This is a genomic window from Sinobaca sp. TMA16-18, assembly GCF_059510535.1.
The window spans coordinates 512,782-570,452 of sequence record NZ_JCAKFM010000001.1 but is presented as its reverse complement, the minus strand read 5'-3'; the positions used below and the strand labels follow the sequence as shown (position 1 = coordinate 570,452).

The window sequence follows — 57,671 nt, the reverse complement described above, 5'->3', positions numbered from 1 at the left end:
GCCTTCATACAGAAATAACGAGTACTATTGCAGAAGCGATTGCAAGTGGAGGAAGCTCTGTTCGTTCCTACGTGAACGGCCAGGGAGAAATGGGAATGTTTCAAAACCAGCTTTACGTGTATGCACGAAGGGATGAGCCTTGTAAAAAATGCGGCACGCCTATCGAAAAGATGATAGAAGCAGGAAGAGGTACTCATTACTGTCCATCCTGCCAGGGATAAAGTAAAGGAGCGATACGGTGATTATCGGGCTTACAGGGGGCATTGCTACTGGAAAGAGCAAGGTAGCCGATTTTTTAATGAAGCATGGGCTGCCCGTAGTAGATGCAGATAAAGTAGCAAGGGAAGTAGTGGAACCGGGAGAGAAAGCGTACAGTCAAATCATTGATCATTTTGGAACGGAAATGCTCGAAAAAGATGGCTCCATCAATCGTAAAGAACTGGGTCGTGTGATTTTTTCGGACAGAGAAAAGCGCGAAATACTCAATCAGATTGTTCATCCGGCGGTACGTCAGAGAATGATAGAAAAGAAAGAACTGCTGCAAGAGCAGGGAAATGAACTGGTTGTGTTTGATATTCCCCTGTTGATTGAAAGCAAACTGCAGCACATGGTGGATCTGGTTGTCCTCGTATATGCGGAGCCGGCTGTACAAATGGAGCGGTTAATGGAACGTGATAATCAGGGAACAGAAGATGCCAGAAACCGGATAGCGTCCCAGATGCCTATTGATGAAAAAAAACAGCATGCGGATGAAGTGATTGATAACAGCGGATCGGAAGAAGAAACCGAGCAGCAGATACTCGAGCTCAGCCGCAAATACAGCTGGAATTTATAAGAAAAAGCGGGAATGACATGAAAATATGTTATTCCTGCTTTTTTTCGAATATGAGGTTCAATTTATTCGTTATTATGTTATACTAATCACATAAAACACCGATTAGTATATCACAATTAATGAGGAGGCCTTTCTGCATGAAAGCAAAAGTAGCGATTAACGGTTTTGGCCGCATAGGCCGCATGGTATTCCGCAAGGCGATGTTGGATGAAGAACTAGAGGTAGTAGCGGTGAATGCAAGCTACCCTGCGGAAACGCTGGCTCACCTTATTAAGTATGACACAATACACGGTAAATTCGAAAAAGACGTGAAAGCAGAAGAAGGCAAATTAATTATCGATGGACAGACCGTAACGCTTCTTCAAGACAGAGATCCGGCTAATCTGCCGTGGAAGCAAATGGAAATAGATGTAGTGATTGAAGCAACGGGTAAATTCAAAACCAGAGACACGGCAGGCCTTCATTTAAAAGCAGGGGCCAAGAAAGTCGTTATTACTGCTCCGGCTAAAGAGGAAGACGCGACTATTGTTATGGGAGTAAATGAAGCAGATTACAATCCGGCGGAGCACCACATTATTTCGAACGCTTCCTGCACGACGAACTGTCTTGCTCCGGTAGTAAAAGTGCTCGATCGCACGGTCGGAATTGAAAGCGGATTAATAACGACGATCCACTCTTATACGAACGACCAGAAAAATATAGACAACCCCCACAAAGATTTAAGACGTGCCAGAGCCTGCGGGCAGTCTATCATTCCTACTACGACAGGAGCCGCCAGGGCTATTTCAAAGGTGCTTCCTGAGCTGGAAGGCAAAATGAACGGAATGGCTCTGCGGGTGCCGACGCCAAACGTCTCGCTGATCGATATTGTAATCGATACAAAAAAAGAGGTGACCGTAGAAGAAGTAAATGAAGTGCTTCGTTCTGCTTCTGAAAACGACATGAAAGGCATTATCAGCTTCAACTATGACCCGCTTGTTTCCATTGACTACAATGGAGATGAAAATTCTGCGATCATTGACGGCCTTTCTACAATGGTTATTAATAACAGGCAGATTAAAGTTCTTGCCTGGTACGATAACGAATGGGGCTACTCATGCCGCGTTGTTGATCTTGTGCGCTATGTGGGAAAGTCGGTTCAGAAAAGCTCGATGATAAGCGCTTAATGTAAGAAGAGAAAACAGGAGCAGCAAGAGCTGTCCTGTTTTTTTACTGTGGAAAAAGGGTAATGGAATATAGGCCTCACCATTGCAAATCTATTCTAAAAAACGTATACTAACTTTTGTGAATATGTCTCAGGCATGCTTCATTTATATGTAGCAGTAAGGGTTAGGACCTCATTTGGACTAACTTTCCCCCAAGGCTGGACGTTAGTATAATGAAAAGAATCCGTGGCATATGATATTTATAGTAAAGGGGGAGTCCACCCATGGATACAATGGGAAGACACGTTATAGCTGAACTATGGGGCTGTAACATTGATAAATTAAACGATAGAGAAGCAATGGAAAATGTGTTTGTGAATGCAGCATTAGAAGCCGGAGCGGAAGTAAGAGAAGTAGCGTTTCATAAGTTTGCCCCTCAGGGAGTAAGCGGCGTAGTGATTATTTCAGAATCCCATTTGACCATTCACAGTTTTCCGGAGCATGGATACGCGAGCATTGACGTTTACACCTGCGGGGACACGATAGACCCTAACGTAGCGTCTGATTATATAGCAAAAGCTTTAGAAGCCACGGAAAAAGAAACATTGGAGCTTCCGAGAGGAATGGGTCCGGTGCAGGCAGAGAAATCAGAAGCAAAAGTACTATAAAAAGTATAGATGAACCCCGTCTGAAGGCAGTGTCTCAGGTGGGGTTTTTCGTTACTGTCCAGGATTTTAGAAAAGTGATATGATAAGAACAACGAATAAAAGCATGCGAGGCTAAGCAGATGCGGAGATGATAGAATGAAATGTCCTGCCTGTCATTCTAATAATACAAGAGTGCTGGATTCAAGGCCAAGCAATGAAGGAAAATCAATTAGAAGGCGCCGTGAGTGCGACGCCTGCCAATATAGGTTTACGACTTTTGAGACGGTGGAGGAAATGCCTCTCGTTGTCGTAAAAAAGGGTGGAGCACGGGAAGAGTTCAGCCGGGAAAAAATCCTGCGCGGGCTTATTCGGGCATGCGAAAAGCGCCCGGTTGCCCTTGAAACGCTGGAAGCTATTGTAAATGATGTAGAACAGCAGCTTCGAAGTGATGGAAAGTCAGAAATCAAGAGCGAAGATGTCGGCGAACTTGTAATGGAGAGACTGGCCGGAGTCGACGATGTAGCCTATGTGAGGTTTGCCTCCGTTTACCGCCAGTTTAAGGATATTACCGTATTTATTAACGAGTTAAAGGAATTGATTAGTAAAGACGAAAAAAAATAAATGGTTTCAGCAGCCGGGTGCTTTATGCCTGGTCCGTTGGATTTGTAAAGAATTAGGGGGCGTTCTGTAATGGCTTTGTATTGGAAAGAGCTGTTACCGGCAGATAGTTTTACTATTCGGATTAAGCAGGAAAACAAAGAACATTCCAGTAAAGTAATAACTTCGCTGTATCAGCCTTTAATAGGCATTTACGCCGCATCGCTGTACCAGGTTTTAACAAATAGACTGGAAAAAGATAAATACAGCTGTGAAGAAACGTCACATCGGGATTTAATGGCGCAGATGCAGCTTCCGCTTCATCATATTGTGGAAGCAAGAAAAAAATTGGAAGGCATCGGCCTGCTGAAAGTATTGAAAAAAGAAAAAGCGGATACCCCGTGCTTTATCTATGAAATTCAGCCGCCGTTAAGCCCGGAGGAGTTTTTTAGAGATGACGTACTCAGTGTGTTTTTATTCAATCGGCTGGGAAGGGAAAAATACAGGCAGATCAGGGAACGGTTTATACTTCCTGCATTAGAGCCTGCTGCGTATACCGACGTCACCTCTTCGTTTGACCAGGTGTTTACGTCGCTTCATCAATCCGAAATGAAAATGACAGAAGAGATATTCAGCGAAAACAGTGCGATGGATCTGTTGTCGGCTGAAGGCGGTCCGGGAATTGAAATAAAAGCTCAGTCGTTTGATATTGACCTTTTGTATGCGGACCTGCCCGCTTTTATTAATAAAGAAAAAATCAAATCCAGTGATAACATACATGCGATAAAGCGTCTTGCCTTTTTATACCGGATGGAGCCCCTGGATATGAGCAAAGAAATTCAGCGCTCTCTAGACCAGAATGAAGAGCTGGATCTGTCTGTTCTTCGGAAAAAAGTGCAGGAATGGTACCGCTACGAATATGGATCGGAGCCGCCTGCTTTAGGATATCGGACGCAGCCGGAAGAACACCGGGAGATGAAAGACCAGGTGCCGGTGACAGGGAAAGAAAAAATGATTAAGTATTTTGAAGAAATTTCGCCTATGGCTCTTCTCGAAAGTGTTTCTGAGGGAGCGAAAGTGCCGGCAGGAGATGTAAAGATCGCGGAATCGCTTCTATTTGAATACAAGCTGCAGCCTGGGGTAGCAAACGTACTTATTGATTATGTACTGCGCATTAATAACATGAAGCTGAATTCAGCGTTTGTGCAGAAAATAGCAGGGCAGTGGACACGTGCAAAGGTGACTACAGTAAAAGAAGCAATGGAACTTGCCAGCAAAGAAAACAAAGCACAGAAGGAACGCAAAGACCAGGCTCCTAAAGAATATGGATCCAGATTCGGGCGGTCCTCTGCGCCGAAGCCTGGTACCGTTCCGAAATGGCTGGAAGAACAAAAAGCAGGTCAGGTGAGCAAAGTGGAACAGACACCGGAAGAAGTATCGAAGTGGGAAGAAGAGAAACAGCTGTTTAAAGAGCGGTTAAAAAAATGGAAAGAGAAATCGGAAAGCTGAGGTGACACTCAATGGATCCCATTAAATCATCCCTCGATAAGTGGATGAATCAAAAAGAATGGCGGAACAGGTACAATACGCTCCGGGATGAGGTGTTAAAAGACCCGCGTATCCTGGAGTTTAAAGCAAAGCACCCGGACCTGACAAACGGTGATTTAGAACGTAACATGATGAAGCTTTTTGAGTATAAACGGGAGCGGGATCACTGTGATGCCTGTCCGGGACTCGATTTGTGCCCTAATATGATGCAGGGCTATCAGCCCGAACTGACCGGGAGCGGCAGGGAATGGAGCGTTGCCTATCATAAATGCTCTTTAAAGCTGCAGCATGATGAAAGAGTAAAGCACCGCCGGCTGATAAAAAGCCTGTATATCCCATCGGAAGTAGTGGAAGCTACGTTTGATGATATTGAACTCGATAACTCCAGCCGATCGGAAGCAGCCAGAAAAGCAATCGAATTTGTAGAAGGTGCAGATCCGGGCGGGAATGCCAAAGGCCTTTATTTTCACGGGAAATTCGGTGTAGGTAAGTCCTTTATTATGGGGGCTGTGGCTAATGCGCTGGCAAAACGGAACATATCGACTATTATTGTCTACGCCCCGGATTTTTTCCGGGAAATGAAAGAAGCTCTTTCCACTGGTACCACTCAGGAAAAAATAGACAGCATCAAAAAAGTGGATGTGCTTATTCTCGATGATATAGGCGCAGAAACAACGTCTGCCTGGATACGGGATGATGTGCTGGGAGTTATTCTGCAGTACCGTATGATGGAAAAGCTGCCGACTCTGTATACGTCCAACTATAATTATAAAGAATTGGAAAATCACCTGGCATATTCCCAGCGCGGCGGTACCGAAGACATGAAGGCAAGCCGCATTATGGAGCGGATTAAACATTTAACGGAAGCTGTCCATGTAGACGGGGATAACAAGCGCAGCAGCTGAACGAATCCTATTGGAAAAACGTTTTCATTTCCGCCTTATTTAAGGAAAATGGACCGTTTTTTGAGTGCGGGTATTGGGAAAATGACTGGAAATTATGATACCATAAAATAGTAATCGAAAATAACAGTGTACAGGATAAATAATGCTGCTGGATACACGCGGTATATCTTGATTAATGATGGAGGTTTTACGATGAGTATAGATTCTATTCTGGACCGCGCCCTGAAAGGGGAGCGCTTAACGATGGAAGATGCTGTCCGCTTATATGAAAGCGATGAAATTGAAAAAATGGGAGCGGCAGCCAACAAGAAGATGCAGGAATGGCATCCGGAGCCTGTAACGACATTTGTAGTAGGACGGAATGTTAACTATACGAACCTCTGCGACACATACTGCAGATTCTGTGCCTTTTACCGCAGGCCGGGATCTTCAGAAGGCTATGTTCTTTCTGATGAAGAAATCTTCCAGAAAGTTAAGGAAACATCAGATGTCAACGGAACAGAAATTTTAATGCAGGGCGGTACAAACCCGGACCTTCCATTCAGCTACTATACAGATTTATTAAGAAACATAAAAAAACGATTTCCGGACATTACGATGCATTCTTTTTCTCCGGCAGAAATTTACAAAATGGTGGAAGTCTCCGGTCTTACGCTTGAAGAGGTTCTCACGGAGCTTCATGAAGCCGGTCTGGATTCCCTTCCCGGCGGCGGTGCAGAAATTTTAACCGAAGAAACAAGGAAGAAAGTCAGCCGTTTGAAGTCCACATGGAAAGAATGGATTGACTGCATGAAGACAGCTAAAAAAGTCGGTATGCACGGAACGGCTACGATGGTAATAGGACTTGGAGAATCCAATGAAGAAAGAGCGCTTCACCTGCAAAGAGTCCGTGACGCACAGGATGAAGCCGACTGCTTTCTTGCCTTTATCTCCTGGACGTTCCAGCCGGATAATACCAACCTGAAGGGCGAAATCATTACGGCGGACGGCTATCTCCGCAATGTTGCCATTTCCAGGCTCTTCCTGGACAACATTCCGAACTTCCAGTCGTCCTGGGTAACGATGGGGCCGGTCACAGGGAAAAAATCCCTTGAATATGGCTGCAACGATTTCGGAAGCACAATGATGGAAGAAAACGTCGTTTCTGCTGCGGGCACGACGCATAAAGTCAATACGAATGAAACGCTCCGTTTAATCCGCGAAGCAGGGAAAATCCCGGCTCAGCGTGATACAAAATACAATGTGCTGCATCGTTTTGACGGAGAGTCCAAAGCTGAAAAAGATTTTGTGATGCAGAATTAAAACACGAAACAGCTGTTGCATTCCGTTGGAAGTGTGACTATAATTATGAACAGTTAAACATGGAGATGCTGAGAAAAGGACATGAAAAGGAGCAGGCCTCTTATACAGAGAAAAAAGCAGATGCTGAGAGCTTTTTAAGGGACATTCTTTTTACCGCCTTGGAGCAGCAGCGGGGAACAATAAGTATCCGCTGACGACCCCCGGACGTTACCCGGACTTGAGCTGGTTCTGCCGATGAGGCAGGACGGGAACAAGGGTGGAACCGCGAGACAAAATCGCCCCTTATCATAAGGGGCGGTTTTTTTGTGTTTCCAGTGACGACAGACAATATAAAAGGAGATGGCATAATGGCAGAGCAGCTTACGTTTATTTTTCCGGATGGAGCAGCAAAAGAATTTCCGTCCGGTACTTCATTTGAGGAGATTGCTTCATCGATCAGCCCGGGCCTGAAAAAACAGGCCCTTGCAGGTAAATTGGAGGGGACACTGATCGACTTAAAAGAGCCGCTTCAGCAGGGCGGAACGATTGAAATTATTACGTACCAGCAGCCGGAGGGGCTGGAAATTCTCCGCCACAGCTCAGCCCACCTTCTGGCCCAGGCTGTCAAGCGCCTGCATCCGGATGCAAAATTCGGTGTTGGTCCTGTTATAGAAAACGGTTTTTATTATGATATGGATTTATCTCACGCTTTAACCCCTGAAGACCTTCCTATTATTGAAAAAGAAATGAAAAAAATCATTGATGAGAACCTTCCGGTTGTTCGTAAAGAAGTAAGCCGGGAAGAAGCAAAAGCCTTGTTTACAGAGCTTGGGGATGATCTGAAGCTCGAGCTCCTGGAAGCGATTCCGGAAGGCGAGACGGTTTCATTGTATGAACAGGGAGAATTCGTTGATTTGTGCAGAGGAATTCATGTGCCGAGCACAAGCAAGCTTAAGAAATTCAAGCTGATGAGTATTTCCGGTGCCTACTGGCGCGGGAACAGCGACAATCAAATGCTGCAGCGGGTCTATGGTACAGCCTTTGTGAAACAGACAGAGCTCGATGAGCATTTGAAAATGCTGGAAGAAGCCAAGGAGCGCGATCACCGTAAGATTGGGAAAGAGCTTGAAATTTTTGCGCTTAATCAAAAAGTAGGCCAGGGGCTGCCGATGTGGCTGCCTAAAGGTTCAACCATCCGTCGTACAATTGAGCGTTATATCGTGGATCTGGAAGAAAAGCTTGGGTACGATCACGTGTATACACCTGTTCTTGGAAGCTCAGAGCTTTATAAAACGTCCGGTCACTGGGATCACTATCAGGATGATATGTTTCCTCCGATGGAAATGGATAACAACGAAACCCTCGTTATCCGCCCAATGAACTGCCCGCACCATATGATGGTGTACAAACAGCAGAAGCACAGCTATCGGAACCTTCCGGTGCGTATTGCAGAACTGGGAACGATGCACCGCTATGAAAAGTCAGGAGCTCTCTCCGGCCTGCAGCGTGTTCGTGCAATGACGCTCAATGACGCTCACATTTTTGCAAGACCGGACCAGCTGCTCGGTGAATTCAAACGGGTAGTAGAACTGATTCAAAGAGTTTACGATGATTTCGGCATTAATGATTATCATTTCCGTCTGTCCTACCGCGATCCGGAAGATAAAGAAAAGTACGTGGACAATGATGCAATGTGGGAAAAAGCGCAGAGCATGTTAAAAGAAGCTATGGATGATATGCAGGTGGAGTACGTGGAAGCAGAAGGAGAAGCCGCCTTTTACGGACCGAAGCTGGATGTACAGGTAAGAACAGCTCTTGGCAAAGAAGAGACGCTGGCGACCGTACAGCTTGATTTCCATCTGCCGGAACGCTTTGATTTAACGTATGTCGGCGAAGACGGCGAAGATCACCGCCCGGTTGTCATTCACCGTGGTATTGTATCTACGATGGAACGCTTTGTTGCTTTTCTTCTGGAAGAGTATAAAGGAGCACTGCCGGTATGGTTGTCACCGGTTCAGGTGAAAATCATTCCAGTTTCCCTGGATGCCCACATGGAATACGCAGAGCGCGTACAGGAAGAACTCCGCCGTACGGGTGTCCGGGTGGAGCTCGACGTACGGGAGGAAAAGCTGGGGTATAAGATCCGCGAATCCCAAATGAAAAAAATCCCGTACACGCTGGTACTAGGAGATAAAGAACAGGATGCCGACGAAGTGAATATCCGGAGCTACGGCAGTCAGGAAACCCATACTGCCAAAATCGGTGCCTTTATTGCTTCGATCTCTGAGGAGATCACAAAATAATTATTTCAGGACACGTTGACACTGTTTAACCTATATGGTATTCTTTCCTAGTGTCAAAAAACGAAACCAAAGCAAGAAGAAGCACCCGCTTCTCACCTGAACGGCGCCTATCGCAGCTGACAGGTATTATGGTAAAGCAATATAACCATTTATGAGACAGATTTCAGGGTGCATGGTACGTTCATGCACCCTTTTTATATGCTCTTGTCTCATTTGAGTGATCTGTCCCCGAGGTTACAACCGGCAGACAGACATAAAGTTGCGCATAAGTGCTAAGGTTCAAAAAAATTCGGAGGTGGCTCATTATTCGTAAAGACGTTAAGCTTAATGATGGAATTCGTGCACGTGAAGTTCGGTTAATTGATGCAAATGGCGATCAGCTTGGTGTGAAATCTAAGTCTGAAGCACTTGAATTAGCCCAAAAGGCGAATCTTGATTTGGTTTTGGTTGCTCCTAATGCAAAACCTCCTGTATGCCGTATTATGGATCACGGAAAATTCCGTTACGAACAGCAGAAGAAAGACAAAGAAGCACGTAAAAAACAAAAAATTATCAACATTAAAGAAGTCAGGCTGAGCCCGAACATTGAAGAGCATGATTACAATACAAAGCTCCGTAATGCCAGGAAGTTTCTGGAAAAAGGCGATAAAGTCAAAGCAGCTATTCGTTTCCGTGGAAGAATGATCACTCATTCCGACATCGGAAAAAAAGTGCTCGATCGTCTTGCTAAAGACTGCGAAGACGTAAGCACCATTGAAACAAAGCCCAAGATGGAAGGCCGCAGTATGTTCCTCATTTTGGCACCTATATCTGATAAGGATAAACCTGTATCTGATAAGGATAAAAAAGACACAAGCGAAAAAGCGTAAGGCCTATCGTTTTATCACATGCTAAGGAGGAAATAACATGCCTAAAATGAAAACTCACAGAGGAGCTGCAAAGCGCTTCAAGAAAACTGGTTCTGGTAAACTCAAGCGTGGACACGCTTATACAAGCCATATGTTCCGCAACAAATCTGAAAAGCAAAAACGCAGATTGAGCAAACAGGGCTTGGTGCATCCATCAGACCAAAAGCGTATCCAACAGATGCTTCCATAAATACCAAAATGATTAAAAGGAACGATAATAAATAGAAATTAAAGGAGGGATGGACGATGCCAAGAGTAAAAGGCGGATATGTGGCACGTCGTCGTCGTAAAAAGGTTTTAAAACTTGCAAAGGGGTATCATGGTTCCAAACACCGTTTATTTAAAACGGCTCAGGAACAGGTAATGAAATCACTTCAGTATGCATACCGGGATCGCAGACAGCGGAAGCGCGAATTCCGTAAGCTTTGGATTACGCGTATCAACGCAGCTGCCCGTTTAAACGGACTGTCTTACAGCCGTTTAATGTACGGTCTCAAGCAGGCTGACATTCACATGAACCGCAAGATGCTTGCTGATCTTGCAGTAAATGACGAGAAAGCTTTCACGGCACTTGCCGATCAGGCAAAAGCTAAATTAAAATAATTAACAAAAAAGGACGGGCCCATGGGGCGCGTCCTTTTTCTATGAGATTCTTCTCTAAGCTGAATGCAGGATCGGTTCAAACAATTATGGTTCGGATTTATTAATAAATTCCTTAATGGGGCTTTTCCAAACTAGCTCGGCATCCGGGTAGTTGGAATGGATTTCTTTCTCCATAAATTCAAAATCCTTGCGCTGAAGTCCCTGCAGGGCTTCGCGGTCCAGGACCCATATAGAAATGGAGACGACATCAAAGGAAGTAGATGTGGAACCTAAATACTTTTCGCCTTCGAACATAACCCCTTTATACGTAATAAGAAAATTTTTCCGGACATTTTTAATATCATCCAAAAAATAAAAATATTTTTTGCTGTGCGCCATCTCCAGTTTGCGTTTAGGATTCTTAAAATACTGCACAGCTGTATATACAATAATCACTAAAGCGATGAGAAGCAGCAGGCGCAGTAATAGTGCCATCATATAGTGTTTCCTCCCTTGCATTACAGTTTGGGATAATTAATCAGTGATGAAGACATGGCATCTGTTCTTGTCATATTATACGTTTCTTCATTCATTCTTACCAGAATATACGATAGAATAGAAAGAACGTTTCACCTGAAGCCATAATAATGAGAAAGAAGGCGTAAAACATGCAGTCCTTATATTCTATTCAAAGAGAGCTTGATGAAAAAATATTAGCCACACACGGCCTGGAAAGAAGCAGGGAAACCTTTTTACAAAAACTTCTCGCTTTTCAAGTAGAGCTTGGAGAACTTGCCAACGAAACCCGCTGTTTTAAGTTTTGGAGCCTGAAGCCTGCTTCCAGCCGAGATGTGATCCTCGAAGAGTACGTGGACGGCATTCACTTTTTATTATCAATGGGTATTGACCAGCAGTGGGAATGCATCCCTGAAATGGAACAGCTTAAAGATTCTGCGTTGTCCCGGCATTTTCAGGATGTATACGAAGCTTCCGCAGAGTTAAGCCGTCATCTATCTGAAGACGCATTTATGCAGTTGTTTAAAGAGTACCTGCTGCTTGGGGAAAAGCTGGACTTTTCTAAAGACGAAATCGTCCAGGCCTATAAAAAGAAAAACGAAACGAATCATCAAAGACAGCAGAATGGGTATTAATCGGAGAAGACCAGGCACAATAATAGAAATTGTTTGAGTATCGAAACATTTCCTTTTATACTAAGAATGTTGCAGGCACTACATACTGAAGGGGGAACGAATATGGCTGAATTAGAACCAACGCTTCAAATGCTGAAGGATTTAACAGATGCAAAAGGGATTCCCGGAGACGAAAAAGAACCAAGGGATGTAATGAGGCAATACATTGAGCCTTTCGCCGATGAGGTTACTACGGATCATCTCGGCAGCCTGATTGCGAAAAAAACAGGTAAAAAGGGCGGCCCCCGTATAATGATTACAGGGCATCTTGATGAAATCGGCTTTATGATTACAACGATTGATGATAATGGGTTTTTGAAATTTCAAACGGTCGGTGGATGGTGGAGCCAGGTGATGCTCGCCCAGCGTGTGACAGTAATGACCCGCAAAGGCACCATTACAGGTATCATCGGCTCCAAGCCGCCGCATATTCTTCCGCCGGAGCAGCGCAAGAAATCAGTCGAAATCAAAGACATGTTTATTGATATCGGCGCCTCGAGCAGAGAAGAAGCAGAATCATTTGGCGTACGTCCAGGAGATTCCGTCGTTCCGATCTGTGACTTTACAGTGATGAATAATGAGAAGTTATTAATGGCAAAAGCATGGGATAACCGCATCGGATGTGCCATTGCTGTTGAAGTATTAAAACGCCTCGAAAAAACCGAACACCCTAACGAAGTATACGGCGTAGGGGCTGTACAGGAAGAAGTCGGCCTGCGCGGTGCCAAAACGGCCGCAAATAAAGTGAAGCCTGATATCGGCTTCGCAGTTGATGTCGGCATTGCCGGAGATACACCGGGAGTAACAAGCAACGATGCCGTAGCGAAGATTGGAAAAGGCCCGCAGGTGCTGATTTATGACCACTCTATGGTGGCTCATAAAGGTCTTCGTGATTTTGTAACGGATATTGCCGATCAGCATTCGATTCCTTTTCAATTTGACGCGATGAGCGGCGGCGGTACAGATGCCGGATCGATTCATTTATCAGGAGAGGGCGTACCCTCGCTTGCGATAACGGTGCCGACCAGATACATTCACACCCATGCAGCGATTCTTCACCGTGATGATTTTGAACATGCGGTGCAGCTGCTTGTGGAAATCAGCAAAGTGCTGGATGAAGATAAAGTAAAATCAATTGTTTTTGATAATTAATCAGCCAGCTTCAGCCCACAAGGATACCTTGTGGGCTTTTTTGAGCAAATACAAATAAAATATGTAAAAAAGGCTGGATTCAAGGTAAGATAGAGGATGAACAAAAAACGCCGGTACAAAAGGAGATCAGCCTGTTGAAACAAATAGATTCTACAAAAAACACAACCGTAAAATTAATTAAACAGCTGACGAAACGAAAAAAACGCGAAAAAGAACAGCTTTTTGTTATAGAAGGCAGACACCTTGTAGAGGAAGCGCTCGTTTATGGAAATCTGATTACAGATATTTTTGTCATAGCAGAAGAGCTCCTTCCACCGGAGGAAAAGCGAAAAGCGATTCCCGTTACGCTCGTAACAGAAACCGTTATGAAAGATATGAGCCAGACCGTAACGCCTCCAGGTATTATTGCACTCTGCCAAATGATCCCCGAGGAAGCCATCGAGCCGGAAGACAATCAAATCTATGTGTTAGTCGATAACGTGCAGGATCCCGGCAACCTCGGAACGATGATCCGGACCGCAGATGCGGTGGGGGCAAAGGCTGTTGTTCTCGGTGAAGGCACGGTAGACGTGTACAATGATAAAGTAATCCGTTCCACCCAGGGATCGTTTTTTCATGTGCCTGTTCTGCAGGGAGACCTCGAAGACTGGATAAAACGCTGCCGGGATAAAAGCATCCCTGTATTTGGTACTTCTCTGCAGGGGGGAACGACGCACACCGCGATTGAACCGCAGCCGGGATTTGCGCTGCTTATCGGCAACGAGGGAGCCGGTGTGAATGAAAAGCTGTTGGAAAAAACAGATCAGAATATCTATGTGCCGATCTACGGAAAAGCGGAATCATTAAACGTTTCGGTAGCGACCGGCATTCTTTTATACTACCTGCACAAAGTAAATTAGCAGGACGGTTGCAAACAAAAGCATTATTATCTATACTTTACTGTATTCATATAAAAAGCATTGAAGGAAATAAGTAGTCCGTTGGCTGCCATACAGGGAAAGAATGCCTAGACTGAGAGCATTCTCATGTGCAAATAACGGATGAATTCAGTCCAGAGCCGGAGCCGGAGTAGAGAAATCGAAAAGGTGTCCCGTTTGGCAGCACGTTACGCTGTATAAGTGATTTCTGCCGGCAGCGGCAGGATTAACAAGGGTGGTACCGCGAGCTTTCGTCCCTTTCCGGGAGGAAGGTTTTTTTATTTGTCCAAAACACGCGAAGAGCGATTATATGGCAGGAGGAAATAAAATGATTGAACGATTACAGGCACTTTTGAGCGAGGCACTGGAGGAATTAAACCAGGCCGGAGATAAAAAAGATGTAGAAAAGGTGCGGGTAAAATACTTAGGAAAAAAAGGCCCGATTACAGAAGTGTTAAGAGGAATGGGCAAGCTTTCAGCAGAAGAACGGCCTAAAGTCGGCCAGGCTGCAAACGAAGTGCGGGGTGAAATCCAGGAAAAGCTGGACGAACGAAATAAATCCCTCGAGGCGGAGGAATTAAACAAGCAGCTTGCCGGGGAAACCATTGACGTAACGCTTCCGGGAGATGCAGTGAAACAGGGATCAAGACACCCGCTTACCGCAGTTGTCGAGGAGATCGAGGATATTTTTACAGGTCTTGGTTTCTCTGTTACAGAAGGACCGGAAATTGAAACGGATTACTATAACTTTGAAGCGTTGAATCTCCCGAAAGAGCATCCGGCCCGCGATATGCAGGATTCATTTTTCATCACGGAGGATCTATTGCTGCGTACGCAGACATCCCCGGTACAGGCACGTACAATGGAAAAGCATCAGGGCCAAGGCCCGGTTAAAATCATCTGCCCGGGTAAAGTATACCGCCGGGATGACGATGACGCGACACATTCTCATCAGTTCATGCAGATCGAAGGACTATATGTGGATAAAGATATCCGAATGAGTGACCTGAAAGGAATATTGGAAGCATTTGTGAAGAAATATTTTGGTGAAGAGCGGACGATCCGTCTGCGCCCGAGCTTTTTTCCTTTTACAGAACCTTCTGTAGAAGTCGATGTAACCTGCGGCATCTGCGGAGGAAACGGCTGCCGCATGTGCAAACAGAGCGGCTGGATTGAAGTACTGGGTGCTGGTATGGTGCATCCAAGGGTGCTGGAGATGAGTGGGTTTGATCCCGACGAATACAGCGGTTTTGCTTTTGGAATGGGTGTAGAACGATTTGCCCTCTTAAAGTACGGTATTGATGATATTCGTCATTTCTACACGAATGACATGCGTTTCTTAAACCAATGGAAGCAGATATAAGGAGGGATTAGATGTTAGTTTCATATGAATGGCTGAATGAATATGTCAATGTACGGGATGTGACCCCGGAAGAAACAGCGGAACGTCTTACCCGTGGTGGTATTGAAGTAGATGCTGTATATAAAAGAACCGAACAAATTGAATCGGTCGTCGTAGGAGAAATCCTCTCTATCGAAAAACACCCGGAAGCCGATAAGCTGAATGTCTGCCAGGTAGACACCGGTTCAGGAAAAAGCCAGATTGTCTGCGGCGCTCACAATGTAGCAGCCGGCACGAAAGTGGCAGTCGCACTTCCCGGCGCCGTCCTGCCTGGAAATGTGTCTATTTCTTCTACAGAACTTCGGGGAGTGGCCTCTGAAGGAATGATCTGCTCCCTGCAGGAGCTTGGCATCGAACAGAAGCTGGTCGCAAAAGACTTCGCAGAGGGAATCTATATTTTCCCTGACGGCGTAGAAACCGGAAGCAGTGCGGTGGAGGCTCTTCAGCTTCACGACACTATCCTGGAACTTGATCTTACACCAAACAGAGCCGACTGCCTGAGCATGCTTGGTGCGGCGTATGAAGTCGCTTCTTTATTGGGCAGAAAAGTCACTCATCCCAATACCCGGGTAGAAGAGCATGGAGATACTACGGATGCACCGGTAACGGTTAAAGTGGAAAATGCCGAAGACGCACCTTACTACAATGCGAGGGTCATTAGTAACATTAAAATTAAGCCTTCCCCTGTCTGGATGCAGAACCGTTTGATTGCTGCAGGTATTCGTCCAATCAATAATGCGGTTGATATTACAAACTACATTTTAATAGAATACGGCCAGCCGCTTCACGCGTTTGATCTGGACCGGTTCGGCTCCAGGGAAATTGTCGTGCGCCGCGCAGAGATGAACGAAAAAATGACAACGCTCGATGAAACAGAGCGTGAACTTTCGCCTGACTATCTGGTTATTACAAACGGTACAGAGCCGACAGCACTTGCCGGGGTGATGGGCGGAAGCTTTTCGGAAGTCCAGGATGATACAACGACGATTCTTCTGGAAACAGCAGTATTCGACCCGGCATTAGTTAGAAAAGCATCGAAAGATATGGGACTGCGCAGTGAATCCAGCGTACGGTTTGAAAAAGGCATTGATCATTTACGCGCAGATGAAGCAGCCGACAGAGCTGCAGCTTTATTGGTGGAACTGGCCGGTGGAGAAGTTCAAAAAAGCGGTTCTGTACATGATTCCAGAGACCGCTCTCCAAGAGTTGTACAGACGAGGACCGAAAAGCTTCATAACATGCTTGGTCTGGCGCTGAACAGCGAAGAAGTGGCTGCTATTTTTGACAGGCTTGGCTTTCCTTATAAAGAAACAAATGGAACATTTGATGTGGAAATACCGTCGAGAAGATGGGATATCTTCATAGAAGCAGATCTGGCTGAAGAAGTTGCGCGGCTTTATGGATACGATGAAATTCCATCCACGCTGCCCGCAGGTGCGTTAACGCCGGGCTCTCTTACAAGAGCCCAAAAGCAGAAAAGAAAGGTAAGGCGTTTCCTGGAAAGTGCGGGGCTGAATGAAGCAGTCACATATTCGTTAACGTCACCGCGGATGATTGAGCGGTTTTTATCCGGCGGACCGGGCTATCCGATCAAAGTGACGATGCCGATGAGTGAAGAACGCAGTACGATGCGGGCAAGCCTGATACCGCATCTGCTTGATGTGATTCAGTACAATCAAAACCGTCAGAATGCCGATACCGCTGTTTTTGAAGTGGGTTCTGTATTCCAGAGCAAAGAAGAAACACTGACAGGACAGCCGGAAGAGTATGAATATGCTGCCGGAGCCATTACAGGAAAATGGAGCGACGCGGGCTGGAGAACTGCCAAGGAGGAAACAAGCTTTTTTACGGTCAAAGGGATCGTGGAAAATCTGCTGTTGAAACTTGGCTGGGGCCGGGATATTCGTTTTGATCGATCGTCGATGAAAGATATGCATCCCGGGCGCAGCGCAGATATTTATGCACAGGGTATGTACATCGGATACCTTGGCCAAATCCATCCATTAGTGCAGAAAGAATGGGATATTAAAGAAACGTTCGTATTTGAACTTCATTTAGGCAAGCTGATTGAATCAATAGAAGAACCGGTTACTTACACACCTATTCCCCGGTTTCCTTCTATTACCAGAGACATCGCGCTTGTAGTAGATACAGAAGTAGAAGCTGGAGCGGTACAGAAAGCTATTGAAGAGACAGGAAGCCCGCTGTTAAAGCACGTTTCTTTATTCGATGTGTATGACGGGGAACATATGGAAGCAGGGAAAAAGTCTCTGGCATTTTCCCTCATCTATTTTGATCCCGATCGTACTTTAGCAGAAGAAGAGATGCAGCAGGCACATCAAAATGTACTGGACCATGTAGAAAACACATTTCATGCCAATTTAAGAAAACAATAAGAAACGACAGGCCGGCTCTTCCGTATATAGGAAGAGCCGTTTTTCTGCAGCAAGTACAAACATAATGCGCTTGTGCCGGAAATAAAAGGGCCCCGGGCGGAAGGTGGGAAACATTTTTCATTGGTTGGCGATTCTGTTATGATTAAGTATAGGATTCGCTGAGATCAGGGGGCATAACGATGGCTGAGGAAAAAGATAAATACAAAACAACGGTGACGATATATGGACAGCAGTACACAATTGTTGGAGATGACCCGCCCGAACATGTCAGAAGAGTAGCGAAAGCCCTGACAGACAAAATGAAAGAACATAAATCACTGAACCCTTATTTAAACACGACGAGACTGGCAGTATTAACAGCAGTCAATCTGGTGGATGAAAATTTAAAAATGAAAGAACTGTACAAGAACGAGCAGACTATTCAAGAGGAAAATGAGGACAGATAACAGATGCTTATAAATATACTGATTCTTCTTTTTCTAGTCGTAAGTTTTTTTTCCGGCTTAAGAAAAGGATTTATCCTGCAGTTTGTTTCGTTAGTGAGTTTTCTACTCGCTTTAGTCATTGCGTTTTATTTTTACGAAGACACGGCCGCCTGGCTGAGGCAGTGGGTGCCGTACCCTGGATTTCTGCAGGATTCCGGCAGCCAGAATGTGCAGTTTTTGTCGGCAACGTTTGATATGCAGACCTTCTTTTACTCTGCGATCGCATTTATCGCACTGTTTATTATTGCAAAGATAGTGATGCAGATGCTTGGCTCTATTTTTAATGTGATATCGAGTATTCCTCTTGTGAGCATGCTTAATAAATGGCTCGGAGGACTGCTGGCGATGGTAGAGACTTATGTGGTTCTGTTTATACTGCTTATAGCTTTCTCGCTGGTACCGGTAGATCCTATTCAGCAGGCGATAGCGCAGTCAGGCCTGGCCCAGTATATGATTTACGAAACGCCTTATTTATCCGGGTGGCTTCAGAGTCTGGGAGTGCAGGGTTATTAAAAAAGTATGTGCCAACAGCACGTCGTTAATAAAAGAAAAAGCTTCTCTTGAAGAGAAGTTTTTTCTACTTTTAATGGAGGAAACCGATGAATAAAAAAGAGATTATTAATCATTTGGAACGTATCGCTGTTTATATGGAAATCAAAGGAGAAAATACATTTAAAATTTCTGCTTATCGAAAAGCTGCCCAGGCGCTTGAAAACGATGAGCGCTCCATTAACGATATAGAGGATGTATCCAAGCTTTCCGGCATCGGAAAAGGAACGGCCGCCTTAATTAATGAACTAATAGAACACGGCGACTCGGAGCTTCTGCAGACGCTGAAAGAAGAAATTCCGGAAGGTCTGCTTCCTTTACTGAAGCTTCCCGGACTTGGAGGCAAAAAGATAGGAAAGCTCTATCAGGAATTAGGCATTACCAATGCAGCTGACCTGGCGAAAGCCTGTGAAGGCAAACAGATCCGTGAACTGGCCGGTTTTGCAGCCAAATCGGAAGAAAAAATAATGAAAGCACTGGAAGAAATGGGAAGCCGGCCGGAAAGGCTTCCTATTCCACTGATGCTGAAAATGGCGGCTGTGTTTGAAGAACAGCTGACTGCAATAGAGGGAATGCACCGCTACGCCCGTGCCGGCAGTTTAAGAAGGCTCGAAGAAACCGTTAAAGATATGGACTACATTATTTCCACCGATGATCCGGGACGCGTGAAAGAACAAATAAAGGCGTTTCCGGGCATTTCCAGCATTATCGCAGACGGGGATACGAAGCTTTCCCTGGAGCTCGAAGGCGATGAGTACCCGGTACAGGTGGATGTCCGTATGATTGAAGATGATGCTTTTGCCACAACGCTTCACCATTTTACCGGTTCAAAGGATCACAATGTAAAAATGAGGCAGCTGGCTAAATCAAACGGAGAACGGATCAGTGAATATGGAATAGAGAACGTGGAAAGCGGAAACGTGCAGACGTTTGCAGATGAAACGGCATTTTTCGGTCACTTTGGCCTTCATTATATTCCACCCGAAGCAAGAGCGGGGAAAGATGAGCTGGACGTGTACAGCAGACCCCGGGAAGATGTAACACTTTCTCATATCCGGGGAGACATGCACATGCATACGACCTGGAGTGACGGTGCCCAGTCCGTCGAAGAGATGGCCGAAGAGGCGAGAAAAAGAGGATATGAATGGATCGCTATTACCGATCATTCCAAGTTTTTAAGAGTTGCTCATGGTCTTGATGAAGATCGTATACTCAGGCAGATAGAAGAAATAAAAACTGTAAATGAAAAATATACAGACCTGCATATATTTGCAGGCATTGAAATGGATATTCGTCCAGACGGCCTCCTCGACATTGATGAAAGCGTTCTGGAGCAGCTGGATGTAGTAATTGCATCGATTCATTCTTCGTTTTCCCAGGAAAGGTCTGTCATTATGGAACGGTTTGAATCAGCTCTCACCTCCCCGCATGTTGATCTGATTGCCCACCCTACCGGCCGTTTACTAGGAAGAAGGACCGGGTATGATGTAGACCTTCCTACGCTGATTAAGCGTGCGGCTGAAACGGGCACAGCACTTGAGATGAATGCCAATCCAAACCGGCTGGACCTTTCCGCGGAATGGCTGAAAAAAGCTGCGGACGCGGGAGTGGCGCTTGCGGTCAATACCGATGCACATAATCCGAAAATGATGGATGACATGGAAACAGGAACAGGCATCGCGAGAAAAGCAATGCTCCGGCCGGATCAGGTCCTAAATACCTTGACGGCAGCGGAATTAACGAACTATCTGCAGCAGAAAAAAGAGAAACGCCTGCTCCAATAAGAAAGGAAGATGACAATGAACGATAGAGTCCTTCGGGTGCTCGAGTACAACAAGATGAAGGACCAGCTGAAAAAGCATGCTGGTTCTTCATTGGGAAGAGCTGAAATTGAACAAATGAAGCCGATGTCTTCGGTGGATGATATAAAGCATGCGATGAAAATTACGGAGGAAACACACCGGGTCGTACGCTTAAAAGGGCAGGCTCCTCTCGGGGGGATTAAAGACGTTTTTGCCCATATTAAACGAGCCCAGATCGGCGGCGTCCTGAACGCATGGGAACTGCTTGAAATAGCAGATACGATTTATGCTGCGAGAAGAGTGAAAACGTTTATCGACAAAATGGTGGAGGACGGCATTGAGCTTCCCGGACTGGATGAAATCGTGGGCTCTATTACGGTACTGACCGATGTAGAGCGGTCGATCAAGCAGTCGGTAGATGATAACGGGGAGGTAATGGACAGCGCGACCCCGACTCTTCGCAGTATCCGCCAGCAGATAAGAGGGCAGCAGGCTTCTATCCGCTCCAAGCTTGATCAGCTTACTAAATCCCAGGACCAGCAGAAGAAATTGTCTGATTCGATTGTTACTATTCGAAACGACCGCTACGTTATCCCCGTCAAACAGGAATACCGGGGATCATTCGGCGGCATCATCCATGACCAGTCGGCTTCCGGAGCCACTTTATTTATTGAACCGCAGTCCGTGGTGTCAATGAACAACGTGCTGCGGGAAGCCCGTGGGAAAGAAAAAATTGAAATCGAAAAAATACTCCGTGAACTATCAGCAGAAATTGAGGAAAACGGAGAAGAGCTGCTGGAGAACACCCGGACGCTCGGCTATGTGGATTTTATATTTGCAAAAGGGTATTATGCCCACGACTTAAAAGCGACACAGCCAAAGGTGAACAGCACGGGTCATTTCCGATTTAAAAAAGCGAGACATCCGCTCATTGAAGAAGACGAAGTTGTACCAATTACGGTGGAGCTTGGAGGAGATTTTTCCTCTCTCGTTATAACAGGGCCGAATACAGGTGGTAAGACGGTCACGCTGAAAACAGCCGGCCTGCTGACGCTGATGGCCCAGTCCGGGCTGTTTCTTCCGGTAGAGGAACAATCAGAAGCCGCTGTATTTGAGTCCATTTATGCCGATATTGGGGACGAACAGTCGATTGAACAGAACTTAAGTACCTTTTCATCCCACATGACCAATATTGTGGATATTCTTGGGAAGATTGACCATCACAGTCTCGTACTGTTTGATGAGATAGGTGCTGGAACAGACCCGACAGAAGGCGCTGCATTGGCTGTTTCGATTCTGGACTACGTATATAATAAAGGAGCCTCTCTTATTGCCACGACGCACTACAGTGAGCTGAAAGGATACGCCTATAACCGGGAAGGCGTTATGAATGCGAGCGTGGAGTTTGATGTCAATACGCTGCGGCCGACCTACCGACTGTTAATTGGCGTGCCGGGACGGAGCAATGCTTTTGCGATTTCCAAACGCCTGGGCTTAAGCGATGAGATTATTACGGCGGCTGAAGCCGAGGTAAGCACCGACAGCCAGCAGATGGAGCAGATGATTGCTTCTCTGCAGGACAGACAGCTGTCTGTAGAAGAACAGGAAAAGCAGGCGGTCTCTCTTCGAAAAGAAGCAGAATCGCTGCAGAAGGAACTGGCAGAAAAAGTACAGCAGGTGGAAGAAGAAAAAGAAGCCATCTTCCAAAAAGCACGGGAAGATGCGGAAAGCGAACTCTCGGCTTCCAAAAAGCAGGCAGATGACATTATCCGTGAGCTGAGGGAGCTGGAGAAACAGGGATACAATGTAAAAGAGCACCAGCTTATTGATGCCAAATCCCGAATGGATAAAGCGCAGCCTGCTCCAACGAAGCGAATCAAACAAATAAAAAGACAGGCTGAAAAAATAGATTCCATCAAGCCTGGTGATGAAGTAAAAGTATTAAGTTTTGGACAAAAAGGCCAGGTGCTCGAACAGCTGAATGAAAATGAATTTCAGGTTCAGCTCGGTATTATGAAAATGACGGTAACAAAAAGCAATATGGAAAAACTGGGCAGTTCTAAGGAAAAAACCCCTCTCCGCAATGTCCGGTCGGTAACGACCAGCGCTCCGGTGAAGCCTGAGCTTGACCTGCGGGGCCAACGCTATGAAGACGCCCTGCGCCAGGTGGAGAAATACCTGGACGAAGCGGTGCTGGCAGGATACGGCCAGGTTCATATCATTCATGGAAAAGGAACCGGTGCGCTGCGCAAAGGGGTAAAGGAGTACCTTAAAAAACACCCAAGTGTGAAAAGCACGCGTGACGGCGGAATGAATGAAGGCGGCATTGGAAATACGGTTGCTGAACTAAAATAATACCTCAGACCACCTGAGATAGTGAAAGGAAGGTGGCCGGCCTGGAAACCATACTACAGACGTCATTCGGACAGACCGCTGCCAACTACAGTGTAGCTCTGCTTTCCCTTATCGTATTTTTAGCTGTATTTGAAACGATAACCCCCTATAACAACTGGGAAGAGATAAAAAAAGGCAATATTGCGGTGGCGCTTGCCACCGGAGGGAAAATATTCGGCGTGGCTAATATTCTTCATTTTTCCATCCTTCAAAACGACCAGATACTCACAACGATCGTGTGGGGCTGTCTCGGCTTTGTTCTGTTAATTATCAGCTATCTCGTATTCGAGTTTTTAACGCCTATGTTCAAAGTGGATGAGGAGCTTGCGAAAGATAATCGGGCGGTCGGATTGATTGCATTTATTATTTCCGTCGGCCTTTCCTTTGTTATAGGAGCAGGGATATTAAGCTGACAGGAGGAGGAAGATAATGGAGCGGTTAGCTAAAATATTACTCGTCTGCTGTGCGGTGTTTTTTGCAGCAGGCTGTATCTATTTAATTTCTTCGCTTTAATGAGAGAATGGGCAGGCCTCAGGGCAGAGCCCATTTTTTTACAATTTGCTCTTTATAATTGTAAGCGGTTCCATTATAATGAGCGTATAGAGTGCTTCTACACGTATTTTTAGTGTCCACATTTTAAAGGGGGATTTAATATGGAAGAAACGCATGCATGGCTCTCGCACTATCCGAAGGAAATACCTACAAGTATCTCCTATGATGAAAAAACGCTGCACTCTTATTTGGAAGAAACGGCTGCGAGTCAGCCAAACCGCGAAGCCCTTCACTTTATGGGGAAAGATATGACATACAGTGAAGTGTATGAAGAGGCCCTGAAGCTGAGCAGCCAGCTTCAAAAGCTCGGGGTAGTAAAAGGAGACAGGGTAGCGATTATGCTCGCGAACTCCCCTCAAGCCGTAATCTGTTATTACGGTGCACTGATGGCGGGTGCCATAGTAGTGCAGACAAATCCACTTTATGTGGAGCGTGAGCTGGAGCATCAAATGAACGATTCCCAGGCAAAAGTTATGATATGCCTGGATTTAGTATATCCGCGTGTGCAGGCAGTCCGAAGCAAAACATCACTTGAACATGTTCTTGTAACAAGCATTAAAGATTACCTTCCTTTCCCTAAAAAAAATCTGTATCCGCTCGTGCAGCGTAAAAATGCGGCACTGGCCAAGCAGGTGGTATATGACAGCACAACTCACCAGCTGAAGAAAATCATGGCGCAGGGAAAGCCGGAAAAGCTGGATATTTCCTTTGATCCAAAAGAAGATATTGCTCTTCTTCAATATACAGGCGGCACAACCGGTCCGGCCAAAGGTGTTATGCTCACGCATTATAATTTAGTCGTAAATACAATGCAGAGCAGCGCCTGGATGTATGGTATTGACCGGAAAAAAGAGACGATCATGGCAGCGCTGCCGTTTTTCCACGTATACGGCATGACGACAGTAATGAATATCAGTATTATGCATGGAGCTAAAATGATTATTGTTCCCCGTTTTGAACCGGTTCCTATTTTAAAAGCGATTCAAAAGCATAAAGTAACAGTTTTTCCGGGAGCCCCAACAATGTATGTAGGACTGATTAATGAACCTACTATTAATAAATATGACCTGTCCTCTATTGAAGCCTGCCTGAGCGGTTCTGCTCCGCTGCCACTCGAAGTCCAGCAGACGTTCGAAAAGCTGACCGGCGGGAAGCTGGTAGAAGGCTACGGGCTTACAGAGACGTCGCCGGTGGCCATTTCCACACCTATCTGGGGAAAGCGGAAAGAAGGAAGTATAGGCATTCCATGGCCGGATACAGAAGCGGCTATTTACGATCCGGAAACGGAAGGACCGGCTCCAGCAGGGAAAATTGGAGAAATTATGCTGAAGGGTCCGCAGGTGATGAAAGGCTATTGGAACCGGCCGGAGGATACAGCGGCCGTATTTCACGGAAGCTGGTTTCTGACCGGAGATATGGGCTATATGGACGATGAAGGCTACTTTTATATTGTTGACCGCAAAAAAGACATGATTATTGCCGGGGGCTTTAACATTTATCCTAGAGAAATTGAAGAAGTGCTGTATGAACATGAAGCAATAAAAGAAGCGGCGGTTATCGGGGTACCGGATCCGTACCGTGGAGAAACCGTGAAAGCTTTCCTTGTTTTCAAAGATGGAAAAAGTGCAACAGATGAAGAAATCGAAGCATTCTGCAGAGAGCATCTGGCTTCTTTTAAAGTACCGAGATTGTTTGAACGAAGAGAAGAGCTTCCAAAAACGATTATTGGTAAAGTACTCAGACGGGTTCTTGTTGAAGAAGAAGAAAAAAATACTAAAGCAAAAGAAATGCAGAAAGGCAGCTGATCTGCGTCAACAGCTTTTAGAACCACTGCAGGGAAGCCCGGTCATGGCACCGGGCTTTTTTAAACGCTGAAAATCTGTGGAATAACGCTTGACACTCCTTTAAATATTATCTATGATAAAGCTAGACATATAATGAATGAACAGTCATTCACTATTAATACATTGTAAAAGGGGCGTTCTGCCATGGGGAAACGAAAAGGTCCCAAATACGAACAAATTATAGAAGCGGCAGTAGACGTAATAGCGGAGAACGGCTATTACAATTCCCAGGTATCAAAGATAGCAAAGCGTGCCGGTGTAGCGGATGGCACCATTTATTTATATTTTACAAATAAAGAAGATGTCCTGATTTCTGTATTCGAAGAAAAAATGGGCCAGTTTATATCGAATATTAAAGAAGATCTTACGTCCAAGCTGTCGGTCGAAGAAAAACTGCATTCGCTCGTAGCCAATCATTTCCGCCAGCTTTCATTAAGCAAAAACCTGGCGATCGTAACGCAGCTTGAATTAAGGCAGTCCAGCAGCCACCTGCGAAAGCAGATCAATGATATTTTAAAAGAATACCTCCTGATTATGGACGGGCTGATTGAAGAAGGAAAAGCAACAGGCGTTTTTTCAGAGGATTTAAACGAAAAACTGGCACGGCAGATGATTTTCGGTACGATTGATGAAGTCGTTACCACCTGGATAATGAATGAATACAGATATGATTTGAATGAATTAGCCGCTCCCACCGCTTCCATGCTTCTGCAGGGATTTGGAGCAACAATCCGGGCAAAACAATAGAAAGAAGGGATACTGATGGAGCATTTACAATGGCGGGTGGAAAATAATATCGCCCACATCGTTTTTGAGAGGCCGCCGGCTAATGCCCTGGCAGCCTCGGTCCTTTCAGAACTGAGCATTATTCTGGATGAAATTGAGTCCGAAAAAGAAGTTCATGCAGCCGTGCTGTACGGTGAAGGCAGATTTTTTGCAGCCGGTGCCGATATTAAAGAGTTTACAGATGTAGAAAGCAGCAGCGGTTTTTCAGATTTAGGAACAAACGGCCAGCAGGTGTTCAACAAAATGGAAGCCCTTACAAAACCGGTAATTGCGGCTATTCATGGCGCGGCTTTAGGCGGAGGACTGGAAATGGCGATGGCATGCCATATGAGGATCGCCACAAAAGAAGCGAAGCTTGGCCTCCCGGAGACAACGCTCGGCTTGATACCAGGTTACGCGGGAAGCCAAAGGCTGCCTGAGCTGGTGGGGCGTCCTAAAGCAGGCGAAATGATATTGACCGGTCTTCCTATCAATGGAGAAGAAGCAGAACGATGGGGGCTGGTAAACAAGGCGGTACCTGAAGGCGAACATGTCAAAGCAGCTGTTGAAATCGCCGGTCATATCGCTTCGAAAAGCCGCGTCACGACAGAAATGGGGCTGGAGCTTCTCCGCTATGCCATTCCGCCTGCCAGAGAAGAGGGAAGCCGGAAAGAGGCCGAGCTGTTTGGCAGGGCGTTTGCCAGTGAAGATGCAAAAGAAGGGATTCAGGCATTTATTGAAAAACGAAAGCCGTCTTTCAAAAACAAATAAAAAAATCAGGGAGGAACAAAACATGAACATATTTGTATTAATGAAAAGAACATTCGATACGGAAGAAAAAATAGTAATTGAAAATGGCCGCATTGATGAAGAGGGGGCGGAGTTCATCGTTAACCCTTACGATGAATACGCACTCGAAGAGGCTATCGTGTTAAAAGAAGCCCACGGTGGAGAAATTACGGTCGTCACTGTAGGCGAAGAAGAAGCGGAAAAAGAACTCCGCACAGCTCTGGCGATGGGAGCAGACAAAGCCGTGCTTTTGAACATGGAAGACATGGACGAAGCTATTGATCATTACACGATCGGTGAAGTATTAACGGCATATTTCAAAGACAAGGAAGCCGATATTATACTCGGTGGTAACGTGGCTGTCGATGATGGAGCCGGTCAGGTGGCTTCCAGGCTTGCAGAAGGACTGCAGATGAATCAGGTGACTACCATTACGAAGCTCGATATTGACGGCACCAAAGTCACGATTGAACGGGATGTGGAAGGCGACGTAGAAATTGTGGAAACATCGCTGCCTTTACTGGTTACCTGCCAGCAGGGCTTAAATGATCCAAGGTATCCTTCGCTTCCGGGAATTATGAAAGCAAAGAAAAAGCCGCTCGAAACGATCGATTTTGACGACCTCGACCTTGATGAAGAAGATATTGCAGCGAAAACAACGACCGTTGACCGCTTCCTGCCGCCAGAAAAAGGAGCCGGGAAAGTTCTTGAAGGATCAACGGAGTCACAGGCACAGCAGCTGGTGGAATTATTAAAATCAGAAGCAAAAGTTATATAAAGGAGAGATCATAATGGGCAGAAAAATTCTTGTTTTGGGAGAAGCAAAAGAAAATGAATTAAGAAATGTAACGTTTGAAGCGATCGCAGCAGGACGAAAGGCAGCAGACGGCGGCGAAGTAGTTGGTGTATTATTTGGTGAAGGAGCTGCCTCTCATGCAGAAAAAATGATTCAGCATGGAGCTGACCGCGTGATCGTGTCGGAAATGGATGAATTAAAGCAGTACACGACAGACGCCTACATGCAGGCAATGGAGCAGGTATGTGAAGAAGAGCAGGCGGAAGGACTCGTTATCGGCCATACGTCCAGCGGTAAAGACTTGGCGCCGAGACTTTCCAGAAAGCTGAGCTCGGGGCTTATTACGGACTGCGTGGATATAGAAGGCGAAGGAGCAGAAGCTCACTTTATTCGTCCAGTCTATTCCGGTAAAGCATTTGAAAAGCTGACGGTAGACGAGGGATTTTTATTTATCACGATTCGTCCCAATAATATTCCGGCATTGGAGGCTGACAGCAGCAGAAACGGAAGTATAGATACGAAAACATTTACGATTACTAATCTGCGTACCATTATCAAAGAAGTAGTGAAAAAGAGCACGGGCGGTATTGATTTAGCGGAAGCTAATATCATTGTAGCCGGTGGAAGAGGCGTGAAAAGTGCAGAAGGCTTTAAGCCGCTGGAAGAGCTGGCAGACGTTCTCGGCGCAGCTATTGGTGCCTCCCGCGGGGCGTGTGACGCAGATTACTGCGACTATGCGCTGCAAATCGGACAAACAGGTAAGGTGGTTACGCCGGACCTTTATATTGCAGCAGGTATCAGTGGAGCCATTCAGCATTTAGCGGGCATGTCCAATTCCAAAGTAATTGTAGCTATCAATAAAGACCCTGAAGCGCCGATATTTGAAGTAGCAGACTATGGTATTGTCGGCGATTTGTTTGATATCATTCCTGCCCTCACAGAAGAATTTAAAAAAGTTACTGCCTCTTAAAAAAAGCCTGCCGGCCCCGGCAGGCTTTTTCGTGAGCCGGCTGTGCGTTTAGACAAATAAGAAGCGGATAAATAATATACAGGCAATCTATTAGCCACAATTTATACACAATGCTATAATATGCATTAGCTTAATAAAGCTACTTTAAAGGAGGACCACACAAATGGCAATTGTAACAGCTACTGATCAAAACTTCTCAACAGAAACGTCTGAAGGCGTTGTATTGGCGGACTTCTGGGCTACTTGGTGCGGACCATGTAAAATGATCGCTCCAGTACTCGAGGAAATCGATACAGAAATGGGCGACAAGATAAAGATCGCAAAATTAGATGTTGATGAAAATCAGGAAACAGCCGGTAAGTACGGCGTAATGAGCATTCCTACTCTTCTTGTTTTTAAAGACGGCGAAGTAGTAGACCAGGTTGTAGGCTTTCAGCCGAAAGAACAACTTGTTGAATTATTAAATAAACACATCTAATATATAGGAAAAAGCCGCTGAAGGAATATCAGCGGCTTTTTCCTATATATAAGGAAGGATTCTTTGCACACAAACATACTTTCGCTTTATACTACGAGAGAAGAATGAAGTGAAGAGGTGTTACGGATTGAATACAATAAAAGAAAAGTTAACCGTGCTTCCGGACCAGCCGGGCTGCTACTTAATGAAAAATAAGCACGACACTGTTATATATGTAGGAAAAGCAAAAGTATTAAAAAACAGGGTACGGTCGTATTTCACAGGCTCCCATGATGGGAAAACCCAGCGCCTCGTCGGGGAAATCGTGGATTTTGAATACATTATTACTTCATCCAACCTCGAGGCGTTAATTCTGGAAATGAATCTAATCAAAAAATACGAGCCAAAATACAATGTGCTGCTAAAAGACGATAAGTCATATCCTTATATCAAAATCACAAAAGAAGAACACCCTCGTTTAATTACAACGAGAAAAATAAAAAAAGACGGGGCTAAGTATTTTGGGCCATATCCGAATGCCGGGGCAGCCAACGAAACAAAAAAACTTCTCGACAGACTTTATCCTATGAGGAAATGCCGAACGATGCCGGACAGAGTCTGTCTTTACTATCATATAGGGCAGTGTCTGGCTCCGTGCGAGTTTGAAGTCTCTAAAGAAACCAACCAGAAAATGGTGCAGGATATTGCGAAGTTTTTGAACAACGGCCATCAGCTGGTAAAAGAAGACCTGCGTGCAAAAATGCATACGGCTTCTGATGAGTTGAATTTTGAAAGAGCCAAAGAGCTCCGTGATCAGATTCATCATATTGACTCGGTAATGGAAAAACAAAAAATGAACATTAACGATACAGTAAATCGCGATATTTTTGCTTATTCTGTGGAAAAAGGCTGGATGTGCGTACAGGTTTTCTTTATCAGAAGCGGTAAGATGATTGAACGCGATGTATCGGTCTTTCCTTATTACCAGGAACCGGAGGAGGATTTTCTGACGTTTCTGGGACAGTTTTATCTTCGGGAAGATCATCTGAAGCCTAAAGAAGTATTCATTCCAATGGGTATCAACCAGGAAATGGCCGCCCAGCTGCTGGAGATAAAAATAATACAGCCTGCCAGAGGAAAGAAGAAAGAGCTGGTAGAGCTGGCCGAACGCAATGCAGCCCACGCTTTAAAGGAGCGCTTCTCCCTTATTGAGCGGGATGAAGCAAGGACGGTAAAAGCGGTGGAAGAGCTGGCGGAAGCTATGCAGATTGATATGCCGCACCGGATAGAATCCTTTGATAACTCCAACATACAAGGAACTGACCCAGTTGCTGCGATGGTAACGTTTATGGACGGGAAGCCTTTTAAGAAAGATTACCGTAAATATAAAGTGAGAAGCGTTACTGGACCGGATGATTACGCCTCCATGAAAGAAGTTATACGCCGGAGGTATACAAGACTGCTGAAAGAAGGCCAGGCACTCCCGGACTTGATTCTGGTGGATGGCGGCAAAGGCCAGCTGAGTGCTGCATTAAGCGTCATAGAAGATGAACTTGGCATGAATGTACCGGTAGCGGGTATGGCGAAGAACGATAAACACAATACGTCCGAACTCATTATGGGAGATCCTCCTGTAGTCGTGCCGTTAAAACGAAACAGCTCTTCTTTTTACCTTCTCCAGCGCATTCAGGACGAAGTGCACCGCTTTGCGATAACGTTTCACCGGCAGACGAGAGGGAAAACGATGTTTTCTTCTGTACTGGATGATATTCCAGGGGTGGGAGAAAAACGCAAGCGGGCCCTTTTAAAGCATTTTGGTTCCATGAAAAACATGAAAGCGGCAACGGTGGATGACTTTAGAGCCATAGCTATTCCGGACAGTGTCTCAAGAGAACTGCTGAAACGGCTTCATGAGGCACCGGCTCCCAAATAAATAAAAGGAACTGCTGCATGTTTGTCTGCGGCAGTTCCTTTTTATTGTGTTACTCTTTATCCCAGCGGACAGAAAAGGTGTAGTCTTCTTTTTTCTCATTCAGGTACGTTTCCGCCGCTGTTTGTTTAAGCGTGGATAACTGCTCAGCGAGAAATCCTGCTTCCAGGAGAAAGGAATATGTATCATGGGTTGGCTTGAGCTTTAACTGCAGTTCGCGTTTTTTTTCGTTAATAATCTGCAGGTCTCCCCAATAAGCTTTGTTAAAAAATTCCAAAATTTCTTCTACTGAAGCGCAGGGGTATTTCCGTGCAAGGGACTTACCGGCCCAGTATAATATTTCAGGCTCATCATGCCCAAGTAGTTCCGGCAGAAGCGTTTCTCTGAGAAGGGCGTAGCCAAATGAAGGGGACGTGCTGTTAGTGTCTGACATAAAAGCCTCCTTTTCTGTCTTTATTATACAGGCTTCCTGCTGAAATCTCTATAGATTATAAAAAGCATAAATGATATACTGATGTCCGAAATCCAGCGGAGGTTGAGGCATGAAAAAATTTACGAACGCATTTATGACGCCTTTTAGAATGATTATTTTTTCATATATTGTATCCATGCTTCTATTCAGCGTTCTGCTGTGGCTTCCTGTTTCCCATAAGCCCGGCATCGAGGTTGGTTATCTGGATTCACTATTTACTTCCGTTTCGGCAGTAAGCGTAACCGGGCTGACCGTTATTAATGTTTCTGAAACGCTGAGCTATACGGGGGTTTTTTTCCTGGCGCTGGCCATGCAGGTAGGAGGCATTGGTATTATGTCCCTGGGCACATTTGTGTGGTTGCTTCTGGGCAGAAAAATTAATTTATCTCAACGGCTTCTTATTATGGTCGATCAGAATCAATACCAGTTTTCCGGTATGGTAAAGTTAATGAGAAACATACTCCTCCTGGCGCTGGCTATTGAAGCGGTGGGGGCTCTTATTCTTGGTACTTATTATATACAATATTTCGACTCGGTCGGCCAGGCTTATTACCAGGGAGCGTTTGGTGCTTTAACTGCATTTACAAACGCGGGATTTGATGTGACCGGCCAATCGCTGATTCCGTTTGCGGATGATTATTACGTCCAGCTGATTGTTGTGCTGCTTATCTTTGCAGGAGCGATTGGATTTCCTGTATTAATGGAGATCAGGGAATATTTTTCTTCCAACAGCAAGGACTTTCGTTTCAGCCTGTTCACAAAGGTAACAGTAACGACTTATTTTCTTGTTTTTGCCATAGGTGTGATCGGTATTCTGCTGCTGGAAGCGAACGTTTACTATCAGGGAATGGCCTGGCATCAGCAGGTGTCATCGGCGATCTTTCATTCAGCCAGTGCCCGGAGTGCGGGGCTGTCCACGATGGATGTGTCGGCCTACTCGCTGCCTACGCTGTTGTTTGTATCTTCCTTAATGATTATTGGAGCAAGCCCGTCAAGCGTGGGCGGCGGTTTGAGAACCACAACGCTGGCTGTCATGTTTTTAACGATCCGCAGCTTTGCGCTGGGGAAGGAAGAAGTAAAAGTGTTCGGCCGGCAGATTCACCCGGAAGATAAACAAAAAGCGTTCATCGTTCTGTCATTTTTTCTTGTTGGTGTATTTGCGGCAGTCCTATGTATTAGTGCGCTGGAACAGAACAATACGAACGTGGAGCTCATTGATATTATCTTCGAAGTGAGTTCCGCATTCGGAACATGCGGCTTAACAACAGGCATTACAGATGATTTATCAAGGCCGAGCCAGCTCGTGCTGATGGTATTAATGTTTGTCGGCCGGGTGGGGATTTTAGCCTTCCTGCTGTCGGTAAAAAGAAAAGAAACGAAGTCTTATTATAAATATCCAACAGAACGTATTATTATTGGTTAATAAAAACAAAAACAGCCTCTTTTCCCTAAAAAATCCGTTTAGGGAAGGAGGTTTTTGTATATTTTGTTTATAAAGGCATGTATCCGTTTTCTTGACTCACTGGAAAAGTGGGAGTACAATAAATGTGTTGAAGTACAATGCGCGCTGTGATTACGAAAAACGTAAATAATGGATAAATTATTATCTATCCTGCACCGCTTTCGTTTTTCTAAATGGCAACGAACTTGAAAATGACCGTTTTGTTTTTGTTCCATTACATAAGGTGACAACCAAACAGCTTTGTACATGGGCTGTTTTATTTTGTGGGGCATTTTCTATTCGGTTTGAAAGGGATGGTGAAAAAGCAGAAGGTGCATCAAGAATCACCAACAAAAATGGAATAATTTTAGGAGGATATTTGCATGGCTGAAAACCGTGAATTTTTTAACCGCAGACTTCATTCTTTACTTGGAGTCATTCCCATTGGGATATTTCTAATCCAGCACTTTATCGTAAACCATTTTGCTACCCGGGGGGCCGAGGCGTTTAACCAGGCCGCTCATTTTATGGAACAGCTTCCATTCCGCTATTTTTTAGAAATATTTATTATCTTTCTTCCCATTCTGTTTCATGCTATCTACGGTCTGTTTATCGTATTCCAGGGGAAGGCAAACACAAGACGCTTTGGATACTACCGTAACTGGATGTTTCTGCTTCAGCGCATTACCGGTGTGTTTCTGCTTATCTTTATCACCTGGCACGTATGGGAAACCAGAATTGCTGCAATGTTTGGTCAGACAGTAGATTATGATATGATGGCATCAATACTAAGTAACCCGTTCATGCTTGTTTTCTATATTCTTGGGGTCGTAGCAGCTACGTTCCACTTTTCTAATGGTTTATGGTCGTTTATGGTTACCTGGGGCATTACCGTGACACCACGCTCCCAGCAGATCTCCACTTATGCAACAATTGGACTGTTCGTTGTATTAACCATCATTGGACTAAGATCCATTTTTGCATTTGTATAAGTCCTTAGACTGTCAATTAATTAAGGAGAGGGTCAATTATGAGTAATGGCAAAATCATCGTAGTCGGTGGAGGCCTGGCCGGCCTGATGGCAACAATTAAATCAGCAGAAGCAGGCATTCAAGTAGATTTATTTTCCATTGTTCCCGTAAAAAGATCGCACTCTGTTTGTGCACAGGGCGGAATCAACGGCGCTGTTAACACAAAAGGAGAAGGCGATTCCACATGGGAGCACTTTGACGATACAGTATACGGCGGCGACTTCCTTGCCAACCAGCCTCCCGTTAAAGCAATGACGGAAGCAGCTCCGGGAATCATCCACTTGATGGACCGTATGGGCGTTATGTTTAACCGGACAGCAGAAGGGCTGCTTGACTTTAGAAGATTCGGCGGCACGCAGTACCACCGCACAGCATTTGCAGGAGCAACGACGGGACAGCAGCTTTTGTACGCGCTTGACGAGCAGGTAAGACGCTATGAAGCAGCTGGACTTGTTAATAAATACGAGGGCTGGGAATTTCTTTCTGCGGTTCTTGATGATGAAGGCGCCTGTAGAGGGGTAACCGTACAGAATCTGAGCTCCCACGATGTGGAGACGTTCCGTGGAGATGCGGTTATCATGGCTACCGGCGGACCGGGAATTATGTTCGGAAAGTCTACGAACTCTATGATTAACACAGGCTATGCAGCAGCAGCTCTTTATGAGCAGGGCGTCTATTACGCCAATGGGGAGTTTATTCAAATTCACCCTACAGCTATTCCCGGTGATGACAAGCTCCGTTTAATGAGTGAGTCTGCCCGCGGAGAAGGCGGACGTGTATGGACTTATAAAGATGGCAAACCATGGTATTTCCTTGAAGAAAAATACCCGGCGTACGGAAATCTCGTACCACGTGACATTGCTACCCGTGAAATTTTTGACGTCTGCGTGGAGCAGAAGCTCGGCATTAACGGCGAAAACATGGTATACCTTGACTTATCCCATAAAGATCCAAAAGAACTCGATGTTAAGCTTGGCGGCATTATGGAAATCTACGAAAAGTTTATGGGTGATGACCCCCGTAAAGTACCAATGAAGATTTTCCCTGCTGTTCATTATTCCATGGGCGGCATGTGGGTCGACTATGACCAGATGACCAATATCCCAGGCCTGTTCGCTGCCGGCGAATGTGATTATTCCCAGCACGGCGGAAACCGCTTAGGAGCTAATTCGCTGCTGTCCGCTATTTACGGCGGGATGGTTGCAGGTCCTAAAGCAGTGGAATATATGAACGGACTGGAGAAATCTGCTGAAGACATGAGCAGTGAAATCTTTGACCGTTCCAAGCAGAAAGAAGTAGATGAGTTTGAGAAAATTATGAACATGGATGGCAAAGAAAATGCCTATGTGATTCATAAAGAGCTTGGCGAATGGATGACGGACAATGTAACCGTTGTACGTGATAACGAAAAGCTTCTCAAAACAGACGAAAAAATTCAGGAACTTCTGGACCGCTGGGAAAACATTAATATTAATGATACGTCCAGATGGAGCAACCAGGCAGCATCTTTCACACGTCAGTTAAAAGGAATGCTGAACCTGTCCAGAGTTGTTACGATGGGGGCCTATCATAGAAATGAAAGCCGCGGCGCTCATTATAAGCCGGAATTCCCGGATCGTAATGACGAAGAGTTTTTGAAAACAACGAAAGCGAAATACAACCCTGCGAAAAAGGGACCTGAATTTGAATATGAGGAAGTCGATGTATCTCTTATTAAGCCTCGTAAACGCGACTATTCCCAGAAAAAAGCAGGTAAAAAGGAAGGGGCCGGAAGTTAATGAGTGAAAAGACCGAAAACAAAGTAATCCGGTTTGTTGTGACTAGACAAGAAGGACCGGATGAACCTTCATATAAGCAGGAATTTGAAATTCCCTACCGCCAGAACATGAATGTTATTTCGGCACTTATGGAAATCCGTCGAAACCCGGTAGATGCCCAGGGCAATCCAACGTCTGCTGTTATCTGGGACATGAACTGCCTGGAGGAAGTCTGCGGAGCCTGTTCAATGGTAATCAACGGCAAGCCGCGTCAGTCCTGTACAGCGCTTGTTGATCAGCTGGAACAGCCGATTCGTCTGGAGCCAATGAAAACATTTCCTGTAGTACGTGATCTTCATATTGACCGTTCAAGAATGTTTGACTCGCTTAAAAAGGTAAAAGCATGGATTCCGATTGACGGAACATACGACCTTGGACCAGGACCTAGAATGGCAGAGAATAAGCGTCAGTGGGCCTATGAGCTCTCCAAGTGTATGACTTGCGGTGTCTGTCTTGAAGCCTGCCCGAACGTGAATGACAATTCCGACTTTATCGGACCGGCTGCTCTTTCCCAGGTGAGATTGTTTAACGCCCACCCAACGGGAGAAATGAATAAAGAAGAACGTTTAAAGGAACTAATGGGAGATGGAGGCATTTCAAGCTGCAGTAACTCGCAGAACTGTGTGCAATCATGCCCGAAAGGTATTCCTCTTACGACTTCCATTGCCGCGCTGAACAGAGACACAAACATTCAGTCGTTTAAAAGCTTTTTCGGCAGTGATAAATAATGTTTGAAATTCGGCCGGTGCAGGTATAACCTGCACCGGCTTTTCTTATACTAAACAGAACAGCTGTGTACAGAAAAGGAGCATATATATGGGTACCCCTTCTTATATTGAAGATTGGACAAAATGGGAGAAAGACTTCTCCTTCTATAATGAAACAACAGTGAGGTTTTCCGAAACAGATGCGTTTGGGCATCTAAACAATACCAATGCATTTGTCTACTTTGAAAACGTTCGGCTGGCATTTTTTAAAAAGGTCGGATTAATGCAGCAGTGGCTCGCACCGGATTCAGAAAAAATGATTGTCGTAGCGGATATGCACTGTGATTATATAAAACAGGTTTACTTTGATGAAGCACTGGAAGTATATATGAAGATAGCGCGGATCGGTAACAGCTCCGCAGATGTGCATTACCTGGTAAAGAACACGGACGGGGAGAAATGCTTAACCGGACGCGGAGCCGTCGTTCAAATATCCAAAGAAACGGGCTCATCTCTTCCATGGAGTGAGGAAGATAAAGAACGAATGAACAGCCTTCAGTGAACGAAACTGCTATTTCATTTGTTTTGCAACAAGTTGCTTGTCTATAGAAATGACAAGTGTTAAAATAGTCGTTGGATAAATATTCGCTCACTATGCCGGCAGATAAACGTGTGACTAATTAGATCAGGCATGAGTAGGGAAAAGCTGATAGATACTTTTGTATTATCTGCAGAATACAGAGGGGTTTTCAGCTGTATATACTCATGCTTTTTTTAATCACTGGATGTTTGGCTGCCGGCATTTCATGGACAAACTATTTATCTTTTACTTGACCATTACGGTCAATACTTAGTATGTTTATGAAAGCGATATAAATGAAAGTAAAGAAAAGGGGAATTTGACATGAAAGAAAAAACATTCAATATTACGAACGATACTGGGATCCACGCACGCCCTGCTACACAACTGGTAAATAAAGCGGGCCAATTTTCCTCTGATATTACACTAGAGTATAACGGCAAGTCCGTAAACCTAAAGTCTATTATGGGAGTTATGTCTCTTGGAGTAGGCAAAGGTGCAGAAGTAACAATCAAAGCTGACGGATCTGACGAAGACGAAGCAATGAATGCTATTGAAGAAGTAGTAAAGGAAGGGCTTGGGGAGTAATGCCACAGAGCCTGACAGGAATTGCCGCTTCTAAAGGCATCGCAATGGCACCGGCTTTCATTTTGGAACAGCCTGATATGGATATTCAAAAAAAGACCGTGTCCGACGTTGAAGAGGAAACAGCCCGCTATAAGAAAGCAGTAGCGACTGCGAAAGAAGAACTTACGGTAATTAAAGATAAAACGCTTAAAGAAATGGGCGAAGATAAAGCAGAGATTTTTTCTGCCCATCTGCTTGTTTTAGAAGATCCTGAATTGCTTGATGCCGTCGAAGCAAAAATCAAAGAAGGCATTAACGCGGAATTTGCAATGAAAGAAGTATCTGATATGTACGTTTCCATGTTCGAAAGCATGGATAATGAGTACATGAAAGAGCGTGCTGCAGATATTAAAGACGTATCAAAGCGTGTGCTTCTTCATCTGCTGGGACTGGAAAATACAAACCTTGCTGAAATCAATGAAGAAACAGTAGTCATTGCGGAAGACTTAACTCCTTCTGATACAGCACAGCTTAACTTAGCCTATATTAAAGGATTTGCCACAGATATCGGAGGCAGGACTTCCCATTCTGCTATTATGGCAAGATCAATGGAAGTGGCTGCTGTTGTTGGGACAAAAGAAGCTACCGCCTCTATTAAAACCGGCGACTTTGTCATTATTGATGGGTTGGAAGGCGCTGTCCTTGTTAATCCTGATGAAAAAACAATCTCTGAGTATAAAGAGAAAAAAGAAGCTTTTGCCCGCCAAAAAGAAGAATGGGCAAAGCTTGTTAATGAAACCTCTGTTACAAAAGATGATCATCATGTAGAACTTGCTGCCAATATCGGTACGCCTCAGGATATGGAAGGGGTGCTGGCCAACGGAGCAGAAGGCATCGGCCTCTACCGTACAGAATTTCTTTATATGGGACGTAATGAACTGCCTACGGAAGAAGAGCAGTTTGATGCGTATAAGACTGTTCTGGAAAAAATGGACGGCAAACGCGTAGTTATCCGCACGCTTGATATCGGAGGAGACAAAGAGCTTCCATATCTGGATCTGCCTAAAGAAATGAATCCATTTCTAGGTTTCCGTGCCATCCGTCTTTGTCTTGAAAAAACAGACATGTTCAAAACGCAGCTGAGAGCTCTACTCCGTGCAAGTGCCTACGGGCAGCTTAGTATTATGTTTCCTATGGTAGCTGCTATTGAAGAGGTCAGACAGGCTAAAGCTCTTCTTCAGGAAGTGAAAGAAGAACTGACGGCTTCCGGTACAGAAGTAAGTGATGCGATTGAAGTCGGCATTATGGTGGAAATTCCATCTACTGCCGCAGCGGCGGAAATCTTTGCCAAAGAAGTAGATTTCTTCAGCATCGGTACTAACGATTTGATTCAGTATACGATGGCTGCAGACCGAATGAGCGAAAAAGTGGCTCACTTATACCAGCCATATCATCCGGCTATACTAAGACTTGTCAAAAATGTTATTGATGCTGCTCATAAAGAAGGCAAATGGGCCGGCATGTGTGGAGAAATGGCTGGAGAAGCGACAGCTGTTCCGCTATTGCTCGGTCTTGGACTGGACGAATTCAGTATGAGTGCGACATCTGTCCTGCCTGCAAGAAGCCAGATCCGTCAGCTTTCCAAGAAAGATACAGAATCATTAGTAGAAGAAGCGATGACGTTGTCTACTTCTGAAGAAATTGCTGAGCTGGTTCAAAAGCGTGGATTTATTACAGAAAAGATGTAATGAAAAGCTGCCTCTTCCCGGGGGCAGCTTTTTTTGTATGTGAAAAGCAGAGGAGGGGAATCATCCACTCGATTTTGTTTCATACGACTTGCAATAAAGAGCGAAACAAGCGAAAATATACAGAGACCCGAAAGGAAGGGAGGAAAACAGTGGTGAATCGACAGCAAGTGTCTCAAATAGAAAAGTCGCTTCGGCATGTTTCCTATATCGTAAAGCAGAAGGGAAGAGAAATTCTAAACGAGTTTCCTATTACCCCACCGCAGTTTGTTGCTTTACAATGGCTGCAGGAAGAGGGAGATATGACGATCGGCGAACTTTCCCAGCGTATGTATCTGGCCTGCAGCACTACAACGGATTTGATCGACCGGATGGAAAAAAATGAGCTCGTAGAACGTGTGAAAGATGAAAAAGACCGCCGCGTCGTACGAATTCATCTTTTAGAAAAAGGAACAGTCATCATTAAAGATGTTATTAATGAACGGCAGATATATTTAGAAGGCGTTTTATCAGAAATGTCAGCGGAAGAAGTGAGCTCTATTGAACAAGGTATGGCAGCTCTGCAGGAAAAAATGAACCAGTTGAAAGATACAACAGAAAATGAAACAGCCGATACAAAATAGATAAGCATACCTTTAATAGAAAACGAGGGAAAAGCGTGGAAAGACCGATAGGAGTCATTGATTCGGGGCTGGGAGGCCTCACAGTAGCAAAAGAAATTTCAAGACAGCTTCCAAAGGAGAGGATGGTATACATAGGGGATACCGCCAGATGCCCATATGGACCACGTCCTGTTGAAGAAGTCAGGGCATTTACGTGGGAAATGATCGACCGCCTGCTTGAAGAAGACATAAAAATGCTTATTATTGCCTGTAATACAGCCACTGCAGTCGTACTGGAGGAAGTGAAAGAATCGCTTTCCATTCCAGTGATTGGAGTTGTCCAGCCAGGGGCTATTACAGCATTAAAAGTAACCGAAAATAATCATGTAGCAGTTATCGGTACAGCAGGTACAATCGCAAGCGGGGCTTATATCGAAGCGCTGCATACGATTAATGCCAACGTAAAGGTGGACAGTCTTTCCTGTCCCCCGTTCGTCCCATTAGTGGAAAATGGCTTTACGGAAAAAAAAGAAGCTGTTGCAGTCATAACGAATACGCTTCAGCCGCTCTTATCTTCTTCTTTTGACACGATGATTCTTGGATGCACCCACTACCCTCTGCTGCAGGAACTGATTCAGGAAGTAGTAGGAGAACATATTTCGCTGATCAGCTCAGGGGATGAAACGGCCCGAGAAGTCAGCACCATCCTTCATTACAATAACGATTTAGCGATGGAAGAAGCACTTGAAGAAAATATATACTACACTACAGGTCCGGCGGAATCGTTTAAAGATATGGCAGAAGAATGGCTGCAAAATAATGAACTGGCCGTGTATTCAATACAATTAAGCAAAACAAGCGCACAAAAATAGAGAGCAGCAAAAGGGGAAAGAGTATGTACCGTATTGACCAGAGACAAGAAAATGAATTAAGACCCGTAACGATAGAAACAGATTATTTGATGCATCCGGAAGGTTCAGTGCTGATTACAGTCGGTGACACAAAAGTGATTTGTACGGCAAGTATCGAAGACAGGGTTCCTCCTTTTCTAAGAAATTCAGGCAAAGGCTGGATTGCTGCAGAGTATTCGATGCTTCCAAGAGCGACAGCAAAAAGAAACATCAGAGAAGCAGCAAAAGGGAAGTTGACCGGCAGAACGATGGAAATCCAGCGTTTGATCGGAAGGTCGCTCCGCTCTGTTGTCGATTTAAGTGTACTGGGCGAACGGACTATCTGGATAGACTGTGATGTCATTCAGGCAGACGGGGGCACAAGAACCGCTTCCATAACGGGTGCCTATGTAGCGATGGTGATGGCGCTGCAGGGTCATGTAAAGAAAAAGAAAATCAAGTCTCTGCCAATAACAAACTACCTCTGTGCCGTATCGATTGGCATTGATAAAGAAGAGCAGGCTCTGCTGGATCTTTGCTACGAAGAAGATGCAGCGGCTTTAGTAGATATGAATGTTGTCATGACTGGAGATCAGAAGCTTGTCGAACTGCAGGGGACCGGAGAAGAAGCAACGTATTCCAGAACACAGCTGAATACGATGCTTGATCTTGCTGAAAAGGGTGCGGAAGAACTTTTTGTTGTCCAGGCAGAAGCACTAAAGGGCATCCTGCCTTTCCAAAAAGAAGAAACAAAGGAAGTATAAAATGAATACACTTATTATTGCTACGAAAAATAAAGGGAAAATTGCTGAATTTAATAATATGCTGCAGGACCGATGGAAAGTAAAATCTCTTCTGGATTATGACACAGCGGATATCCCTGAAAATGGAATAACGTTTGAAGAAAATGCCTCGGCAAAAGCAGAGGCAGTTGCTTCCATGTTCGGCTGTATGGCAGCAGCGGACGATTCGGGTTTGGAAGTGGATATTCTTAATCAGGAGCCGGGCGTATATTCCGCCCGGTATGCAGGTCCGCAGAAAAGCGATGAGGATAATATAAATAAACTGCTTCAGGAGCTGAGCGGCGTGCCGGAGGAAAAACGAACAGCTCGTTTTGTCTGTGTCATCGCAGTGGCGGTTCCAGGAAAAGAAACAGTAACGTTTAGAGGGACGTGTGAAGGCGTTATTCATTCCGTAAAAGAGGGCGGCAATGGATTTGGTTACGACCCTGTATTTTTCCTCCCGTCCTATAACAAAACGATGGCCGAGTTATCCGGCATCGAAAAAAACAAAATCAGTCACCGCGGCAAGGCAGTAAGGCTTGCAGTAGATTATATTTCCAACACAATGAATGAATAAAGGCGGGTACGAAATGAAAGCATTAATCGTAAGTGACACACACGGCAGCAAAAAAGAGCTGCAGCGGGTATTGAAACGGCACAAACAGGAAGTCCACGCCATTATTCACTGTGGAGACTCCGAACTGACCAGGGATGACAATATTCTCTCAGACATTCATATTGTTGAAGGGAACGTGGATATGCCCGGTCAATTTCCTACGGAAGTGGCAGTAGAAGTAGATGGCATTACCATATATGCTGCACATGGGCATCTGCTGAACGTAAAAAGCGACATCGGGCCTATAGCGAGAGAAGCAGAAAAAAAGGGGGCCAGCCTGGTCTGCAGCGGCCACAGTCATATCGCAGCTGTTGAAGTGTATCAGAACCGTCTGTTTGTTAATCCAGGCAGTTTGTTAATGCCGAGAACGAGGATGGAAAAAACATATGCAGTAGTAGAATTTTCCACACCAGCGGAAGCAGACGTCCGATTTTATGAAGAACATTCCGGAAAAGAAGTAGAAGAGCTGTCCGGGCATTTTTTTCTTTAAGAAAGAAATGCCGGCACTTCGCTGTGTTCAAATGCTTCTGCAGAGGGGCTGCGCTGGTCAAATTAGTTAAATGGTGCCAAAGTTTCTCAGCAAATCGCATTGACTTTATCGTGAAGATATATTAATATAAATCTTGTCGTAAAAAACGGCAGAACATAAGATGTCTCAGTAGCTCAGCAGGATAGAGCAACGCCCTTCTAAGGCGTCGGTCGCAGGTTCGAATCCTGCCTGGGACACCAATACAACCATTCCAAAACAGCATCTATGCAGATGCTGTTTTTTTGTATGTAAATAGAAAAAAACGGCAGAATCGATACCGGGGTGCTTAGATGTTTCTGTTAAAAAGAAAAGTAATATGAATCGTCAAAATATTTCCGGAAAACGGTTGACCCTTTGGGCTAATCGGAGTAATATGGATTTCAACGCACTGTTTGTATACAGGGGAAATACATTTGGCTTTTCCGTGCGTACAAACACAGGATAGAACCGTCTAAGATGTAACTTGAAAGCAAAGTCCTGATGGTTCCTTATATTCAGTTCAAACATCAGGAGTGGTTAAAGATGAAAGATCAGTGGATTTATTTAAGCGGTGAATTTGTAAGAAAAGAAGATGCCAAAATTTCTGTCTATGACCATGGGTTTCTTTACGGTGACGGTGTATTTGAAGGCATCAGGGTTTATAGTGGAAATGTATACAAACTTGAGGAACATCTAACAAGACTGTATAATTCGGCTAAATCCATTATGCTCACCATCCCTCATTCTTCAGAAGAAATGACGGAGATTATTTTGGAAACCCTTCGGAAAAACGACCTTCAGGATGCGTATATAAGACTCGTAGTATCCAGAGGAGTCGGAAACTTAGGGCTTGATCCTGCATCATGTTCTTCTCCGCAGATTATAGCTATTGCCGAAGAACTCGCTATTTATCCTAAAGAGTTTTATGAAAACGGGCTTGATATTGTAACAGTTGCTACCCGGAGAAACAGCCCGGATGTGCTGAGTCCGAAAGTGAAATCGCTCAATTATTTAAATAATATACTCGTTAAAATAGAAGCAGGACTTGCCGGAGTAAGCGAAGCTCTTATGCTTAACAGCGAAGGGTATGTAGCTGAAGGCTCTGCCGATAATATTTTTATTATTAGAAATAACGTCCTTTATACGCCTCCAGGATACATTGGCGCGTTAGAAGGAATCACCAGAGCAGCAATTATGGAATTATCTGAAGAATTAGGTTATACTCTTAAAGAAGAACCTTTTACGAGGCATGATGTGTATACAGCAGATGAGGTATTCCTCACTGGAACAGCTGCAGAAGTTATCGCAGTGGTGAAAGTGGACGGCCGGATAATCGGTGATGGAACACCGGGTCATCACACAAAAATGCTGTTGGAAGGCTTCCGACAAAAAGTAGTACAAGACGGAGTGAAAATATACTCTGCCAATGAAGTGAAAGCTTAATAACTCTATATAGAAATGCGTTGAGAAGGACAACTAGTTGTCAGACCGACTTACTACAGAGAACCGTTGAACGCTGAGAAACGGTGTAACCGCTGATAATGAACTCCCCTTTGAGCGCCTGGATGAACGTTTATACTATTAATCCAGGCCGTGTGAAGCACACACTTCACATGTTATCAAATGAATGATCCGTAAGGATCATCGCTGAGGCGGTAAAGATTTACCGCAAAATAAGGGTGGTACCGTGAAAAGAATCTTTTCGCCCCTTTAGCCTATATAACTATAGGCTGATTGGAGTGGAGAGATTTTTTTGTGTATAAAAATACCGGGTGAGAAAGCGATAGGCTAATAAGGAGGGCTAGCAGTGAATACAAAAGTTAAAGAAGAAGACGGTCGTGAATTGAAAGTCGAGAATCAGCAGATGTCAGGGTCCAGCATGCTGATTCAAGCATTAGCAAGAGAAAAAGTAGATGTGATTTTCGGATATCCCGGCGGAGCTATTCTTCCGACGTACGACGAGATCTACCGGACGGGTATCAGACATATTCTTGCCAGACATGAGCAGGGGGCCATTCACGCTGCCGAAGGGTACGCAAGAGTGTCCGGCAAGCCCGGCGTATGCGTCGTTACTTCCGGACCGGGAGCAACAAACGTCATTACCGGTATTGCAGATGCCATGATTGATTCGCTTCCGCTTGTTGTTATTACAGGTCAGGTGGCAACATCGGTTATTGGTACCGATGCTTTTCAAGAGGCAGATATTATCGGAGTAACCATGCCGATTACGAAACACAATTTCCAGGTAAGAAATGTTGATGACCTTCCAAATATTATTAAAGAATCTTTTCACATTGCTACCTCCGGCCGCCCGGGTCCTGTACTAATCGATCTTCCAAAAGATGTTTCCATAGCGATTGGTGAGTTTAACTACGACGAACCGCTTGATCTTCCAGGCTATCAGCCGACAAGAATTCCAAACAGGCTGCAAATTCGGAAGTTAGCTGAAGCGGTAGCGCAGGCTAAAAAGCCGGTCATTTTGACAGGAGCTGGTATCCTTCATGCCGGCGGTTCGGAAGAAGTGCTTGAATTCGCAGAGAATCAGCAGATACCAGTAGCGAGTACGCTGCTTGGACTGGGAGCGTTCCCTGGCGATCATGAACAATTTCTCGGGATGGGCGGTATGCATGGCACGTACTCAGCCAATATGGCGCTTCATGAAGCTGACCTGTTAATCAACATTGGTGCCAGGTTCGACGACAGGCTTACCGGCAGGCTCGATGCCTTTGCCCCATACGCGACGATCGCTCACATTGATATCGATCCTGCTGAAATCGGAAAAAACGTGGAAACGCATATTCCTATTGTAGGAGATGCGAAAGAAGCGATGCGTATGCTTAATCAAGAAGCCAAGACCAACTGTGAATGCGGTGAGTGGAAAGAAACGATTAAAGAATGGAAAGCGGAATATCCGCTCTGGTACAAAGAAGACAATGAACTGTTAAAGCCGCAGCGGCTGATTGAAATGATTTATGAAGAAACGAATGGCGATGCCATTATTACAACAGACGTAGGACAGCACCAGATGTGGTCTGCACAGTTCTATAAATTCCCTAAGCCAAATCAGTGGGTCACTTCCGGAGGTCTCGGTACGATGGGATTTGGTTTCCCGGCAGCTATCGGAGCCCAGTTTGCGGAACCAGATAAAACGGTCGTTGCCGTAGTTGGGGATGCCGGTTTTCAAATGACCGCTCAGGAGCTTTCTATCCTGCAGGAATTAAATCTTCCTGTAAAGATTATCATTGTTAACAACGCGTCTCTTGGAATGGTGAGACAGTGGCAGCAGCTTTTCTACGAAGAGCGCTACTCCAACTCTCTTTTCCCTATTCAGCCGGATTTTGTCAAGCTGGCGGATGCCTACAATGTGAAGGGATGGAAAATTGAAGATCCCGCTGAAATGCAGGATATTTTAAAAGAAGCTATCGCCTACGACGGTCCGGTTCTGCTGGACTGCAGAGTCCATAAAGTAGAAAACGTGTATCCGATGATTGCTCCAGGAAAAGGCCACCACGAAATGGAGGGAATCAAGCCATGAGAAAAACAATCGTTGCTACCGTAAACAATACATCTGGAGTAATGAACCGAATTACGGGACTGTTTGCCCGGCGTAATTTCAACATTGAAAGTATTACTGTCGGAATGACAGAAAATCCAAGGGTATCCCGGATGACTTTTGTTATGAATGTGGACGATCAGCGGGGCCTCGACCAGGTTATTAAACAACTTAATAAGCAGGTCGATGTGCTGAAAGTAAGAGATCTTACCGATGAAGCGATTGTTGCCAGAGAGCTTGCCTTAATCAAGGTACTCTCTCCGCCGCAGCAGCGTGGAGAATTAACAGATCTTATTCAGCCGTTCCGCGCCTCGATTATTGATGTGAGCCGCGAAAGCATAACCATTCAGGTTACCGGCGATAACGACAAGGTAGAAGCACTAATTGATTTAGTGAAACCTTATGGAATTAAAGAATTAGCAAGAACCGGGATTACCGCCTTTAAGCGAGATACAAAAAAAGGCGTTATAGATAGTCCAAAGTATTCTGTTATCAACTAAAAAAATTGCAAACACTAAAGGAGAGAATGTAAAAATGGCTAAAGTATTTTATAACGGGGATGTAAATGAAGGGGTACTTCAGAATAAGACAGTAGCAGTAGTAGGATATGGTTCACAAGGACATGCACACGCACAAAATCTTCGTGAGAGCGGTGTAGATGTCGTAATCGGCCTGCGCCAGGGAAAATCCTGGGATAAAGCGAAAGAAGACGGGTTTACTGTCCTTTCTGTAAAAGAAGCTTCCGAGAAAGCGGATGTTATCATGATCCTTCTTCCGGATGAATACCAGCCAACTATCTATAAAAATGAAATTGAACCACAGCTTAAAGAAGGCAAGGCGCTTGTATTCGCGCACGGTTTTAACATTCACTTTAACCAAATCGTTCCACCGTCAAACGTGGATGTGTTTATGGTAGCACCTAAAGGACCGGGCCACATTGTCCGCCGCACATACGAAGATGGAGCAGGCGTTCCTGCTTTAATCGCTGTGTATCAGGATGCAACAGGATCTGCAAAAGATACAGCACTTGCTTATGCAAAACAGATCGGTTCTGCAAGAGCAGGCGTTTTGGAAACAACGTTCCAGGAAGAAACAGAAACAGATTTATTCGGTGAACAGGCTGTTCTTTGCGGAGGAACTTCTGCATTGGTAAAAGCTGGTTTTGAAACACTTGTTGAAGCTGGATACCAGCCTGAGGTAGCTTACTTCGAATGCCTGCATGAGCTGAAGCTTATCGTTGACTTAATGTATGAAGGCGGTTTGGCCGGAATGCGTTACTCTATCTCTGATACAGCCCAGTGGGGAGATTTTCAGGCAGGGCCTCGTATCGTAACAGAAGATACAAAGCAGGCTATGCGTGACGTTCTTACCGATATTCAAACAGGCCGTTTCGCTAAAGGATGGATCCTTGAAAATCAGGCAAACCGTCCAGAATTTAATGCTACAAACGATAGAGAAAACAACCATTTGATTGAAGAAGTCGGCAAGGAACTCCGCGGTATGATGCCGTTTGTGAACAAACAATCTAAAGGAGTGGTGGGCAGTGCGAAAAATTAACGTCTTTGACACGACGCTGCGAGATGGAGAACAATCGCCGGGCGTGAACTTGAATTTTGAAGAAAAAATGCAGATAGCCACCCAGCTCGAAAGACTTGGTGTGGATATTATGGAAGCCGGTTTTCCCGGCGCTTCCGAAGGCGACTTCAAATCGGTTCAAGCCATTGCTAATACGATTAAAAACAGTTCAGTAACCGGACTCTCCAGATCCATCAAAAAAGAAATTGATACGTCGTGGGAAGCGTTAAAAGGAGGAGCGGAGCCAAGAATTCATTTATTCTTGGCGACCTCGACTATTCATATGGAGCATAAGCTCCGCATGAGCCCCCAGCAGGTAATAGACACTGCTGTAGATTCTGTTAAGTATGCAAAAGAACGATTTGCAAAAGTACAGTGGTCTGCAGAGGATGCCTGCCGCTCGGACATTCACTTTCTTGCAGAAATTATTGAACAGGTAATTGATGCTGGCGCAGAAGTAATTAACCTGCCGGATACGGTCGGCTATATTACGCCAAAAGAAATTCATGAAATGTTCAGCTATTTGAAAAAAACAGTGCCCAATATTGATAAAGCAAACCTTTCCGCCCATTGTCACGATGATCTTGGATTAGCTGTAGCTAACTCTCTTGCTGCCATTGAAGCCGGTGCAGACCAGGTGGAATGCACAATCAATGGTATCGGCGAGCGGGCCGGTAATGCTTCTTTAGAAGAAATTGCCGTGGCGCTGCGCATCCGCCAGGATTACTACAATGCAGAAACAGGATTGACGCTCAAAGAAATCAAGCGGACCAGTACGATTGTCAGCTCCTTAACCGGTATGGCAGTTCCAAACAACAAAGCAGTTGTAGGGGACAATGCCTTCGCCCACGAGGCGGGCATCCACCAGGACGGTGTCCTGAAGGAAAAAACAACGTATGAAATTATCACTCCTGAACTCGTTGGCGTCCATGCCAACCGGATGGTTCTGGGCAAACACTCAGGCCGCCATGCATTCAAAGAAAAAATCCGTGATCTTGGTTACAACACAAGTGAAGACGAGTTAAATAAAGTGTTTAAAGCATTCAAATCGTTAGCAGATAAGAAAAAAGAAATCACGGACGAAGATATTTTCGCCTTGATGACTGAAGAAAAAGCCGGCGAAGCAGTAAAGTATTATGAAGTCGAAACGCTTCAGGTGAACTATGGAACAAACAATATTCCAACGTCTACCGTCACAATGAAAATACCTGACGGCTCCATAGTGGAGGAAGCGGCTACCGGATCCGGAAGCGTCGAAGCGCTGTACAATACGCTTGAGCGTGTTATTGGCAAGAAGATTGATCTTAAAGACTACCGGATCCAGTCTATCACCGGAGGCAGGGACGCGTTGGCAGAGGTGTTTGTCCGTGTCGAATTCGATGGGGAAGAAACGACTGGAAGAGGTACAGCCAACGACGTTCTTGAAGCTTCTGCAAAAGCTTATATTAATGCAGTGAATAGAATTATGAATCGTTCAAGCCGGGATAAAACGAAAATGGAAACCATCCACGTTTAACGGCTGTCACTAAGGAGAGAGCCTGTTTATGAAAAAAAATATTACCGTACTCCCCGGCGACGGCATCGGCATGGAAGTCGTGCAGTCGGCTGTGGAAGTGCTTGAAACGATCGGAACGATGTATGATCATGATTTCGCCTTTTCCTATGCTGATATTGGAGGAAGCGCTATTGATAAGCACAGCGATCCGCTGCCTGCTTCCACTATTGAATCCTGCAAAGCAGGAGACGCGGTTCTTCTTGGAGCAGTAGGAGGACCAAAGTGGGATCATTTAAGCGGGGATATGCGTCCGGAAAAAGGCCTTCTCCGCATCCGTAAAGAGCTTGACCTGTTTGCGAATCTGCGGCCGGTTACCGGATTTGACAGCCTTTCAGATTCCTCCACCCTTCGTAAAGAAGTGATTACCGGAATAGATTTAATGATCGTACGCGAGCTTACAGGCGGTCTGTACTTTGGAGAACCGCGGGAACGCCGTGAAGAAAATGGGGAAACCATAGCGGTGGATACGTTAATTTACAGCCGTTCGGAGATAGAAAGAATAATCCGCAAAGGATTTGAGCTTGCTCAGGTCCGAAGCAGGCAATTAACTTCTGTTGATAAAGCGAATGTACTGGAAACAAGCAGACTCTGGAGAGAAATTGCAGAGGAAATCAGTGCAGACTATCCCGATGTTACGCTTGAGCATATGCTCGTGGATAACGCCGCGATGCAGCTGATCAGAGATCCACAGTATTTTGATGTGATTGTTACGGAAAATCTGTTTGGAGATATATTAAGCGATGAAGCTTCTATGCTTACGGGTTCTCTTGGAATGCTTCCTTCTGCCAGCCTGAGTGCAGAAGGACCGGGATTGTATGAGCCTGTTCACGGCTCTGCACCGGATATTGCAGGCCAGGGCAAAGCTAATCCGCTGGCGGCAATTTCGTCTGCTTCCATGATGCTTAAATATGCATTTGGAATGATAGATGAAGCCCAGGCAGTCGATAAAGCGATAGATCATGTACTCAATCAAGGCTTTCGTACTGGTGATATTGCCAGAGAAGGCGAAGTGGTAACTACGACTTCGGAAATGACGCAGAAAGTTATTGAAGCGCTGCGTTCTAAATTATAAAAAGATAGAGAGGGTGTAGTTCGATGCAGCCAAAAACGATAATAGAGAAAATTTGGGATAAGCACGCAGTGATGTCCGAAAAAGGTAAACCGAACCTTATGTTTATTGACTTGCACATGGTTCATGAAGTAACGTCACCCCAGGCTTTTGAAGGACTTCGTTTAGCTGGTCGAAAAGTACGCCGTCCTGATCTGACATTTGCTACAATGGATCATAATGTACCGACCCAGAATCGAATGTCCATTACAGATTCAATTGCTAAAAAGCAGATTGAAACACTGGCCAATAACTGCGAAGAGTTCGGTATTGATATTGCTGACCTAAACAGCCCGAACAACGGAATTGTTCATATCATCGGACCGCAGATGGGATTGACTCAGCCTGGGAAAACGATTGTATGCGGAGACAGCCATACGTCCACCCACGGAGCATTCGGTGCCCTTGCATTTGGAATTGGCACGAGCGAAGTTGAGCACGTGCTTGCCACCCAGACCATTTGGCAGTCCAAGCCAAAGACGATGGAAGTACGCGTGAACGGTCGATTAAACCCCGGCGCGACGGCAAAAGATATTATTTTAAGTATCATTGCAAAGCACGGAGTGGATTTTGGCACCGGACATGTTCTGGAATTTACCGGCGAAGCGATTCGCGGGTTAACGATGGAAGAGCGCATGACTATCTGCAATATGTCGATTGAAGCTGGTGCAAAAGCAGGCTTGATTAGTCCGGACCAGGTAACCATTGATTATTTAAAAGGCCGTGAAAAAGTGCCGTCCGGAGAGGCTTTTGAAAGGCTTGCCGAGGAATGGAGAGAAACTGCTTCCGACGAAGGGGCTGTGTATGATGCCACCGTGGAAATGAACAGTGAAGAAATTGAACCTATGGTGACATGGGGCACAAACCCTTCACAAGGTATTGGTATTCACAAGCAGATTCCAGATCCTGCCAAAGCCGAATCCGATCATGACCGCAGAGCCATTCAGCAGTCGCTTGATTATATGGATTTGAAGCCCGGTATGAAAATGACTGAAGTAGAAATACAGCACGTCTTTATTGGTTCCTGTACCAATGCAAGAATCAGCGATTTAAGAGCTGCTGCGAAAGTGGCGGAAGGCAGAAAAGTAGCGGACGGAGTCCGTGCTCTTGTTGTTCCCGGTTCTCAGGCTGTGAAGAAGCAGGCGGAATCAGAAGGATTGGATAAAGTATTCCTGGATGCCGGATTTGAATGGAGAGAGTCAGGATGCAGCATGTGTTTGAGCATGAATCCAGATTTTGTGCCGGAAGGAGAACGCTGTGCTTCCACGTCCAACCGTAACTTTGAAGGACGTCAGGGGAAAGGTGCCAGAACGCATCTGGTCAGCCCGGCGATGGCAGCCGCGGCAGCGGTAGCCGGCAGGTTCGTGGATATCCGTGACTTAAAAAAACCATCACTTCAATAAAGGAGGGAAAATAAAAATGGAACCAATTATTGTGCATGAGGGTAATACAGCTGTTCTGCCGCGTGTAAACGTCGATACAGACCAGATTATTCCAAAACAGTTTCTAAAAAGAGTAGAACGCACGGGATTTGGGCAGTTTTTGTTTTTTGACTGGCGGTTTTTATCCGATGGAACGCCGGATCCCTCTTTTGAATTGAATAAGCCCGAAGCAAAAGAAGCAAGTGTTCTGCTGGCAGACCACAACTTTGGCTGCGGTTCTTCAAGAGAACATGCACCTTGGGCTCTGCAGGATTATGGCTTTCGTGTTATTATTGCACCGAGCTTTGCAGATATTTTCTACAATAACTGTTTCAAAAATGGAATACTAACGATCAGGCTTCCTGAGAAACAGGTTTACGAACTAATGGAAAATGGGAAAGATGAATATTATAAACTCAAAGTAGATCTTGAGCATCAAACGATTCAAGACAGCAAAGGTTTTGAAGCTGGTTTTGAAATAGATCCATACTGGAAGGAAATGCTTCTTAAAGGCTGGGACGAAATCAGCCTGACACTTCAGTATGCAGATCAAATTGATGCTTATGAAAAACGAAGAGGGGTATAAGCGGCGGCCTACAAGGCCGTCTTCCTTTTTGTGTGTTGACTGCAGGGTGTTATGATTTTCAGGTAGTGACCGATAGAAGAGAGAAGGGAGGGGAAATGAGTGGATTTATCCAAAAAAAAAGGAAATATCGTTCCGTTCCCGGGGACTGTAGATAAATTAATTACAAACGGACTGTACGCATTGAAACAAACTGACAAGTCAAAAGCAGAGTCATTTTTTCAGGAAGCGTTAATGCACGAACCTGAGCATGAAGAAGCCGCCTACGGACTGCTGCTTGCGTATGCCGAAACCAATCAGTTGACAAAAGCCCGGCTGCTCGCTGAAGAAATGATGAAAAAAGACAGTGGAGATTATTATGAAATTCTTCAGGTGTATGTTTCTGTTCTGGCACAGCTGGAGCAGTATGAAGAAGTGATCAGAACGTTGGAAGCAGTCATGACTGAAGAAAATATTCCGCCGAAATTAAGAAAAGAACTTGAATACCTGCTGACTGTTTCCAAAAATATGCAGAGGACTATTATTGAAACAGAAGAAGAGAGCCGCCTTCCCATTACATACGAAGCTGATGAGCCGGACTGGGTGCCATTGCTTAGAAGTGGATCTCCTGAAGAAAAAATGGCTGTCCTCCAGGAATTAAAACAGCATCGTTCGCTGAAGTCTCTTCCGTACATACAGACTCTGTTGACGAGCGAGCACACTTCCCCTCTTTTAAAGAGTTTTCTTGTACTGCTTTTGAAAGATTGGGAAGTGGAGAGAACCATTGCGGTAAATAAATTAAAGCGGCAGGGGGAATTTTCTCCGGAAACACTGCCGGATATTAATAACAGCACTTCTTATTTAGAGGCTGCAGCCGCCCTGGAGCAGGTTATCGGAGATAAAGATCCAACGCTAATGCAGCATATTATCCATCTGCTTCAGCAGATGCTGCTGTATTACTATCCCTTTCCTCCATCCGTGCAGATTCCGGCTCTTTCTGCTATGCTTCACTATGAGGCAGCCGTGCAGTCCGGGTATGATATGCAAGTGGAAGCTATCTGCCAAAGCTACGATGTCAGCGTCCATGATTTCCAGGCTGTGCATCGGGATTACGAAAGAATTCAAAAGCAGTTAACGACGATATAAGAGCCTTAAAGGCGGAATTGGCTTTTATGATTGAAATGACTAAGTGATATGTTATAATATAGTGGTTGTCAAAAACGGATATATAAGAATGTTGGAGGGACAAATAAATGAGTGTCAATTGGGAAAAATTAGAAGGAAATCAAGGAGTACTAACAATCGATGTAGCGTCGGATAAATTTGACGAAGCATTGGATCAGGCTTTTACAAAAGTAAGAAAACAAGTGAACGTTCCTGGCTTTAGAAAAGGGAAAATTCCCCGCAAAATATTTGAACAGCGTTTCGGTGTTGAATCGTTATACCAGGATGCATTGGATATCGTTCTACCTGATGCCTATGCTTCTGCAGTAGACGAAGCAGGCATTGAGCCAGTCGACAGACCGGAAATTGATGTAGACCAGGTAGAGCAGGGCAAAGATGTTATTTTCAAAGCTACTGTTACCGTGAAGCCGGAAGTAAAGCTTGGCACATACAAAGGACTTGAAGTTGAAAAGTTTGATGTAGACGTTACAGAAGAAGAAGTACAGGCTGAACTTGATCAGCTTCGTGAAAAGCAGGCAGATCTTGCTGTAGTTGAAAACGGAGAAGTACAGGAAGGCGATACAGCTATCCTTGATTTCGAAGGATTTGTAGATGGAGAGCCATTTGAAGGCGGCCAGGCAGAAAATCATTCGCTTGAAATTGGTTCCGGCCAGTTTATTCCTGGATTTGAAGAGCAGTTAATCGGATTGAAGTCAGGTACAGAGCAGGATGTGGAAGTTACATTCCCTGAAGAGTACCACGCAGAAGACCTTGCTGGAAAAAAAGCAGTCTTTAAAGTGAAGCTTCACGACATTAAGCGTAAAGAGCTTCCTGAACTTGACGATGACTTTGCTAAAGATCTGGAAGAGCACGAAGCAGAAACAATAGATGAACTAAAAAGCAGCGTAAAGCATAAGCTTGAGCATGATAAAGCGCACTCAAAAGAGCATCATGATAGAGATACAGTAGTAGAACTAGCTGCTGAGAACGCCTCAATTGATATCCCAGAAGCAATGGTTGGTACAGAGGCAGACCGTATGCTTCAGGAATTCAGTCAGCGCCTTCAATCTCAGGGTATGTCCATGGACATGTACTACCAGGTAACAGGATCTGATGAAGAAGGTATGAAAGAACAGTTTAAAGAAGAAGCTGAAAAGCGTGTGAAAATGAACCTTACGCTTGAAGCGGTAGCCGATGAAGAGAAGCTCGAAGCATCTGAGGAAGATGTAGAAGCAGAACTTGATAAGATGGCTGAAATGTATAAGCGTTCTAAAGATGAAATTAGAAATCTTCTTGCCATGCAGGGCGGAGACGACGCTATTAAAGGTGATCTTCGTATTCAAAAGGCAATTGACTTCCTCGTTGAACACAGTGTAGCTGTGGAAAAAAAGGAAGAAGAAGCGCCTAAAGCTGAAGAAGCAGAAGAGAAAGAATAATAAAGAAATGCTGTCCTGTAAGTATCGATTACTTTCAGGGCAGTTTTCTACATAAGTCCTAAAAAAGAGATACACATAGAAAAACGTATTGTTTTATATTCATGCTCATTTTATGATACAATGCAGTCCATGAGATAAATTCATAAATTAGCCATAAATCAAAGATAAATGGCAGCTGACAGATAAGCTGCTCTCTTTTATGACTAACATATAGTAAGTATAATAATGAGCTTTAAAAACATGTAAGGGGTGAACGAATTGTTTAAATTCAATGAAGAAAAAGGCCAGCTTAAATGCTCCTTTTGCGGAAAAACACAGGACCAGGTCAGAAAGCTTGTAGCAGGCCCTGGGGTTTATATATGCGATGAGTGCATTGAACTTTGTACGGAAATTGTAGAAGAAGAACTAGGTACGGATGAGGAAGTGGAATTTGAAGAAATTCCTAAGCCTTCTGAAATAAATGAAATTCTGGATGATTATGTTATTGGACAGGAACGAGCCAAACGTTCGCTCTCTGTAGCTGTATACAATCATTACAAACGGGTGAACTCTGTTAAGAAAACCGACGATGTAGAGCTTGCGAAAAGTAACATCTGCCTAATCGGTCCTACAGGAAGCGGTAAAACCCTTCTTGCGCAGACGCTTGCCAGAGTATTGAATGTTCCATTTGCAATTGCAGATGCGACTTCGCTGACAGAAGCCGGTTATGTAGGGGAAGATGTGGAAAACATTCTTCTTAAATTAATCCAGGCAGCAGATTATGATGTAGAAAAAGCCGAAAAAGGTATTATTTACATCGATGAAATCGATAAAGTAGCCAGAAAATCTGAAAATCCATCTATTACAAGAGACGTTTCAGGTGAAGGGGTGCAGCAGGCTCTTCTAAAGATTTTGGAAGGCACTACAGCAAGTGTACCTCCACAGGGCGGACGCAAGCATCCACACCAGGAATTTATCCAGATCGATACAAGCAACGTATTGTTTATCTGTGGTGGTGCTTTTGACGGTATCGACCAGATCGTTAAACAGCGTTTAGGTAAAAAAGTAATCGGCTTTGGTTCTGATTCAGAGAAAGAAGAGCTTGCAAAAGAAGAGTATATGAGCAGAATTCTTCCGGAAGATTTGTTAAGATATGGTCTTATTCCGGAATTTATTGGACGTCTTCCGGTTATTTCCAGCCTTTCTACATTGGATGAGCAGGCGCTGATTGAAATTTTGACACAGCCTAAGAATGCGCTTGTGAAACAATTCCAGAAGCTTCTTGAACTTGACGATGTAGAACTTGAATTTACCGATGACGCTCTTCGGGAAATTTCGATTAAAGCGATCGAAAGAAAAACCGGAGCCCGCGGACTTCGTTCTATTATAGAAGGTATTATGCTGGACGTTATGTATGATCTTCCTTCTAAAGAAGAAGTGGTCAAGTGTGAAATTACAGCTGAATGTGTAACGGGTGATGCTACGCCGATCTTAAAAACAAAAGACGGCGAAATAGTTCCCCTCAAAGGTGAACCAAAAGAAAGCGCGTAATACTACAAATGAAAGGTAAACCGCTTTGGGTTTTAGTGAATCCCAAAGCGGTTTTTCCTATATAAAGCCAAATTCTATAAATGAAAGCATTCTTCCTCGTAGCACTATGTACATTAGACAACAATGCAGGAGTGGGATAAAATATAAGTAGTGTGCATATACTGCAGCAGGATCTGCATCCCGCTGTTTCATTACATAGAATGACAGGCATATATAGAGATCGAGACCGGAGGTGCTGACAGTTGACAGAATCAAACAATAGAACGATACCGCTTTTACCGCTCAGGGGACTTCTTGTTTTCCCAACCATGGTGCTTCATCTGGATGTGGGAAGAGACAAGTCTGTCCAGGCACTAGAGCAGGCTATGGTGGAAGACAGCGAAATATTACTCACAAGCCAGGTGGATTTATCAGTGGATGAACCGGGAGCAGAGGACATGTATCAGGTAGGTACAATGGCCAAAGTGAAGCAGATGCTGAAACTTCCAAACGGCACGATCCGCGTATTAGTGGAAGGGCTGGAACGGGCGAAAATTGAACGATTTACACAAAAAGAAGAATACTTTCAGGTGGAAATGTCCATCCTGTCCAATGTAGAAGAAAGCAATCCATCCGAAGAGCTCGCGTTGATGCGTAACGCTCTTGAGCAATTTGAAGAATATATCCGTTTATCCAAAAAAGTATCCAAAGAAACCCTGCAATCCGTGCAGGACATTGCGGAACCGGGCAGGTTTGCGGACATTGTCAGTTCCCACCTCCCACTGAAAGTTGCTGAAAAACAGGAGCTGCTGGAGACGGTTTCTGTTAAAAAGAGGCTGCAGCGTATTCTGGATATACTAAACAATGAAAAAGAAGTTCTCGGCCTGGA

56 protein-coding genes, 1 tRNA gene and 2 other annotated features (2 of these 59 only partly in view) are annotated in these 57,671 nt (G+C 44.9%); of the genes, 55 read left to right on the top strand and 2 right to left on the bottom strand.

Annotated features, from left to right (window positions below; translation table 11 throughout):
- The 12 genes from mutM to rplT all read left to right on the top strand — a co-directional run.
- A protein-coding gene (mutM, locus tag AC5W14_RS02945; protein ID WP_496059102.1) for a DNA-formamidopyrimidine glycosylase crosses the window boundary here: on the top strand, positions 1–221 show its 3' portion. It extends 604 nt beyond the left edge of the window; the window shows 221 of its 825 coding nt (coding positions 605–825); its start codon lies beyond the left edge, outside the window; the stop codon is at positions 219–221.
- A gap of 17 nt (positions 222–238) precedes the next feature.
- Positions 239–835: a dephospho-CoA kinase gene (gene coaE, locus AC5W14_RS02940; RefSeq protein WP_496059103.1), complete on the top strand. Its 597-nt coding sequence runs from the start codon at positions 239–241 to the stop codon at positions 833–835.
- A gap of 137 nt (positions 836–972) precedes the next feature.
- The gene (locus AC5W14_RS02935; protein WP_496059104.1) at positions 973–2,001 is read left to right on the top strand and encodes a glyceraldehyde-3-phosphate dehydrogenase; all 1,029 of its coding nucleotides are present in this window, start codon (positions 973–975) and stop codon (positions 1,999–2,001) included.
- Positions 2,002–2,264: 263 nt separating this feature from the next.
- Positions 2,265–2,648 carry an adenosylmethionine decarboxylase gene (gene speD / locus AC5W14_RS02930; RefSeq protein ID WP_496059105.1) on the top strand — a complete coding sequence of 128 codons (384 nt, stop codon included), beginning with the start codon at positions 2,265–2,267 and terminating at the stop codon, positions 2,646–2,648.
- Positions 2,649–2,783: 135 nt separating this feature from the next.
- Positions 2,784–3,248, top strand: coding sequence for a transcriptional regulator NrdR (nrdR, locus tag AC5W14_RS02925; protein ID WP_496059106.1), 465 nt, complete (start codon positions 2,784–2,786; stop codon positions 3,246–3,248).
- 69 nt (positions 3,249–3,317) lie between these two features.
- Positions 3,318–4,733: a replication initiation and membrane attachment family protein gene (locus AC5W14_RS02920; RefSeq protein ID WP_496193646.1), complete on the top strand. Its 1,416-nt coding sequence runs from the start codon at positions 3,318–3,320 to the stop codon at positions 4,731–4,733.
- An 11-nt stretch (positions 4,734–4,744) separates the two neighbouring features.
- Complete coding sequence (gene dnaI / locus AC5W14_RS02915) at positions 4,745–5,677, top strand: primosomal protein DnaI (protein ID WP_496059108.1); 933 nt, start codon at positions 4,745–4,747, stop codon at positions 5,675–5,677.
- Positions 5,678–5,869: 192 nt separating this feature from the next.
- The gene (mqnC, locus tag AC5W14_RS02910) at positions 5,870–6,979 is read left to right on the top strand and encodes a cyclic dehypoxanthinyl futalosine synthase (protein ID WP_496059109.1); all 1,110 of its coding nucleotides are present in this window, start codon (positions 5,870–5,872) and stop codon (positions 6,977–6,979) included.
- A gap of 347 nt (positions 6,980–7,326) precedes the next feature.
- Complete coding sequence (thrS, locus tag AC5W14_RS02905; protein ID WP_496059110.1) at positions 7,327–9,261, top strand: threonine--tRNA ligase; 1,935 nt, start codon at positions 7,327–7,329, stop codon at positions 9,259–9,261.
- Positions 9,262–9,328: 67 nt separating this feature from the next.
- Positions 9,329–9,464 (top strand) — a sequence feature (ribosomal protein L20 leader region).
- Between the two features lie 66 nt (positions 9,465–9,530).
- Positions 9,531–10,130 carry a translation initiation factor IF-3 gene (gene infC, locus AC5W14_RS02900; RefSeq protein ID WP_496059111.1) on the top strand — a complete coding sequence of 200 codons (600 nt, stop codon included), beginning with the start codon at positions 9,531–9,533 and terminating at the stop codon, positions 10,128–10,130.
- A gap of 37 nt (positions 10,131–10,167) precedes the next feature.
- The gene (gene rpmI, locus AC5W14_RS02895) at positions 10,168–10,359 is read left to right on the top strand and encodes a 50S ribosomal protein L35 (protein ID WP_252315662.1); all 192 of its coding nucleotides are present in this window, start codon (positions 10,168–10,170) and stop codon (positions 10,357–10,359) included.
- A 56-nt stretch (positions 10,360–10,415) separates the two neighbouring features.
- Positions 10,416–10,772 carry a 50S ribosomal protein L20 gene (gene rplT / locus AC5W14_RS02890; protein ID WP_496059112.1) on the top strand — a complete coding sequence of 119 codons (357 nt, stop codon included), beginning with the start codon at positions 10,416–10,418 and terminating at the stop codon, positions 10,770–10,772.
- Positions 10,773–10,856: 84 nt separating this feature from the next.
- Here the strand turns inward: rplT and AC5W14_RS02885 are convergent, their stop codons facing one another.
- Complete coding sequence (locus AC5W14_RS02885; RefSeq protein ID WP_496059113.1) at positions 10,857–11,249, bottom strand: sigma-w pathway protein ysdB; 393 nt, start codon at positions 11,247–11,249, stop codon at positions 10,857–10,859.
- Between the two features lie 170 nt (positions 11,250–11,419).
- Between AC5W14_RS02885 and AC5W14_RS02880 the strand changes: the two genes are divergently transcribed.
- The 17 genes from AC5W14_RS02880 to uvrC all read left to right on the top strand — a co-directional run bounded on the left by AC5W14_RS02880 (position 11,420) and on the right by uvrC (position 31,144).
- Positions 11,420–11,902, top strand: a complete 483-nt coding sequence (locus tag AC5W14_RS02880; RefSeq protein ID WP_496059114.1) for a dUTP diphosphatase — start codon at positions 11,420–11,422, stop codon at positions 11,900–11,902.
- 102 nt (positions 11,903–12,004) lie between these two features.
- Positions 12,005–13,093: a M42 family metallopeptidase gene (locus AC5W14_RS02875; RefSeq protein ID WP_496193645.1), complete on the top strand. Its 1,089-nt coding sequence runs from the start codon at positions 12,005–12,007 to the stop codon at positions 13,091–13,093.
- A gap of 134 nt (positions 13,094–13,227) precedes the next feature.
- A complete protein-coding gene (locus tag AC5W14_RS02870) occupies positions 13,228–13,992 on the top strand; it encodes a TrmH family RNA methyltransferase (protein ID WP_496059116.1) in 765 nt (254 codons plus the stop codon).
- Between the two features lie 346 nt (positions 13,993–14,338).
- Positions 14,339–15,373, top strand: coding sequence for a phenylalanine--tRNA ligase subunit alpha (gene pheS / locus AC5W14_RS02865; RefSeq protein ID WP_496059117.1), 1,035 nt, complete (start codon positions 14,339–14,341; stop codon positions 15,371–15,373).
- Positions 15,374–15,384: 11 nt separating this feature from the next.
- The gene (pheT, locus tag AC5W14_RS02860; protein WP_496193644.1) at positions 15,385–17,808 is read left to right on the top strand and encodes a phenylalanine--tRNA ligase subunit beta; all 2,424 of its coding nucleotides are present in this window, start codon (positions 15,385–15,387) and stop codon (positions 17,806–17,808) included.
- A 179-nt stretch (positions 17,809–17,987) separates the two neighbouring features.
- Positions 17,988–18,254 (top strand): cell division protein ZapA, encoded by a 267-nt coding sequence (zapA, locus tag AC5W14_RS02855; protein WP_496059119.1) that lies wholly within the window; start codon positions 17,988–17,990, stop codon positions 18,252–18,254.
- A 3-nt stretch (positions 18,255–18,257) separates the two neighbouring features.
- Positions 18,258–18,806, top strand: a complete 549-nt coding sequence (locus tag AC5W14_RS02850; RefSeq protein WP_496193643.1) for a CvpA family protein — start codon at positions 18,258–18,260, stop codon at positions 18,804–18,806.
- 86 nt (positions 18,807–18,892) lie between these two features.
- Complete coding sequence (gene polX / locus AC5W14_RS02845; protein ID WP_496193642.1) at positions 18,893–20,626, top strand: DNA polymerase/3'-5' exonuclease PolX; 1,734 nt, start codon at positions 18,893–18,895, stop codon at positions 20,624–20,626.
- A gap of 15 nt (positions 20,627–20,641) precedes the next feature.
- Positions 20,642–22,999, top strand: coding sequence for an endonuclease MutS2 (locus tag AC5W14_RS02840; RefSeq protein WP_496193641.1), 2,358 nt, complete (start codon positions 20,642–20,644; stop codon positions 22,997–22,999).
- A gap of 41 nt (positions 23,000–23,040) precedes the next feature.
- Entirely contained in the window at positions 23,041–23,451 is a 411-nt protein-coding gene (locus AC5W14_RS02835; protein ID WP_496059646.1) for a DUF350 domain-containing protein, read from the top strand.
- A 240-nt stretch (positions 23,452–23,691) separates the two neighbouring features.
- Positions 23,692–25,395, top strand: a complete 1,704-nt coding sequence (locus AC5W14_RS02830; protein WP_496059123.1) for a long-chain-fatty-acid--CoA ligase — start codon at positions 23,692–23,694, stop codon at positions 25,393–25,395.
- A 183-nt stretch (positions 25,396–25,578) separates the two neighbouring features.
- Positions 25,579–26,181 carry a fatty acid metabolism transcriptional regulator FadR gene (gene fadR, locus AC5W14_RS02825; protein ID WP_496193640.1) on the top strand — a complete coding sequence of 201 codons (603 nt, stop codon included), beginning with the start codon at positions 25,579–25,581 and terminating at the stop codon, positions 26,179–26,181.
- Positions 26,182–26,196: 15 nt separating this feature from the next.
- A complete protein-coding gene (locus AC5W14_RS02820) occupies positions 26,197–26,970 on the top strand; it encodes an enoyl-CoA hydratase (protein ID WP_496193639.1) in 774 nt (257 codons plus the stop codon).
- A gap of 22 nt (positions 26,971–26,992) precedes the next feature.
- The gene (locus AC5W14_RS02815; protein ID WP_496059126.1) at positions 26,993–27,766 is read left to right on the top strand and encodes an electron transfer flavoprotein subunit beta/FixA family protein; all 774 of its coding nucleotides are present in this window, start codon (positions 26,993–26,995) and stop codon (positions 27,764–27,766) included.
- A 13-nt stretch (positions 27,767–27,779) separates the two neighbouring features.
- Entirely contained in the window at positions 27,780–28,754 is a 975-nt protein-coding gene (locus AC5W14_RS02810) for an electron transfer flavoprotein subunit alpha/FixB family protein (RefSeq protein ID WP_496193638.1), read from the top strand.
- A 163-nt stretch (positions 28,755–28,917) separates the two neighbouring features.
- Positions 28,918–29,232 carry a thioredoxin gene (trxA, locus tag AC5W14_RS02805; RefSeq protein WP_120192569.1) on the top strand — a complete coding sequence of 105 codons (315 nt, stop codon included), beginning with the start codon at positions 28,918–28,920 and terminating at the stop codon, positions 29,230–29,232.
- A gap of 184 nt (positions 29,233–29,416) precedes the next feature.
- Positions 29,417–31,144, top strand: coding sequence for an excinuclease ABC subunit UvrC (uvrC, locus tag AC5W14_RS02800; RefSeq protein ID WP_496193689.1), 1,728 nt, complete (start codon positions 29,417–29,419; stop codon positions 31,142–31,144).
- A gap of 49 nt (positions 31,145–31,193) precedes the next feature.
- Here the strand turns inward: uvrC and AC5W14_RS02795 are convergent, their stop codons facing one another.
- The gene (locus AC5W14_RS02795; RefSeq protein WP_496059128.1) at positions 31,194–31,574 is read right to left on the bottom strand and encodes a DUF2507 domain-containing protein; all 381 of its coding nucleotides are present in this window, start codon (positions 31,572–31,574) and stop codon (positions 31,194–31,196) included.
- 109 nt (positions 31,575–31,683) lie between these two features.
- Here AC5W14_RS02795 and AC5W14_RS02790 point away from each other — a divergent pair, with 109 nt between their 5' ends.
- The 26 genes from AC5W14_RS02790 to lon form a co-directional block, all read left to right on the top strand.
- A complete protein-coding gene (locus tag AC5W14_RS02790; RefSeq protein WP_496059129.1) occupies positions 31,684–33,036 on the top strand; it encodes a TrkH family potassium uptake protein in 1,353 nt (450 codons plus the stop codon).
- Positions 33,037–33,298: 262 nt separating this feature from the next.
- A complete protein-coding gene (locus AC5W14_RS02785) occupies positions 33,299–33,445 on the top strand; it encodes a hypothetical protein (RefSeq protein WP_496059130.1) in 147 nt (48 codons plus the stop codon).
- On the top strand, positions 33,438–34,046 hold the full coding sequence (locus AC5W14_RS02780; RefSeq protein WP_496059131.1) for a succinate dehydrogenase cytochrome b558 subunit: 609 nt from the start codon (positions 33,438–33,440) through the stop codon (positions 34,044–34,046). Before AC5W14_RS02785 ends, AC5W14_RS02780 begins: the two co-directional genes overlap by 8 nt.
- A gap of 38 nt (positions 34,047–34,084) precedes the next feature.
- Entirely contained in the window at positions 34,085–35,863 is a 1,779-nt protein-coding gene (sdhA, locus tag AC5W14_RS02775) for a succinate dehydrogenase flavoprotein subunit (protein ID WP_496059132.1), read from the top strand.
- Positions 35,863–36,630, top strand: coding sequence for a succinate dehydrogenase iron-sulfur subunit (gene sdhB / locus AC5W14_RS02770; RefSeq protein WP_496059133.1), 768 nt, complete (start codon positions 35,863–35,865; stop codon positions 36,628–36,630). The genes sdhA and sdhB overlap by 1 nt, the downstream gene beginning before the upstream one ends.
- Before the next feature lie 88 nt (positions 36,631–36,718).
- Entirely contained in the window at positions 36,719–37,171 is a 453-nt protein-coding gene (locus AC5W14_RS02765) for an acyl-CoA thioesterase (protein WP_496193637.1), read from the top strand.
- Positions 37,172–37,513: 342 nt separating this feature from the next.
- A complete protein-coding gene (locus tag AC5W14_RS02760) occupies positions 37,514–37,777 on the top strand; it encodes a phosphocarrier protein HPr (protein WP_120192561.1) in 264 nt (87 codons plus the stop codon).
- Complete coding sequence (gene ptsP, locus AC5W14_RS02755; protein ID WP_496193636.1) at positions 37,777–39,504, top strand: phosphoenolpyruvate--protein phosphotransferase; 1,728 nt, start codon at positions 37,777–37,779, stop codon at positions 39,502–39,504. Before AC5W14_RS02760 ends, ptsP begins: the two co-directional genes overlap by 1 nt.
- A 152-nt stretch (positions 39,505–39,656) precedes the next feature.
- Positions 39,657–40,124, top strand: coding sequence for a MarR family winged helix-turn-helix transcriptional regulator (locus AC5W14_RS02750; RefSeq protein WP_496193635.1), 468 nt, complete (start codon positions 39,657–39,659; stop codon positions 40,122–40,124).
- Positions 40,125–40,159: 35 nt separating this feature from the next.
- Complete coding sequence (gene racE, locus AC5W14_RS02745) at positions 40,160–40,975, top strand: glutamate racemase (protein ID WP_496193634.1); 816 nt, start codon at positions 40,160–40,162, stop codon at positions 40,973–40,975.
- A gap of 23 nt (positions 40,976–40,998) precedes the next feature.
- A complete protein-coding gene (gene rph / locus AC5W14_RS02740; RefSeq protein WP_496059138.1) occupies positions 40,999–41,757 on the top strand; it encodes a ribonuclease PH in 759 nt (252 codons plus the stop codon).
- Position 41,758: 1 nt separating this feature from the next.
- Positions 41,759–42,352 (top strand): XTP/dITP diphosphatase, encoded by a 594-nt coding sequence (locus tag AC5W14_RS02735; RefSeq protein WP_496059139.1) that lies wholly within the window; start codon positions 41,759–41,761, stop codon positions 42,350–42,352.
- 13 nt (positions 42,353–42,365) lie between these two features.
- Positions 42,366–42,881, top strand: a complete 516-nt coding sequence (locus AC5W14_RS02730) for a metallophosphoesterase family protein (protein WP_496059140.1) — start codon at positions 42,366–42,368, stop codon at positions 42,879–42,881.
- Between the two features lie 162 nt (positions 42,882–43,043).
- Positions 43,044–43,120: transfer RNA gene (locus AC5W14_RS02725), tRNA-Arg, on the top strand.
- 322 nt (positions 43,121–43,442) lie between these two features.
- A complete protein-coding gene (gene ilvE / locus AC5W14_RS02720) occupies positions 43,443–44,342 on the top strand; it encodes a branched-chain-amino-acid transaminase (RefSeq protein ID WP_496193633.1) in 900 nt (299 codons plus the stop codon).
- A gap of 11 nt (positions 44,343–44,353) precedes the next feature.
- Positions 44,354–44,612, top strand: a binding site (T-box leader).
- Positions 44,613–44,763: 151 nt separating this feature from the next.
- The gene (gene ilvB / locus AC5W14_RS02715; RefSeq protein WP_496059648.1) at positions 44,764–46,434 is read left to right on the top strand and encodes an acetolactate synthase large subunit; all 1,671 of its coding nucleotides are present in this window, start codon (positions 44,764–44,766) and stop codon (positions 46,432–46,434) included.
- Positions 46,431–46,952: an acetolactate synthase small subunit gene (gene ilvN, locus AC5W14_RS02710; RefSeq protein WP_120192553.1), complete on the top strand. Its 522-nt coding sequence runs from the start codon at positions 46,431–46,433 to the stop codon at positions 46,950–46,952. Before ilvB ends, ilvN begins: the two co-directional genes overlap by 4 nt.
- Before the next feature lie 34 nt (positions 46,953–46,986).
- Positions 46,987–48,009 (top strand): ketol-acid reductoisomerase, encoded by a 1,023-nt coding sequence (gene ilvC, locus AC5W14_RS02705; protein ID WP_496059142.1) that lies wholly within the window; start codon positions 46,987–46,989, stop codon positions 48,007–48,009.
- Positions 47,996–49,543 carry a 2-isopropylmalate synthase gene (locus AC5W14_RS02700; protein ID WP_496193632.1) on the top strand — a complete coding sequence of 516 codons (1,548 nt, stop codon included), beginning with the start codon at positions 47,996–47,998 and terminating at the stop codon, positions 49,541–49,543. The genes ilvC and AC5W14_RS02700 overlap by 14 nt, the downstream gene beginning before the upstream one ends.
- 28 nt (positions 49,544–49,571) lie before the next feature.
- Positions 49,572–50,654, top strand: a complete 1,083-nt coding sequence (gene leuB, locus AC5W14_RS02695; protein ID WP_496193631.1) for a 3-isopropylmalate dehydrogenase — start codon at positions 49,572–49,574, stop codon at positions 50,652–50,654.
- A gap of 23 nt (positions 50,655–50,677) precedes the next feature.
- Complete coding sequence (gene leuC / locus AC5W14_RS02690) at positions 50,678–52,093, top strand: 3-isopropylmalate dehydratase large subunit (protein WP_496193630.1); 1,416 nt, start codon at positions 50,678–50,680, stop codon at positions 52,091–52,093.
- Between the two features lie 16 nt (positions 52,094–52,109).
- Positions 52,110–52,697 carry a 3-isopropylmalate dehydratase small subunit gene (gene leuD, locus AC5W14_RS02685; protein ID WP_496059146.1) on the top strand — a complete coding sequence of 196 codons (588 nt, stop codon included), beginning with the start codon at positions 52,110–52,112 and terminating at the stop codon, positions 52,695–52,697.
- 99 nt (positions 52,698–52,796) lie between these two features.
- On the top strand, positions 52,797–53,819 hold the full coding sequence (locus AC5W14_RS02680) for a tetratricopeptide repeat protein (protein ID WP_496059147.1): 1,023 nt from the start codon (positions 52,797–52,799) through the stop codon (positions 53,817–53,819).
- Positions 53,820–53,926: 107 nt separating this feature from the next.
- Positions 53,927–55,273 (top strand): trigger factor, encoded by a 1,347-nt coding sequence (gene tig / locus AC5W14_RS02675; RefSeq protein ID WP_496193629.1) that lies wholly within the window; start codon positions 53,927–53,929, stop codon positions 55,271–55,273.
- Positions 55,274–55,531: 258 nt separating this feature from the next.
- Complete coding sequence (clpX, locus tag AC5W14_RS02670; RefSeq protein ID WP_120192545.1) at positions 55,532–56,803, top strand: ATP-dependent protease ATP-binding subunit ClpX; 1,272 nt, start codon at positions 55,532–55,534, stop codon at positions 56,801–56,803.
- A 308-nt stretch (positions 56,804–57,111) separates the two neighbouring features.
- Positions 57,112–57,671: the 5' end (the start) of an endopeptidase La gene (lon, locus tag AC5W14_RS02665; protein ID WP_496059649.1), read on the top strand. 1,699 nt of this gene lie beyond the right edge of the window; the window shows 560 of its 2,259 coding nt (coding positions 1–560); it begins with the start codon at positions 57,112–57,114; the stop codon falls past the right edge of the window.

Coding starts and splice junctions, on each gene's coding strand:
- AC5W14_RS02735 (WP_496059139.1), top strand. CDS start 41,759: ATGAATACACTTATTATTGCTACGAAAAATAAAGGGAAAATTGCTGAA.
- zapA (WP_496059119.1), top strand. CDS start 17,988: ATGGCTGAGGAAAAAGATAAATACAAAACAACGGTGACGATATATGGA.
- rpmI (WP_252315662.1), top strand. CDS start 10,168: ATGCCTAAAATGAAAACTCACAGAGGAGCTGCAAAGCGCTTCAAGAAA.
- nrdR (WP_496059106.1), top strand. CDS start 2,784: ATGAAATGTCCTGCCTGTCATTCTAATAATACAAGAGTGCTGGATTCA.
- thrS (WP_496059110.1), top strand. CDS start 7,327: ATGGCAGAGCAGCTTACGTTTATTTTTCCGGATGGAGCAGCAAAAGAA.
- mqnC (WP_496059109.1), top strand. CDS start 5,870: ATGAGTATAGATTCTATTCTGGACCGCGCCCTGAAAGGGGAGCGCTTA.
- tig (WP_496193629.1), top strand. CDS start 53,927: ATGAGTGTCAATTGGGAAAAATTAGAAGGAAATCAAGGAGTACTAACA.
- AC5W14_RS02885 (WP_496059113.1), bottom strand. CDS start 11,249: ATGATGGCACTATTACTGCGCCTGCTGCTTCTCATCGCTTTAGTGATT.
- leuB (WP_496193631.1), top strand. CDS start 49,572: ATGAAAAAAAATATTACCGTACTCCCCGGCGACGGCATCGGCATGGAA.
- AC5W14_RS02810 (WP_496193638.1), top strand. CDS start 27,780: ATGGGCAGAAAAATTCTTGTTTTGGGAGAAGCAAAAGAAAATGAATTA.
- uvrC (WP_496193689.1), top strand. CDS start 29,417: ATGAAAAATAAGCACGACACTGTTATATATGTAGGAAAAGCAAAAGTA.
- AC5W14_RS02760 (WP_120192561.1), top strand. CDS start 37,514: ATGAAAGAAAAAACATTCAATATTACGAACGATACTGGGATCCACGCA.
- trxA (WP_120192569.1), top strand. CDS start 28,918: ATGGCAATTGTAACAGCTACTGATCAAAACTTCTCAACAGAAACGTCT.
- AC5W14_RS02880 (WP_496059114.1), top strand. CDS start 11,420: ATGCAGTCCTTATATTCTATTCAAAGAGAGCTTGATGAAAAAATATTA.
- ilvN (WP_120192553.1), top strand. CDS start 46,431: ATGAGAAAAACAATCGTTGCTACCGTAAACAATACATCTGGAGTAATG.
- dnaI (WP_496059108.1), top strand. CDS start 4,745: ATGGATCCCATTAAATCATCCCTCGATAAGTGGATGAATCAAAAAGAA.
- polX (WP_496193642.1), top strand. CDS start 18,893: ATGAATAAAAAAGAGATTATTAATCATTTGGAACGTATCGCTGTTTAT.
- AC5W14_RS02850 (WP_496193643.1), top strand. CDS start 18,258: ATGCTTATAAATATACTGATTCTTCTTTTTCTAGTCGTAAGTTTTTTT.
- AC5W14_RS02830 (WP_496059123.1), top strand. CDS start 23,692: ATGGAAGAAACGCATGCATGGCTCTCGCACTATCCGAAGGAAATACCT.
- AC5W14_RS02815 (WP_496059126.1), top strand. CDS start 26,993: ATGAACATATTTGTATTAATGAAAAGAACATTCGATACGGAAGAAAAA.
- speD (WP_496059105.1), top strand. CDS start 2,265: ATGGATACAATGGGAAGACACGTTATAGCTGAACTATGGGGCTGTAAC.
- AC5W14_RS02730 (WP_496059140.1), top strand. CDS start 42,366: ATGAAAGCATTAATCGTAAGTGACACACACGGCAGCAAAAAAGAGCTG.
- AC5W14_RS02795 (WP_496059128.1), bottom strand. CDS start 31,574: ATGTCAGACACTAACAGCACGTCCCCTTCATTTGGCTACGCCCTTCTC.
- AC5W14_RS02875 (WP_496193645.1), top strand. CDS start 12,005: ATGGCTGAATTAGAACCAACGCTTCAAATGCTGAAGGATTTAACAGAT.
- rph (WP_496059138.1), top strand. CDS start 40,999: ATGTACCGTATTGACCAGAGACAAGAAAATGAATTAAGACCCGTAACG.
- pheT (WP_496193644.1), top strand. CDS start 15,385: ATGTTAGTTTCATATGAATGGCTGAATGAATATGTCAATGTACGGGAT.
- AC5W14_RS02920 (WP_496193646.1), top strand. CDS start 3,318: ATGGCTTTGTATTGGAAAGAGCTGTTACCGGCAGATAGTTTTACTATT.
- AC5W14_RS02820 (WP_496193639.1), top strand. CDS start 26,197: ATGGAGCATTTACAATGGCGGGTGGAAAATAATATCGCCCACATCGTT.
- sdhB (WP_496059133.1), top strand. CDS start 35,863: ATGAGTGAAAAGACCGAAAACAAAGTAATCCGGTTTGTTGTGACTAGA.
- ilvC (WP_496059142.1), top strand. CDS start 46,987: ATGGCTAAAGTATTTTATAACGGGGATGTAAATGAAGGGGTACTTCAG.
- rplT (WP_496059112.1), top strand. CDS start 10,416: ATGCCAAGAGTAAAAGGCGGATATGTGGCACGTCGTCGTCGTAAAAAG.
- fadR (WP_496193640.1), top strand. CDS start 25,579: ATGGGGAAACGAAAAGGTCCCAAATACGAACAAATTATAGAAGCGGCA.
- ilvE (WP_496193633.1), top strand. CDS start 43,443: ATGAAAGATCAGTGGATTTATTTAAGCGGTGAATTTGTAAGAAAAGAA.
- AC5W14_RS02765 (WP_496193637.1), top strand. CDS start 36,719: ATGGGTACCCCTTCTTATATTGAAGATTGGACAAAATGGGAGAAAGAC.
- AC5W14_RS02790 (WP_496059129.1), top strand. CDS start 31,684: ATGAAAAAATTTACGAACGCATTTATGACGCCTTTTAGAATGATTATT.
- leuD (WP_496059146.1), top strand. CDS start 52,110: ATGGAACCAATTATTGTGCATGAGGGTAATACAGCTGTTCTGCCGCGT.
- AC5W14_RS02780 (WP_496059131.1), top strand. CDS start 33,438: ATGGCTGAAAACCGTGAATTTTTTAACCGCAGACTTCATTCTTTACTT.
- ptsP (WP_496193636.1), top strand. CDS start 37,777: ATGCCACAGAGCCTGACAGGAATTGCCGCTTCTAAAGGCATCGCAATG.
- ilvB (WP_496059648.1), top strand. CDS start 44,764: ATGTCAGGGTCCAGCATGCTGATTCAAGCATTAGCAAGAGAAAAAGTA.
- leuC (WP_496193630.1), top strand. CDS start 50,678: ATGCAGCCAAAAACGATAATAGAGAAAATTTGGGATAAGCACGCAGTG.
- sdhA (WP_496059132.1), top strand. CDS start 34,085: ATGAGTAATGGCAAAATCATCGTAGTCGGTGGAGGCCTGGCCGGCCTG.
- pheS (WP_496059117.1), top strand. CDS start 14,339: ATGATTGAACGATTACAGGCACTTTTGAGCGAGGCACTGGAGGAATTA.
- AC5W14_RS02935 (WP_496059104.1), top strand. CDS start 973: ATGAAAGCAAAAGTAGCGATTAACGGTTTTGGCCGCATAGGCCGCATG.
- AC5W14_RS02840 (WP_496193641.1), top strand. CDS start 20,642: ATGAACGATAGAGTCCTTCGGGTGCTCGAGTACAACAAGATGAAGGAC.